Annotated in this window: 51 protein-coding genes, 1 tRNA gene and 1 other RNA gene; 31 read left to right on the forward strand and 22 right to left on the reverse strand. The window is 53.1% G+C overall.

The window, feature by feature from the left end; translation table 11 throughout:
• The 3 genes from HP566_RS07505 to HP566_RS07515 form a co-directional block, all read left to right on the forward strand.
• A partial coding sequence (locus HP566_RS07505) for a hypothetical protein (RefSeq protein ID WP_249976644.1) occupies positions 1 to 184 on the forward strand: 184 nt, incomplete at its 5' end.
• Between the two features lie 273 nt (positions 185 to 457).
• A complete protein-coding gene (locus HP566_RS07510; RefSeq protein WP_249976645.1) occupies positions 458 to 1,051 on the forward strand; it encodes a TetR/AcrR family transcriptional regulator in 594 nt (197 codons plus the stop codon).
• Entirely contained in the window at positions 1,051 to 1,341 is a 291-nt protein-coding gene (locus tag HP566_RS07515) for a YciI family protein (RefSeq protein ID WP_249976646.1), read from the forward strand. Before HP566_RS07510 ends, HP566_RS07515 begins: the two co-directional genes overlap by 1 nt.
• Positions 1,342 to 1,511: 170 nt before the next feature.
• Here the strand turns inward: HP566_RS07515 and HP566_RS07520 are convergent, their stop codons facing one another.
• Positions 1,512 to 2,438 (reverse strand): ketopantoate reductase family protein, encoded by a 927-nt coding sequence (locus HP566_RS07520; RefSeq protein WP_249976698.1) that lies wholly within the window; start codon positions 2,436 to 2,438, stop codon positions 1,512 to 1,514.
• A gap of 209 nt (positions 2,439 to 2,647) precedes the next feature.
• Between HP566_RS07520 and rmuC the strand changes: the two genes are divergently transcribed.
• The 8 genes from rmuC to HP566_RS07560 all read left to right on the forward strand — a co-directional run bounded on the left by rmuC (position 2,648) and on the right by HP566_RS07560 (position 12,324).
• The gene (rmuC, locus tag HP566_RS07525; RefSeq protein WP_249976647.1) at positions 2,648 to 4,507 is read left to right on the forward strand and encodes a DNA recombination protein RmuC; all 1,860 of its coding nucleotides are present in this window, start codon (positions 2,648 to 2,650) and stop codon (positions 4,505 to 4,507) included.
• Between the two features lie 421 nt (positions 4,508 to 4,928).
• Positions 4,929 to 5,426 (forward strand): arsinothricin resistance N-acetyltransferase ArsN1 family B, encoded by a 498-nt coding sequence (locus HP566_RS07530; protein WP_249976648.1) that lies wholly within the window; start codon positions 4,929 to 4,931, stop codon positions 5,424 to 5,426.
• 353 nt (positions 5,427 to 5,779) lie between these two features.
• Complete coding sequence (locus tag HP566_RS07535) at positions 5,780 to 7,087, forward strand: DUF945 family protein (protein WP_249976649.1); 1,308 nt, start codon at positions 5,780 to 5,782, stop codon at positions 7,085 to 7,087.
• Between the two features lie 227 nt (positions 7,088 to 7,314).
• Complete coding sequence (locus HP566_RS07540) at positions 7,315 to 7,911, forward strand: LemA family protein (RefSeq protein WP_249976650.1); 597 nt, start codon at positions 7,315 to 7,317, stop codon at positions 7,909 to 7,911.
• Positions 7,912 to 8,022: 111 nt separating this feature from the next.
• Positions 8,023 to 9,990 (forward strand): M48 family metallopeptidase, encoded by a 1,968-nt coding sequence (locus HP566_RS07545; RefSeq protein ID WP_249976651.1) that lies wholly within the window; start codon positions 8,023 to 8,025, stop codon positions 9,988 to 9,990.
• A gap of 6 nt (positions 9,991 to 9,996) precedes the next feature.
• Positions 9,997 to 10,398 (forward strand): DUF2784 domain-containing protein, encoded by a 402-nt coding sequence (locus HP566_RS07550; RefSeq protein WP_249976652.1) that lies wholly within the window; start codon positions 9,997 to 9,999, stop codon positions 10,396 to 10,398.
• A gap of 297 nt (positions 10,399 to 10,695) precedes the next feature.
• A complete protein-coding gene (locus HP566_RS07555) occupies positions 10,696 to 12,018 on the forward strand; it encodes a S8 family serine peptidase (RefSeq protein WP_249976653.1) in 1,323 nt (440 codons plus the stop codon).
• Positions 12,019 to 12,084: 66 nt separating this feature from the next.
• On the forward strand, positions 12,085 to 12,324 hold the full coding sequence (locus tag HP566_RS07560; protein WP_249976654.1) for a hypothetical protein: 240 nt from the start codon (positions 12,085 to 12,087) through the stop codon (positions 12,322 to 12,324).
• Between the two features lie 245 nt (positions 12,325 to 12,569).
• On the opposite strand, the gene HP566_RS07565 is transcribed toward HP566_RS07560, so the two are convergent.
• Complete coding sequence (locus HP566_RS07565; RefSeq protein ID WP_249976655.1) at positions 12,570 to 13,271, reverse strand: FMN-dependent NADH-azoreductase; 702 nt, start codon at positions 13,269 to 13,271, stop codon at positions 12,570 to 12,572.
• 120 nt (positions 13,272 to 13,391) lie between these two features.
• Between HP566_RS07565 and HP566_RS07570 the strand changes: the two genes are divergently transcribed.
• The gene (locus HP566_RS07570) at positions 13,392 to 14,291 is read left to right on the forward strand and encodes a LysR substrate-binding domain-containing protein (RefSeq protein ID WP_249976656.1); all 900 of its coding nucleotides are present in this window, start codon (positions 13,392 to 13,394) and stop codon (positions 14,289 to 14,291) included.
• Between the two features lie 110 nt (positions 14,292 to 14,401).
• Here the strand turns inward: HP566_RS07570 and HP566_RS07575 are convergent, their stop codons facing one another.
• A complete protein-coding gene (locus tag HP566_RS07575) occupies positions 14,402 to 16,321 on the reverse strand; it encodes a DNA topoisomerase III (protein WP_249976657.1) in 1,920 nt (639 codons plus the stop codon).
• 217 nt (positions 16,322 to 16,538) lie between these two features.
• Here HP566_RS07575 and HP566_RS07580 point away from each other — a divergent pair, with 217 nt between their 5' ends.
• Positions 16,539 to 17,786 (forward strand): ABC1 kinase family protein, encoded by a 1,248-nt coding sequence (locus HP566_RS07580; RefSeq protein ID WP_249976658.1) that lies wholly within the window; start codon positions 16,539 to 16,541, stop codon positions 17,784 to 17,786.
• Between the two features lie 82 nt (positions 17,787 to 17,868).
• Positions 17,869 to 19,689: an SEC-C domain-containing protein gene (locus HP566_RS07585; protein WP_249976659.1), complete on the forward strand. Its 1,821-nt coding sequence runs from the start codon at positions 17,869 to 17,871 to the stop codon at positions 19,687 to 19,689.
• Here the strand turns inward: HP566_RS07585 and HP566_RS07590 are convergent.
• Positions 19,673 to 21,043, reverse strand: coding sequence for an AmpG family muropeptide MFS transporter (locus tag HP566_RS07590; RefSeq protein WP_249976660.1), 1,371 nt, complete (start codon positions 21,041 to 21,043; stop codon positions 19,673 to 19,675). The genes HP566_RS07585 and HP566_RS07590 overlap by 17 nt on opposite strands.
• Positions 21,044 to 21,160: 117 nt before the next feature.
• Here HP566_RS07590 and HP566_RS07595 point away from each other — a divergent pair, with 117 nt between their 5' ends.
• From HP566_RS07595 to HP566_RS07615, 6 genes are all read left to right on the forward strand, one after another.
• The gene (locus HP566_RS07595) at positions 21,161 to 21,679 is read left to right on the forward strand and encodes an FKBP-type peptidyl-prolyl cis-trans isomerase (protein ID WP_249976661.1); all 519 of its coding nucleotides are present in this window, start codon (positions 21,161 to 21,163) and stop codon (positions 21,677 to 21,679) included.
• A gap of 187 nt (positions 21,680 to 21,866) precedes the next feature.
• The gene (gene ccoM, locus HP566_RS21580; protein WP_284041360.1) at positions 21,867 to 21,989 is read left to right on the forward strand and encodes a cytochrome c oxidase subunit CcoM; all 123 of its coding nucleotides are present in this window, start codon (positions 21,867 to 21,869) and stop codon (positions 21,987 to 21,989) included.
• 316 nt (positions 21,990 to 22,305) lie between these two features.
• The gene (locus HP566_RS07600; RefSeq protein WP_249976662.1) at positions 22,306 to 22,689 is read left to right on the forward strand and encodes a hypothetical protein; all 384 of its coding nucleotides are present in this window, start codon (positions 22,306 to 22,308) and stop codon (positions 22,687 to 22,689) included.
• A 116-nt stretch (positions 22,690 to 22,805) separates the two neighbouring features.
• On the forward strand, positions 22,806 to 23,831 hold the full coding sequence (locus tag HP566_RS07605; protein WP_249976663.1) for a GGDEF domain-containing protein: 1,026 nt from the start codon (positions 22,806 to 22,808) through the stop codon (positions 23,829 to 23,831).
• Between the two features lie 186 nt (positions 23,832 to 24,017).
• Positions 24,018 to 24,356, forward strand: a complete 339-nt coding sequence (locus HP566_RS07610) for a hypothetical protein (protein WP_249976664.1) — start codon at positions 24,018 to 24,020, stop codon at positions 24,354 to 24,356.
• A gap of 9 nt (positions 24,357 to 24,365) precedes the next feature.
• Entirely contained in the window at positions 24,366 to 25,595 is a 1,230-nt protein-coding gene (locus HP566_RS07615; RefSeq protein ID WP_249976665.1) for a PqqD family peptide modification chaperone, read from the forward strand.
• Positions 25,596 to 25,629: 34 nt separating this feature from the next.
• Here the strand turns inward: HP566_RS07615 and HP566_RS07620 are convergent, their stop codons facing one another.
• Positions 25,630 to 26,187 carry a transglycosylase SLT domain-containing protein gene (locus HP566_RS07620; protein ID WP_284041373.1) on the reverse strand — a complete coding sequence of 186 codons (558 nt, stop codon included), beginning with the start codon at positions 26,185 to 26,187 and terminating at the stop codon, positions 25,630 to 25,632.
• A 37-nt stretch (positions 26,188 to 26,224) separates the two neighbouring features.
• Positions 26,225 to 27,955, reverse strand: coding sequence for a proline--tRNA ligase (locus HP566_RS07625; protein ID WP_249976667.1), 1,731 nt, complete (start codon positions 27,953 to 27,955; stop codon positions 26,225 to 26,227).
• A gap of 273 nt (positions 27,956 to 28,228) precedes the next feature.
• Between HP566_RS07625 and HP566_RS07630 the strand changes: the two genes are divergently transcribed.
• Positions 28,229 to 28,663 (forward strand): hypothetical protein, encoded by a 435-nt coding sequence (locus HP566_RS07630; protein WP_249976668.1) that lies wholly within the window; start codon positions 28,229 to 28,231, stop codon positions 28,661 to 28,663.
• A gap of 117 nt (positions 28,664 to 28,780) precedes the next feature.
• On the opposite strand, the gene nfo is transcribed toward HP566_RS07630, so the two are convergent.
• Positions 28,781 to 29,641 carry a deoxyribonuclease IV gene (gene nfo / locus HP566_RS07635; protein WP_249976669.1) on the reverse strand — a complete coding sequence of 287 codons (861 nt, stop codon included), beginning with the start codon at positions 29,639 to 29,641 and terminating at the stop codon, positions 28,781 to 28,783.
• Between the two features lie 40 nt (positions 29,642 to 29,681).
• Positions 29,682 to 30,446, reverse strand: a complete 765-nt coding sequence (locus HP566_RS07640; RefSeq protein WP_249976670.1) for a glycerophosphodiester phosphodiesterase family protein — start codon at positions 30,444 to 30,446, stop codon at positions 29,682 to 29,684.
• A gap of 161 nt (positions 30,447 to 30,607) precedes the next feature.
• On the opposite strand from HP566_RS07640, the gene HP566_RS07645 reads away from it, so the two are divergent.
• The 4 genes from HP566_RS07645 (at position 30,608) to HP566_RS07660 (ending at position 35,006) form a co-directional block, all read left to right on the forward strand.
• A complete protein-coding gene (locus HP566_RS07645; RefSeq protein ID WP_249976671.1) occupies positions 30,608 to 31,585 on the forward strand; it encodes an NADPH:quinone reductase in 978 nt (325 codons plus the stop codon).
• 183 nt (positions 31,586 to 31,768) lie between these two features.
• A complete protein-coding gene (locus tag HP566_RS07650) occupies positions 31,769 to 32,527 on the forward strand; it encodes a DeoR/GlpR family transcriptional regulator (RefSeq protein ID WP_249976672.1) in 759 nt (252 codons plus the stop codon).
• Between the two features lie 163 nt (positions 32,528 to 32,690).
• Positions 32,691 to 34,175 (forward strand): glycerol kinase GlpK, encoded by a 1,485-nt coding sequence (gene glpK / locus HP566_RS07655; RefSeq protein ID WP_249976673.1) that lies wholly within the window; start codon positions 32,691 to 32,693, stop codon positions 34,173 to 34,175.
• Positions 34,176 to 34,781: 606 nt separating this feature from the next.
• Positions 34,782 to 35,006, forward strand: coding sequence for a hypothetical protein (locus HP566_RS07660; protein WP_249976674.1), 225 nt, complete (start codon positions 34,782 to 34,784; stop codon positions 35,004 to 35,006).
• A gap of 93 nt (positions 35,007 to 35,099) precedes the next feature.
• Here HP566_RS07660 and HP566_RS07665 read toward each other — a convergent pair whose 3' ends face one another.
• From HP566_RS07665 to betI, 5 genes are all read right to left on the reverse strand, one after another.
• A complete protein-coding gene (locus HP566_RS07665; protein WP_249976699.1) occupies positions 35,100 to 36,773 on the reverse strand; it encodes a glycerol-3-phosphate dehydrogenase/oxidase in 1,674 nt (557 codons plus the stop codon).
• A 250-nt stretch (positions 36,774 to 37,023) separates the two neighbouring features.
• The gene (locus HP566_RS07670; RefSeq protein WP_249976675.1) at positions 37,024 to 39,510 is read right to left on the reverse strand and encodes an acyl-CoA dehydrogenase; all 2,487 of its coding nucleotides are present in this window, start codon (positions 39,508 to 39,510) and stop codon (positions 37,024 to 37,026) included.
• Between the two features lie 437 nt (positions 39,511 to 39,947).
• Positions 39,948 to 41,633: a choline dehydrogenase gene (gene betA / locus HP566_RS07675; RefSeq protein ID WP_249976676.1), complete on the reverse strand. Its 1,686-nt coding sequence runs from the start codon at positions 41,631 to 41,633 to the stop codon at positions 39,948 to 39,950.
• A gap of 65 nt (positions 41,634 to 41,698) precedes the next feature.
• The gene (gene betB, locus HP566_RS07680) at positions 41,699 to 43,168 is read right to left on the reverse strand and encodes a betaine-aldehyde dehydrogenase (protein ID WP_249976677.1); all 1,470 of its coding nucleotides are present in this window, start codon (positions 43,166 to 43,168) and stop codon (positions 41,699 to 41,701) included.
• A 10-nt stretch (positions 43,169 to 43,178) separates the two neighbouring features.
• Positions 43,179 to 43,832, reverse strand: coding sequence for a transcriptional regulator BetI (gene betI / locus HP566_RS07685; protein WP_249976678.1), 654 nt, complete (start codon positions 43,830 to 43,832; stop codon positions 43,179 to 43,181).
• A gap of 163 nt (positions 43,833 to 43,995) precedes the next feature.
• Between betI and HP566_RS07690 the strand changes: the two genes are divergently transcribed.
• From HP566_RS07690 to ffs, 3 genes are all read left to right on the forward strand, one after another.
• Positions 43,996 to 44,928: a choline ABC transporter substrate-binding protein gene (locus HP566_RS07690; RefSeq protein ID WP_249976679.1), complete on the forward strand. Its 933-nt coding sequence runs from the start codon at positions 43,996 to 43,998 to the stop codon at positions 44,926 to 44,928.
• A 92-nt stretch (positions 44,929 to 45,020) separates the two neighbouring features.
• Positions 45,021 to 45,094: transfer RNA gene (locus HP566_RS07695), tRNA-Met, on the forward strand.
• 47 nt (positions 45,095 to 45,141) lie between these two features.
• An RNA gene (gene ffs, locus HP566_RS07700) (signal recognition particle sRNA small type) lies at positions 45,142 to 45,238 on the forward strand.
• Between the two features lie 96 nt (positions 45,239 to 45,334).
• On the opposite strand, the gene HP566_RS07705 is transcribed toward ffs, so the two are convergent.
• Both HP566_RS07705 and HP566_RS07710 read right to left on the reverse strand, forming a co-directional pair.
• On the reverse strand, positions 45,335 to 45,514 hold the full coding sequence (locus HP566_RS07705; protein WP_249976680.1) for a hypothetical protein: 180 nt from the start codon (positions 45,512 to 45,514) through the stop codon (positions 45,335 to 45,337).
• Positions 45,511 to 47,793 (reverse strand): heavy metal translocating P-type ATPase, encoded by a 2,283-nt coding sequence (locus HP566_RS07710; RefSeq protein ID WP_249976681.1) that lies wholly within the window; start codon positions 47,791 to 47,793, stop codon positions 45,511 to 45,513. The genes HP566_RS07705 and HP566_RS07710 overlap by 4 nt, the downstream gene beginning before the upstream one ends.
• A gap of 247 nt (positions 47,794 to 48,040) precedes the next feature.
• On the opposite strand from HP566_RS07710, the gene HP566_RS07715 reads away from it, so the two are divergent.
• The gene (locus HP566_RS07715) at positions 48,041 to 48,805 is read left to right on the forward strand and encodes a DUF3750 domain-containing protein (RefSeq protein WP_249976682.1); all 765 of its coding nucleotides are present in this window, start codon (positions 48,041 to 48,043) and stop codon (positions 48,803 to 48,805) included.
• Between the two features lie 28 nt (positions 48,806 to 48,833).
• On the opposite strand, the gene HP566_RS07720 is transcribed toward HP566_RS07715, so the two are convergent.
• From HP566_RS07720 to HP566_RS07740, 5 genes are all read right to left on the reverse strand, one after another.
• Positions 48,834 to 49,529, reverse strand: coding sequence for an aspartate/glutamate racemase family protein (locus HP566_RS07720; RefSeq protein ID WP_249976683.1), 696 nt, complete (start codon positions 49,527 to 49,529; stop codon positions 48,834 to 48,836).
• Positions 49,529 to 50,833 carry a TRAP transporter large permease gene (locus tag HP566_RS07725; RefSeq protein WP_249976684.1) on the reverse strand — a complete coding sequence of 435 codons (1,305 nt, stop codon included), beginning with the start codon at positions 50,831 to 50,833 and terminating at the stop codon, positions 49,529 to 49,531. The genes HP566_RS07720 and HP566_RS07725 overlap by 1 nt, the downstream gene beginning before the upstream one ends.
• Positions 50,830 to 51,399 carry a TRAP transporter small permease subunit gene (locus HP566_RS07730; RefSeq protein ID WP_249976685.1) on the reverse strand — a complete coding sequence of 190 codons (570 nt, stop codon included), beginning with the start codon at positions 51,397 to 51,399 and terminating at the stop codon, positions 50,830 to 50,832. The genes HP566_RS07725 and HP566_RS07730 overlap by 4 nt, the downstream gene beginning before the upstream one ends.
• A 15-nt stretch (positions 51,400 to 51,414) precedes the next feature.
• Positions 51,415 to 52,452 (reverse strand): TRAP transporter substrate-binding protein, encoded by a 1,038-nt coding sequence (locus tag HP566_RS07735; protein WP_249976686.1) that lies wholly within the window; start codon positions 52,450 to 52,452, stop codon positions 51,415 to 51,417.
• Between the two features lie 271 nt (positions 52,453 to 52,723).
• Positions 52,724 to 53,572, reverse strand: a complete 849-nt coding sequence (locus tag HP566_RS07740; RefSeq protein WP_249976687.1) for a MurR/RpiR family transcriptional regulator — start codon at positions 53,570 to 53,572, stop codon at positions 52,724 to 52,726.
• Between the two features lie 139 nt (positions 53,573 to 53,711).
• Here HP566_RS07740 and HP566_RS07745 point away from each other — a divergent pair, with 139 nt between their 5' ends.
• Together HP566_RS07745 and HP566_RS07750 are read left to right on the forward strand one after the other, a co-directional pair.
• On the forward strand, positions 53,712 to 54,110 hold the full coding sequence (locus HP566_RS07745; protein ID WP_249976688.1) for an antitoxin Xre-like helix-turn-helix domain-containing protein: 399 nt from the start codon (positions 53,712 to 53,714) through the stop codon (positions 54,108 to 54,110).
• Positions 54,104 to 54,802 (forward strand): RES family NAD+ phosphorylase, encoded by a 699-nt coding sequence (locus tag HP566_RS07750; RefSeq protein ID WP_249976689.1) that lies wholly within the window; start codon positions 54,104 to 54,106, stop codon positions 54,800 to 54,802. Before HP566_RS07745 ends, HP566_RS07750 begins: the two co-directional genes overlap by 7 nt.
• A gap of 17 nt (positions 54,803 to 54,819) precedes the next feature.
• On the opposite strand, the gene mntR is transcribed toward HP566_RS07750, so the two are convergent.
• Complete coding sequence (gene mntR, locus HP566_RS07755) at positions 54,820 to 55,296, reverse strand: manganese-binding transcriptional regulator MntR (RefSeq protein WP_249976690.1); 477 nt, start codon at positions 55,294 to 55,296, stop codon at positions 54,820 to 54,822.
• Between the two features lie 292 nt (positions 55,297 to 55,588).
• Positions 55,589 to 57,574, reverse strand: a complete 1,986-nt coding sequence (locus HP566_RS07760; RefSeq protein WP_249976691.1) for a monovalent cation:proton antiporter family protein — start codon at positions 57,572 to 57,574, stop codon at positions 55,589 to 55,591.
• Between the last annotated feature and the right edge of the window lie 97 nt (positions 57,575 to 57,671).

Below are 57,671 nucleotides of genomic sequence, written 5' to 3' on the forward strand. Positions count from 1 at the left end.
GCAGTGTGATGGTGAAGTGCAGTCCCGTGCTGAGCGCCATGCTAAGTGCCATGCTCCCTCCTGGAATCATCAACTGTTAATGAGAAACAGTGATAATAACGAGCCAGGAGCCCAGCACAACCCCTTGAAGGCAGGTGTCAGCGATGTCTTACAACAATGTAAGCGATATCGTACAAAATTTTAAGAAATGGCTTACAGCAGGGAGGCTTGCAAATATCTCTGGTGTATGCCTAAGCCTTATGAACGTTAGCAGCGAATATCGACAACCATGCCGAAGTGCTCGCTTTCTCTAGCCCGGTGAAATCTTGACGACGGCTGCCTGAGTGGCACTCAGTGCCCGCGGCTTGATCCCATCAACCTTCCTGTAGCTATTTCTTGACCAATTAGGTCAGTTGTCCTAAAAATAAAAGTGGGACGACTGTCCTATAGATAGGAATAGTTGTTGGGAGGCGCTTCGGTGGCTAATAAACTGACAAGAAATCGCATTGTCGATAAGGCAGATCAGCTGTTCTATGAGCAGGGTTTTGAGCACACATCTTTCGCGCAAATTGCGGAAGCTCTAGGCATTTCTCGAGGAAATTTCTACTACCACTTCAAGACCAAGGATGAAATCCTGAATGCCGTAATCAGCCATCGTCTTGTTCGCACGAACTCAATGCTCGATAACTGGGAGCTAGAAGGCGACACACCAGCTGATCGTATCCGCAGTTTCATCAATATTCTGGTAATGAATCGGGCCAAAATTAAGCGTTATGGCTGTCCGGTAGGGACGCTCTGTACGGAACTTGTTAAGCTGGATCACCCCGCAAGAAGTCACGCAAATGAGTTGTTTGCGTTATTCAGAACCTGGTTGCGTCGACAATTCGAGCAACTTGGTCGTTCTGATGACGCCGATGAGCTGGCAATGTACCTACTTGCATTCAGCCAGGGAGTAGCGACACTTTCTAGTGCATTCCAGGATGAGAAATTCATTCACAGTGAGGTAAGCCGCCTGGAAGACTGGTTGGCCTCTTTTACCACTGCAACCAACACTCAACCGGAGGTGCCTTAATGTTTGTCGTTCTTTTACGGTTCTCAGAAAACAAGGATCAGGCCAGTGATTTTATGGAGGGCCATAATCAATGGATCAGGCGGGGGTTTGAGGATAAGGTTTTCTTGATGGTTGGCAGTCTTCAACCCGGTCTTGGAGGTTCTGTTCTTGCTCATGGTGAGTCAAGGGAAGCTCTTGAGAACCGGATTGATCAAGACCCATTTGTGGCCGAGCATGTCGTTACGGCGGAAATACTTGAAATTGAGCCGAAAAAAGCAGATGAACGGCTGGACTTTCTACTGGTTAAGTGAAAGGCGTTACTTTAAGAGCCTAATGGGTGTCTAGAATACCCGAGGCGATTCAGAGGGTGGCTGCTTTTACAGAATTGGCGAGGGCAGACCCTGATTTCACTACGTGCACTGTACCCGTTGGCAATGGAGAGTTTCTGGCAACGAGGTGTGGTGGTTGAAAGTGAGATTAATTAGTGCAGATAGCCAGCTTCCAGCGCTGCTAGTTTACCATTGAGATTCTGCAACACCTCACATGCCAGCCCATGGTGCTGGGCATTCTCAATCAATGGCCCTAAAATCGCTCCGCGCTCGGTGGCGCGTTTGGCCTCTACATCCTGCAACATTGAGGCTTTGTTGTTCGCTGTGTTCTCCACTACTTGCCACACTAGCGCCAACCAGGCATCTACACCGTGCTCGCCAGCTGGAGGGAGAATGCTTTCTGCTGACATAATCGCCGCGATTTCCTTCACCACGGCTGCCACTTGCCCTGAATAAGGCGCATTACCCAGTGCACCGTTACGAACGCCATGCAGCGCCACCAGCGGGTTAATCGCTGCGTTCACCGCCAGTTTCTGCCATAAACGGTTGCGAATATCGTCCACCTTTGTAGCGGCTAGCCCAGCCTGCGTTAACATTTGCACCACTGTTTCCGCCAGCGCACCGTGCTGGTTTTTCAGGTCACCTATATACGTATGCCCGTGCCCGGCATGCACTACACCATCATTCCCGGTTAGGTAAGCACCTTCAGTTGTAGTGGAGCACAGCACCGGGCCAGACCATGATTGGTTAATCCGCGGCTGAGCTAAAAAGCCGTTCTGCCACAGCACCAAGGGGGTAGTGGGAGCAATAACATTTTTGAGGTTTTCCAGTGCCGCCTCGGCGGCCATCGCTTTAGTGGTGATGTGCACAAACGCAGGTTGCTCGTGTGCCTCAGAAGCTAGTTCGGCAAGTGTCACCATATTTAAATGCTGTGCCCGCTGCTCGCTTTCGGGCGTGGTCAGCAACTGCTGCGCAGGCAGCGCACGGCGGCCAATCACCACCACTTCCGCAAGCGGTGCCAGCGAGTGCGCTAGCAGGCGACCAATGGCCCCAGGGCCGATAATCCAATGGGTAATCATCATCAGTTGTTATAGGCCACAAATAAGTGATTTCTGCTTTGCAAAGCAACGCAGGCTGAGTAAAGTCGAGTAACCTTTTATATTTAAAAACAGAAGGTTTGTAGAGGCAAACCGTTATACCACTTATGTGACTGGGGTGAAGCTGCAACGTACATTCGTCCAGGCAGTACAATGGCCCGGCTGGCCAACAGGGTTACAAGGAAAAGAACATGCAAAATATTCAATGGACGACAGAATTAATCACTCTTGTCAGCGTCATCGGCGTGCTGCTGACCGGTATGAGTTATTTGCTGGCAAGGGCGCTACAAAGCCGTATTACCATCAGGCTTACAACGCAACTTGAACAAATACAGGAAGCGTTAGCGGAGGCAAATGCTCAGAGCCAATCAGCCCAGGCCTCCATTAAAGAGCTTGAAACCAATCTACATGAAAAAGAGTTGGCGGGGAGTCGTCTAAGTTCTCAGCTGATTAACACCCAAGCGAATGAGCAACGCCTGACTGATGAGTTGCTGAGTAAAACGGCCGGGCTTAACTCGCTGAACGGCAGGCTGGAAGAGATACGACAACAGCATCACACAGCTGAGAAGCAGCTAGAAACGTTTCAAGCGGATAATCGATCTCTTCAGGAGCGAGCTGGTGATCTAAGTCAACGGCTTGAGCGAACAGAGAATGAATTGCAGCAAGAGCGCGAACAAAGCAGCTTACTCAAGGAAAAATTGGCCGAGGAGGGTAAGCGAGCCAAAGCGCTAGAGTCATCCGATAAAGAGGCTAGAGAGCAACTGATTGAAACAAAACAAAATCTGTCGCATCAGCAGGAGCTTCTGAATCAACTGCAGGAGCGTTACCAACGCCTGAACAGTGAATACACGAAACTCAACACTACCCTGGAAAGCAAAGAGCAACATTACAAAGAGCAGATGCAGCAGCTCAGTGAAACTAAACAGTCACTGACGAAAGAGTTTGAAAACCTCGCCAACAAAATTTTTGAAGAGAAGGGTAAAACGTTTACGCAAACCAGCCAGAGCAGTATCGACAGTATGCTCAAGCCTTTTCGTGAACAAATTGAAGGGTTTCAGAAACGTATCAATGAGGTTCATGACGTCTCGCTTCAAGGCAATACAAACTTGAACGCAGAGATCAGGAAAGTGCTGGATATTGGCCTACAAATGAGCAAAGAAGCGAACAACCTTACCTCTGCATTAAAAGGTGACTCACAGCAGCGGGGCGCATGGGGCGAAGCCCAGTTACGTAGAACGTTGGAGATGAGCGGTCTCATTGAAGATACGCACTTCGAGGTTCAAAACAGCTTCAAGGATACAGATGGAAAACAAAAGCAAACTGACTATCTGATCAAACTGCCTGACGGTAAGCACATCATCATCGATAGCAAGGTTTCATTAGTTGCCTACGACCGTGTTGTTTCGGCAGAAACGCCTGAAGCATACAGTTTAGCCATGGATGAGCACATCAAAGCGGTGCGCCGACATATCGTTGATTTGGCCTCCAAGGATTATACCAGTTTGGTGGGAATGCGTAGCCCCAGCTTTGTGTTGATGTTCATGCCTATCGAACCTGCTTATATTGAAGCGCTTAAGAATAATAAAGACCTGTTTGAATTTGGGTATAAGAAAAATATTGTGCTGGTATCTCATACCACGCTGATACCGATACTGCGCACGGTATCCAACCTGTGGATGATGGAGCGTAGCAACGCAGAGGCCCAAGAGATCAGTGAAAAAGCAGGTGAGATTTACAATCAAGTATGCCTGGTAGCGGAGCGGCTGCAGAAACTAGGTGGCACGCTAGGCACTGCCTCTAATCACTACAATGATACGGTCAGGGCATTGGCTGGTAAGCAAGGGTTGTATGGCAAGGTCGAGCGGTTTGGTACGCTTTCCGCCAATGTCACCAAAACGATGCCCGTTATTGAATCCGCGCACAGGGACTTCGAAACAGAGCGGCTTTCAATGATTGTTGAAGCTATTGAAGAAGCCGCGGGCGGTGAGGCTCCAACGCTAATAGCACCAACTAATCAGAATGAAGTTGCCCCCAATAAGCAACACAGCTAAAGCTCGCAGGTGACCTTTCCCTAACCTTTCCCCCAAAACTAACACCATGAACTTGGTGAGCTTTCCAGCTAATCTTGATGAACGGAGATTTCACTATCAAGACACGCGATACCGAGTCTGAGATTGCTGTTCATCTTCATGTGGGTTCGTCTGCTGCCTGGGAGCGAGATGGGGTAGGGTGCATAAGATATGCCGCTGCACCGGATACACTCGAAGGGCTTAACCAATCACTCCAGCGGGTGAGGCGCTAGCTACTGTGCTGAGGTCATTGAAATGGCTCATCTTCCTATATGCGATACCAGCCGATTTCTGATTATTTGCGGTTAATCGGCAAGGCCAGTTTCCGGTTATGCCATGTAGTGGTTAAATGGCTTCTTAAGTGTGATGAGGTTAAACCATCGGAGTCTACATGGAATCGATCATGATTAGAGATGCCTTACAGGAAGATTCGGTAGCTATTGCGGCGATTTATAATGACTACATTGATAACACCGCTATCTCATTTGAAGAGGCGCGCGTGTCCGGTACCGATATTCAAGGCAGGATTGAAGCTGTGCAAGAGGCGGGCTTGCCCTGGTTGGTGGTAGAAGAAGAGGGGGTTGTCGTGGGTTATGCCTACGCAACCAAGTGGAAAGAAAGAAGTGCCTATCGGTTTTCAGTTGAGGCCAGCGTCTACCTTGCCAACCATGTAAAAGGTAAAGGCCTGGGGCGGCAGCTTTATGAGGCTATGTTTGCCAGGCTCAAGAAGGCCGGGATTCGTACCATCCTTGCTGGCATCACACTCCCGAACCCAGCCAGTGTTGCGCTACATGAAAAGATGGGGATGAAGAAAGTAGCCCATTTTGAAAAGGTGGGATTTAAATTCAATCAGTGGCAGGACGTTGGTTACTGGCAGCTAAGATTGGGCACCAGTTCGTAACGAAGTGCGTTTCAGGAGTGCTATCTAGAACTAGCCAGATAGTCAGTTTACAACGCCACCACCTTATTATTCCGTGCCTGCAATACCTCACATACCAACCCCTACTGCTGGGCACTCTCAATCAGCGGCCATCGATTTGGTGGTGTATGGATAAAGGCAGGCAGCTGATGCGCTCCAGGGGCCAGTAGGCGTCCAATGGCACCAGGGCCGATAATCCAGTGGACGGTTATGATTCTAAATTGGTATGGCCATTAAGTGGGTGAGTGCAGTGCTGCATTTATTCTACAAATTTAGGATTATACTTTTTAACGCAATCTGGCATGATTGATAATTATTCTTATTAGGGGTGTGGCATGGCGCTAAGTTCAAAAGGTTGGATAGTCACGGCAGTTGGCATTGTGATTGTGGGGGCTGGCGGGTATATCGGCGCTCAGGCGCTGGTTGGCAATGAAGTTGAAAAGGCTCTCGCCCAAAGCTTTGAGGAGCTGGATCAATCAGCTTCCTATGATGTCAGCAATGTGCGCATCGATAAAGGCACATTTAACACTACTGCTTCGGCCACAATAGCGGTTAGAGGTTTTCAAGGCGCGACAGCAGAGGTCAATCTATTTGTGAACCACGGGGTGCTGAGCGCGGATATTACCGGAGACATTCAGCCCAACCAGGAGTTGTTAACCGGCAGTATTGATATCGATCTTGAGGCTACCCGTTCCTCCATTGAAGGGCAACTTACTGCCGCTGCGTTAAGTGCTGTCGAGGTGGATGCAGCGCTTAGTGATCTGGTGGTGGATCTGCGCAGAGAAGCCAACGGTGTTTGGCATGTGGATAGCCTGGCTCAGGAAATCATCTATAACGGTGATAATGAAACAGTACGCGTGATAACGCCGCGCTTAGTGATTAATACGCAAGCAGAAGGTGTATATGCAGTGCAGCAGCGTCTTGAGGTACCGCGAACTGAGATATTTGCCGAGGGGGTTCGTGTCTACCTGGAGGGGCTTGAGTCGGAAGCTGAATCCACCGGTGAAGGTGCCGTTGTTAATCAGAGTGGCTATTTCAGAATCGCCGATATTGGGGCGGATGACACCTCGTTTGGCAGTATGTCATTTGACATGGTAGCCGAAAATTGGGATGTGGAAGCATTCCAATCTTTTCAGGAAGCTTACACTCCGCTGATGACCATGCATATGGAAGCAGAGGAGTCCGGAGCGCGCATAGATGAGGAAGAAGAGCGTGTTTTAATGATTCAAGCGATTGAGAGTGGTTACGATATTCTGATTGCTAACCCTTCCATTGCCTTCCAGCCATTGGAAGCGCGCATTACCCTGCCAGAGTTTGGGGTGGACTTTGAGCCGCGTTTAACGGCAGAGGTGGCATTTGATGGCACCGATCTGTCGAAGAGCGCGTTGTACAGCGCGTTATGGGGGGCACGCTATCCACTGCCAGAGCAGTTGCTGGAGGCGGATGATGTGATGAGTCCATTTGAAGCTCAGGAGTACCTCAGTCATCGCTTGAGTGTGGCCGTTACTGTGACCACTCCCCCCGACTTCATCTTAAGCATGATTCCTATGCCGTTCGCCGCCATGCTGGATGCATCGAGTGAAGAACAGCAGTTGCTTTGGCAGGACGGTAGCCTGATCATTAACGGCCAGCCAATTATGTAACGGGCTTAACTCCTTTGTAACTGCTACATTGTGATTCCCGCTGTTAATTGATCCAAATGGCCTGCTGGCATTACCTGCTGGCAGGCCATCTTGTTAATAGGCACCCACCAACTTTTTCAGCATTAATATGTATCCAAACGCTCGGTGCCTATGTTCAGCTGATCTACGCTTAAGTAACTTAGATGGTACTATTTTTCCATTAACCCCTATCTTCGGAAGAAATGATCATGACGCTCACTCTCATTATCATCCTGGCGGTCATCGCTGCTGTTGTGTTCTATGCCATTGCGATCTACAACCGACTTGTGTCGCTGCGTAATCGATTTCAGAACGCTTTTTCCCAGATAGAGGTGCAATTGAAGCGGCGTCATGACCTGATCCCTAATCTGGTAGAGACGGCTAAGGGCTATCTCAATCATGAGCGGGAAACCCTGCAATCGGTCACCGAGGCCCGCAATACTGCCGTGGCCGGGCTTAAGGCGGCGGCAGCTAACCCTGGCAGTGCCAAGGCGATTGCTGACCTGGGGAGTGCTGAAGGTGCTCTTACCCAGGCAATGGGGCGGTTAAATGTGGTCATGGAGGCTTACCCAGACCTGAAAGCCTCGCAAAATATGCAGCAGTTGTCAGAAGAGCTTACCAGTACAGAAAACAAAGTCGCTTTTGCGCGGCAGTCCTTCAATGATGCTGTGATGCACTACAACACCTATCGGCAGAGCTTTCCTCAGGTAGCGGTGGCAGGCATGTTCGGCCATGGTCAGGATGCATCCTTGCTGGAGTTTGAGGACAGCGCCCAGATTCAAGTAGCTCCCCAGGTGTCGTTCTAATCTGATGCTGTTTTCCGTTATGTGTTCATCGCGAGATATGAAATGTCGGTGGCTACAGGCTTGGCGTAAAACATCGAAGCGACTGTGAGGCTAAAAAAGGAATACGGACGTATGGATTTTTTTACCGCTCAGGATCAAGCTCGACGTAAAACCGGGTATCTGGTCGTTTTAATGATATTGGCGGTACTCGCCCTGATCGTTGTCACTACACTGGCGATTACCATTGCGCTCCACCTGATGAGTGGAGGGCAGCCCGCAGCGCAAACCAACCTATCCGCTCAAGGGGTATGGTCAGCACTCTCCTATGAACTCATCGCTGGTGTGACTATTGCGGTGTTGGCGATCGTGGTTCTTGGCGGACTGTTTAAACAACAGCAGCTACGTCGTGGTGGCCGGGTCGTGGCGGAAGCACTCGGCGGTCGTGAGATTAATCTAAATACCCGTGACCAGGATGAGCGCCGTATCCTCAATGTGGTGGAAGAGATGGCAATTGCGGCCGGAACGCCGGTGCCTTCCGTGTATATATTGGAAGAGGAGAGTATCAATGCCTTTGCGGCAGGGCATCGCCCTAATGATGCGGTCATCGGCATGACACGAGGTGCTATCCGCAACCTGACACGGGAAGAGCTGCAAGGGGTTGTCGCCCATGAGTTCAGTCATATCCTGCATGGCGACATGCGGCTGAATATGCGCCTGATCAGTGTGTTGCATGGCATCTTGCTGATTGGTTTATTGGGTGGAACCGTGCTGCGTAGTATGCGCTTTCGGCGGATGGGTGGTGGGAAACGCGACAACTCTGGCGCGGTCATTCTGGCGCTGGGTGTTGTATTAATGTTGGTCGGTTACGCGGGCACCTTTTTTGGTAATTTGATTAAGTCTGGGGTTAGTCGTCAGCGCGAATATCTGGCCGATGCCTCCGCCGTGCAATTCACTCGCAACCCCCAGGGAATTGGCAATGCGCTGGTCAAGATTGGCGCACATACCCAGGGGGCTAACCTGCAAGCTGCTCAGGCGCCGGAGTTTAGTCATCTGTTTTTTGGACAGGCTGTGAGGTTGGGTGTTAGCCAAATGATGGCTACCCACCCGCCGTTAAAGGATCGTATCAGCCGGGTAATGCCAGATTGGGATGGCAGCTTTCAGGCTACCTGGCCTGCTGCTGCTCAGGCCGAGAGTGAGACGCCAGATTCTGGGCGCGATACAAAGCCGGTGTTCAAGGGCAGAACGCTGGCTGCTGTATTAACAGCGGCTTCTGCTCAAACCGCGATTTCATCCATGGGCCAGCCCGGCCAGCGCCACCTTGAGCACGCTCAGGCGACCCTGGATGCATTGCCCGAGCGAATTAAAGCTGCCGCCCATGAGCCATATGCGGCGCGAGCCTTAATGTATGCACTGTTGCTAAGCGAAGATCAGCAGGTACGTGAACATCAATTGGAAACGTTGCAGAAAACCGCATTGCCCGATGTTTACCACGAGTTGATTCAGCATGCACCAGAGGTGTTGATGCTGGACGTACAGTTGCGACTGCCACTGATAGAGCTGGCGCTACCGGCACTGAAGTCGCTTTCAGTGGAGCAGGGGCAGCATTTTCGTCTGTGTATGGAGCAACTGATCAATGCGGATGGTCAGGTAAGCCTGTTTGAATGGACGCTGTATCAATTGGTGCTGAATAACTTGGGTGAACAGGATAACAGGCCCGCTAACCTTAAGTTAAGTGACTTGCAGCGAGAGTGCCGGCTACTGCTTATGGTGCTAGCGAATGCTGGCCAGGATGACCCGGATGAAGTGAGTGCGGCAATGACGGCTGCTGAAGGGGAGCTGCCATTCGAACTGGCTGCTCTATCGCCCCAGGATGATGTGAGCGATATGCATGCGCTAAGCTTGGCCGTTGAACGTTTGCGTCGTGTGCAGCCGATGCAAAAATCGGCATTGATGCAAGCTATGGCTCGCTGTATTGAGCACAGTGGGCACATACGGCCAGCCGAGGCTGAGCTATTCAGGGTTGTGGCAGATATGCTTGGTTGTCCTGTGCCGCCGCTACTGATCGACGAACCGATGGAGGAGCCGAGCTCTACCGGGTGAATCGACATGTCTTCACAGTCGCTGCTGCTACTTGCAGATACTATCCTCATCATTCACGTACTGTTCGTGGCCTTTGTGGTACTCGGTTTGTTTGCCGTCTATATAGGTTATTTTCTGAAATGGGGATGGGTACGCAACCGAGTTTTTCGCATTACCCACCTGTGCGCCATAGGTTATGTAGTAGGGCAAGCCTGGTTAGGTGCGATTTGCCCGTTAACCACATGGGAAATGGCGCTAAGGGCTGAGGCGGGTGCGGCCACTTATTCGGGGTCTTTTATCCAGTATTGGCTCCAGAGCCTGCTGTATTACAGCGCGCCAGAGTGGGTGTTTGTTTTGGTTTACACGGTTTTTGGTAGTCTGGTGCTTGCCAGCTGGTTTGCCGTGCGGCCTAACCAACGCGCTTGCTAACACCTCCGCCATTCTGTTTTATTACTACCTTCTTATGTTTCAAAAAGCTTATGTTTCAAAAAGCCTGGCTGGGGGGTTATGGTCGCGGTCACCTCGACCGGTTGCCAGGTACTTACCCAAGGCTCCAACTTCCAGGCTGAGGTGGGTGATCGATGTAACGTTTTGCAATCCATCTGGCGAAGATCATTTGTTGAGTTAAGCTGAAAGCAGCTGGCTTATGCAGAGCGTGGGTGAAAGCATCGGCTCTGTTTTCAGTTAGGCAACATCTCTTAAGAGCCAAGCGTAATGAGGTCTCGGATGGCTAAAAAACCAAACGGAAATGGTAGTGCTCGCACCCCTTCTGGCCAGAGCGCATCAATCGCAACGGTTTCATGCGGAACCGAAAAACTCCTGATGGCTGCGCTTGAGCGTGGAAGTAATTGTCTCGAAACGGGGCGCTTCCTCATCAGTTATCGTGAGGGAATGGTAGAAGAGGGAATCAAACGGCTGAAGGCCCAGAACTTTCGGGTAGCTGACGCACGTGACTTTGCTGATCAAGCGGTCAGTTTGGAGGATGCTGGGGATGCAGAGGCGATGGTGTTCCCAGAGCTTGGTGTAGCGCTGGTGGGCGGTGATGCCCTGCAACTGCATGGGATGAGCATTCATGATGAGATAACGGCGGACAGCCCCATACAAATTATTGAACCTGAATATTTTGCGTTCTCAGAAAGTTCCGAGTACCTGCGTGGCTTCTTAAGGGCGGCAAGTACGATAGCTCATGACCTTGGTGCTGACTTCGATATTGGTGAAACTGAAGAGGAACGTGAGGCGGATGCGCTTGAGGTGACATGGGGGCTGGTCCAGTGCAAGGTACCGCAAAGCAGTTGGAGTGGCTCTGGTATTAAAGTAGCCGTGCTTGATACTGGGATGGACCTTGGGCATCCAGACTTCGCCGATAGAGAGTTCGATACCCGGTCATTCGTAGGAGAGCCAGTTCAAGACATTAATGGACATGGAACGCACTGTATTGGCACGGCTTGTGGACCCAGAGCGCCTGCCGGAAACACTCCCCGTTACGGTATCGCCTTTGGCTCTCAGGTATTTGTTGGAAAGGTTCTGACAAATTCAGGCAGTAGCACGGGAGCGGGGGTGCTGGCGGGGATGAATTGGGCCATTGCCAATCGCTGCGAGGTTATATCAATGTCGCTGGGCAGCCAGAGCCCGGTACAGGAAGCCTACACGCATGCTGGGGCAGCGGCTCTTCGCAATGGCTGCCTTATTATCGCCGCTGCCGGAAACTCCTCCACAAACACAGGTGCTCCGGCCAACTCACCCACCATCATGTCTGTTGCATCGCTTGACCCTAATTTGAAACCTTCAAACTTTTCTAACTGGGGCAAGATCGAGATTGCGGCACCTGGGCGGGATATTCTTTCCTCATGGCCTCGGCCAAACCATCATAAGTCCATTAGCGGAACCAGTATGGCGACCCCGCATGTGGCGGGTTGTGCGGCACTTTGGGCTGAGTCTGATGCCTCTCTGCGCGGGGAGAAGCTATGGCGGCAACTGCTGGATTCAGCGCAGACTCTGTCACTTTCTGATTCCCGCGTAGGGGCTGGGTTGGTACAAGCTCCCTCGTAGATCGACTGGCCCAGGGCAGTTGCACCTTTGCATCTGCCCAGGAAACTGATTTCGAAGGTAGGATCAATGTCGAAAATAGCGCTTTGGATAATTACGATTTCCAACGATCAGTCGATCGAGGAAGCAGCCACACGCCTTAGAGCGGAAGGGCTAACCATTAGGGATATACTGGAAGAGATTGGGTGTATTACCGGCTCGGCTGATGATGTCACCGTAGAGCGACTGAAAAAGGTTCAGGGGGTTGTGGATATTGCGCCCGATATACAGATCGAAATGGGGCCGCCGGATTCCAACGAAACCTGGTAAGCCTGCAATTGCTGCACGTGCGATGAGATGAAATACACGGTGTGCTCACTGGTCGTCTTGCTTAATTTACTACCTGATGGTCCACTCCCTAATGGGCTTAATGCATTCTGGGTATCAAGCCCTGCCAATATCATATATTTGGTATCCGCTCGGAAAGGTGAGTGAGTGCGGATATCCTGAATTAGCGATATAGCGATAACTGCACCCACTTAGATTGCTTACGGTAAGAAAATTACCGGCCGTATTTAAGCAGGTTGAGGTAATGGCGTGTTTTCCAGTACCGCCTGCAACTCATCGATGAGGGTTTCGACTTTCCGTATCGCTTCAGAAACCGACTGGGCCAGTACCTCCCCACCCACTTCCTGGCCTTCGATCGCAATGTAGTGAATGCGCGTGATGCCGATAAATTGCAGCGCAGTGGTCAGGCTTGGCTCCAAGTGGTTCATATAGGCCATTTCACCGCCAGGGCCAAAGCCTGTTCCGCCTCTAGCCGTAAGAATAACCGCATGCCTTGGTCGGTCACCGAGCTTTGGAATGTATGGGTCGGCGGGGTTGCTCTCATCGATATCCACTGTTCGGCCGGGGCGCACTACCTGATCAATCCACGCCTTTAGGACGGCAGGCATACCGAAGTTGTAGAACGGTGTTCCAATGACCACCACATCCGCAGCAATTAACTCATCGACCAATTGGTCACTTTCCGCCAGAGCCTCTTTCATCCAGTCTTCTCGTTGTATTTCCGGCTTAAAAGCTGATGCAATCCAGTCGTGGTTGAGAAAGGATGGAGGGTGTTGGCCTATATCTCGATAAGTGACCGTATCTTGAGCACGGCGTGCTTGCCACTGGCTGACGAAGCGGTGGGTCAGATGGCGGCTGTGGGAACCGTGATTGTCGGTTCCCGCAATACCGGGGCGGGCGCTGGCATCGATATGCAGTATATGCGGCATGGATAGCCTCCTATTCTGAGCTGAACTCATCTATGATTAATGACAGGTTCAGTCTAGGCTCTGGATATTGTCAGTAACAAACGATCTTTTCTTTCGGATATAGATGAGTAAAATTCATTCATGAGCCATCGGCGACTACCCTCACTTTCGGCGCTCCGGGCTTTCGAAGCCGCTGCGCGCCATGAGAGTGCCAAGCAGGCGGCGCTAGAACTCTCGGTTACCCCCACCGCCATCAGCCATCAAATCCGTGGTCTTGAAGAGGCGCTGGGCGTTTCACTGTTCTTACGGAAGCCTCGTCAATTAAAGCTGACCGCTCAGGGCCGTGAGCTGTTGCGAGTATTGGAAAACGCCTTTGATAGCATCAGTGAGGTTGTTGAGCGGTTGAGCGCTGTACCTGTTCGCCAAGCTGTAACGCTCTCTACGACTCCGGCAGTTGCGATGCGGTGGCTGCTACCGTGGATTTGTCTGTTAAGCGAATCCCATCCAGACATTGATCTGCGCATTCACGCGTCCCATGAGTCAGTTGCGCTAGATGGGGTAACTGCCGATCTCGCCATTCGCTATGGTGATGGCCGTTGGCCAGGGCTGGTAGCAGAGAAGCTGTTTGATAACACTTTTATCCCAACTTGTAGCCCACACCTTGGTTTGCAGGAGATAGCGCAGCTACCGTTGCACTCCTTGATTCACTTCAGCAGTCAGGGAGCCGTATCCGCGCCCCTGGATTGGGCTGCATGGCAGAAAGAGGCCAAGGTACCTGGATTGGACGTCAGTGCCGGGCCGGTGTTTTCCGACGAAACTCACGCCATTTCGGCCGCCGTCGGTGAGCAGGGGGTGGCGCTGATGAGCCGTCAGTTGATCAAGGAAGAGTTGGAGGAGGGGCGCCTGGTACAACCTTTCGGCCCAGAGTTTGAAGGTAAACCATTCTTTCTGGTCTACCCGGAGAGTCGCCGGAACGATCCGACGGTTCTGGCTATTCGTGAATGGGTAATGGCGGTGCCTGGAGTGCTGTCCTCTGATTAACGCCATATTTTCTTATACCGTTATCTTGGTTTGCCTGCCAGGAAATCGATACAGCTGTGCCAGCATGCAACTAAAGTGCTGAATAGGAAAGCGACATCGTTCATCACCACTTAGTTTGTCTTTTTTCTTCCTGCGGTACTTTTCCTCTTTGCATAACGTTTTCTCGGCTTACTTGAGCGTTTTTTCTCAGGGCTGCCAGACTCTCCCTGAGCGGTTTGCAGGCTGTGGCGCAGTTTGCCTGCATCACTTTGGCGCAGCAGAGCACGTAAATCATCGAGCAGAGCGTGCTGAAAGGCGTTGGGGTCGTCCTGCTGTTCGGAAATCGCCCGCAGGCGCTGTTCCCATAGTGCGGTACGCTCCGGGGTGCTGACGGCGTTGGGCAGGGCGGCGATGAGTGCACAGCCAAGTTTGGTGGCGCGCAGGGCTTTTTGCTGGCGTACCAGATAGCCACGCTGTACCAGGGTTTCAATAATACCTGCGCGGGTGGCTTCGGTACCCAGGCCATCGGTATCGCGCAGGGTGCGGCGTACCTCGGGATCATCCACGTAGCGGCCAATATTCATCATGGCCTTGATCAGGCTGGCATCGGTGAAGGGTTCCGGCGGGCGGGTTTCGCGTTCCTCAACACCTGCGCCTAGCGCTTGGCAGGCTTCCCCTTGAGTGAGTGGCGGCAACGGCGGGGTATCTTCCCGGGTGGTGAAGAGTGGCTTCCAGCCTGGGTCGAGAATGCTTTGCCCGCGGGCGCGAAAGGCTTCGTTCAGTAGCGTAAACTCGGCCTTTACCTCAAAGGTGCGCAGTGGGCGATAAAACTGAGCCATAACGTTGCGCACGATCAGCCGGAATACGTGGCCTTCGGTGGCGGAAAGCTGGCCGAAGTCGGCGGGTTTGCCGGTAGGGGCAAGGCCGTGGTGGGCGCCCACCTGTTTATCGTTCCACGCCTTGGAGTGCAGAGTGAAGTCGGCGCCGTTAAGCCATTGGCGCAGGGTGTCATCATTCTGGCAGGCGCTGCTTAAGCTGCGCTGGGCAAGTGGAAGATGCTCTTCAGGCAGGTAGCGGCAGTCGGAGCGTGGGTAGGTGATCAGTTTGTGCTGTTCGTAGAGCCGCTGGCAAATATCCAGCACCATTTGGGCGGAAAGGCCGTGGCGGCGGGCAGCATCTACCTGCAGCGCGGAAAGTGAATAGGGTAGCGGCGGTGCCTGGCGCTTTTCCTGCTGATCAAGTTTGGTCAGTTGGCCTGTCGCGCCGGGCAGTTGAGCTGCCAGGGCATCGGCAGGTGCACGGTCGATCAAGCGACCCTGTTCGTCTAAGGGCGCGTGTTCTTTGGGCGCCCACCATGCGCGCAACTGTCCTTGGGCGACCTGTAGATCCACCCATAGCGGATAAAACGGGTGGGGCACGAAGTCACGAATGGCGTTGTCGCGGCGCACAATCAGCCCAAGTACCGGCGTTTGCACCCGCCCCACCGACAGTACCCCGTCATGGCCTGCCTGACGGCCAGTGAGCGTCCAGGCTCGGGTTAAGTTAATACCGTATAGCCAGTCGGCACGAGAGCGCGCCTGGGCGGCTTGAAAGAGTGGCTGAAACTCTGCATTGGACCGTAGGCCTGCCAGCGCTCGGCTCACTGCCGGGCGGTTAAGGTCACTGATCAGTAACCGCTGCACCGGGCCGCGGTATTTTAGATGCTCAATCACTTCCTGTACCAACAGTTGGCCTTCGCGGTCTGGGTCTCCGGCGTGTACTACACTGGTCGCTTGTTTTATCAACTTACGAATGGTCGCCAATTGCCCGCGGGCTTTTGGGCGTGGGGTCAGTTGCCAGCTAGTGGGCACAATGGGCAGGCGGTCGAGTCGCCACTGTTTGTCTGCCGGGTCGTAGACTTCCGGGGCGGCCTGTTCAAGTAGGTGGCCTAAACACCAGGTCACGATGGTATCACCGCAAACAATTGCGCCTTCCTGGCGCTTGGCACTGCCGGGTAGTGCCTCGGCAATGGCGCGGGCAAGGCTGGGTTTTTCGGCGATAATCAAACGCATGCGATGCTTGGCCCTAAGGTGTGATAGCAAGTGGTTGAAAGCGTAGCTGAAACCACAACGATACAGAAATGCTAATTGCTCCGCCGTGCAAAAACCAAATGTGTTTAAAAAAGCAGGGAAGTATGTGAGGCAGGGGGGGAGCATCGTTGTCGTATAGTTTTGGTACAAAATTGTCGAATTGGGTACTCTCTTCGGAAGTTATTACGAGGTAATTGTCATGCGCGAGCGAGGTAGAACACGACGTTTACTAGGGCTGGGTGTTCGTACTGGTGGCGCTCTGCTGAAAACCCGTTTGGGTGGCCAAGCCGATTGGGGCGGGTTGGGTGAAGCGCTTTTTGAAGGGCTTTCCGAGTTGAAGGGCCCGGCGATGAAACTGGCGCAGATGATGTCCCAGTGGGATGACCTGCTGCCGCCGGACCTTGCTGATGAACTGGCGCGCCTACAGCGTCAAGCGGAACCCATGCCTTGGCCGCGCATACGGGAGGCGCTGGCACTGCAGTACGGTAATACCGAAAACTATTTTCTTAGTATTGAGGAGCGACCTTTTGCCAGTGCCTCAATGGGGCAGGTGCATAAAGCGGTCACCCTGGCAGGCGAAACCGTGGTGCTGAAGGTGCAGTACCCTGGCCTGGCCGAGGTGTTGGAAAGCGATCTAAAACAAGTGAAGCGAATTATGAGCCTGGGGCGCTGGCTTAAAGTGCCCCAGGCGCGCCTGGAGGTGCTGTTTGATGAGCTGGCGGTAGGGTTACGGGAAGAGCTGAATTACCAAGCCGAAGCGGTTGCGTTGGCCCGTTACCGGGAGCGCTATAAGGATAACCCGGCGTTGGTGATTCCCGAGCCGTTGTTTGATCTTTCCGGTCAGCACGTATTAGCCATGCGCTACGTGGATGGCACCCCGTTGAGGGAGTTAGAGCATGCTGATGACGCTGTTCGCCAAAAGGTGGCGGTTGCCCTGGCGGACTGGATTACCCAAGAGCTATTCATTCACCAGGAGCTGCATGCCGATCCTCATGCAGGCAACTTTGCCTGCGATGAGCAAGGGCGGCTGGTGATTTATGATTTGGGCGCAGTGATTGCCGTACCGGACGCGCGCTTAAAAGCCATGATGCAGTTACTGGAGGCCACCCTGGCGCAAGACCCCATGGCCATGGATGATGCCATGATGAATCTAGGGGGGCGCCAGGGGCAGGGCGCGCCATTGGCGCTTTATAAAGAGGCTGCTGAGAGCATTGCGCCTCTGTTTGCTCCTGGTGAGCAGGACTTCAGTGATGTACGGATACACCAGCGCTTGCGTGAGCTGAGCCCCAAAGTGTGGGCTGCCATGGACCGACTACAGCCTCCGGCGAATACCCTGCTGCTTTCACGGGCACTGAATGGCCACTACTGGAATCTGGTGCGCCTTAAGGCGCGGTTGGATATGCACGGGCGTACCGAGCCACTATTAGCCCAAACAAGAGTGCTGTAACCGATTGACACTGCGGATGAGCCGACAGCCATGCTAGACTATTGCGCTTTTAAATTGAGTTTTGAAGACAGTGGAGACGGCAATGCTGGCGGTATGGGTCGATCAGCTGCTGGGATTTGCCTCTGGGGCACTCTCGGCAATCAGGCAACAAGAACATTACCCCGATTTTATGACCTGGGTACGTGCCGAAGGCGCAGCTTCTTTCAATGGCGATGTCACCATGGCCCAGGCGTTGGCACCTGTTTTATGGTCGCAAACACCGCTTGAGCGGTTGGGCTTCTCCAGCGAACCCCTGGCTACTCCAGGCCGTAACGAGCCCTGTTGGTGCGACTCCGGGCATAAATACAAGCAGTGCTGCTACCGCGTTGATTTTCCCACCGAGATTCCCGAGCAGATGATGTGGATGCTCTCTCTACGGGAGTGGAAAGGCGCCACGTTAAAAGCAGCGCTGGAGAGCCAGCAGGCCCCGGCCCAGGCATTATTGGAAGCAGGGCTGATTGCGGCTGAAAGTGGCCAGACAGGCCGCTCCATGCAGATTCTTGAGTCTTTGTTCGATGGCCGTGATTGGTCGCGGCTACCGGAGCAGGCTGAGCCCGCCTTTGAAATCCTGCTGGATATCTACCAGGAGCGCGGCTTTACCCGCAAACGCGCGGACCTGTTGGATGAGGTAATGGAGCGTGGCCCGCTGTTTCTGCGTGGTGTCGCTTTAGAGCGGCTGTGCCTGATGCATCTGGATAATGACGATTTGGATAGTGCCCGGGGGGCGTTTGTAAAGGCACAGCAAGCGCTGCCGGACTCGCCCACGCTGGCTTATATAGAGGCTATGCTGCTGCTCCATGAAGGCCATGAGCATGAAGCCAAAGAACGCGCTAACTTCTGGTACCGTCGTTTGGTACGCCAGGGGGATTTGGATGAAGAACAGCTCGATTTCCTTGCTGCTTTGGCTGAAAACCCAGGTGCGACGCTTGCCGATCAGCTGTTAAGTGCTGAAGAGGATATGGCAACACCGTTGGTTGCGCTGCAAGCACTACTGGCCGCGTTGCCTACGGCGCCGAAACTCGACATCCACCAAGACCCCGAAACGGGACGGTTGCACTACACCACCACTGCCCGTGAAGAGACGCTGTTTGCTGCCTGGCATGAGCAGTTTCAGGTGCTGGTGGACGAAGAGGTGGCGCTTGGCTTCCGCGATGACCCCTGGGTTAATGCGGTGGAGTGGATGTCGTCATTGTGCTCCCATCCCGAATGGCTGGATGCTCCCCAGGTTGTTCAGGATCTGACACTGGCACTTACCAGCAGGTTTGGTAGCCTTCCATGGATGGCGCCTGGTTTGCTGGAGCCACTGGCACTGCGCCTTTCCCGTTGGTTGGAGCAGGCTCGTGCAGCAGGCGATGGCAGCCTGTGCTGGGATGATGCGGATAACGTTGTGCTGTTGCGCACTGGTCTGGCGCTGGTGGTGGGGATGGAGCGGGGTGCCCGTGAACACTCACGGCAGCTGGCTGAAGAGCTGCTCTCTATCGATCAGGAAGATAGCCTGGGCCTGAAAGAGCTGGTGCTCGACCAGTTGTTGCGGGATGACCGCAACCAGGAAGCGCTGGCATTAACCGAAGAGCCACAACAGGATGATGGTTCGCTGGTGCTGGGGCTATTAATGGGCCGTACGCTGGCGCTTTACCGGCTTGAACAACATGAGGCTGCCGAAGCGGCACTCCAGGAGGTTATTGCGCACAACCGCCACGCTCTGGCATTGATGTGCGCAGAGAGTCCGCGTCCCTCTATGCCCCATGCGGATGGGCAGGTAGATCCCGGCTCCCGCGCTGAGGCCTGGCAGTACCGCACTCTGATGCGTGACCAGTGGCGGACAACCCCTGGAGCACTAAAGTGGCTTAATTCCTACCTTTAACCGTTGGAGTGGGCACCAGCTGTTTGTCACGGCTTATCCAGACCGCGAGCAGTATGGCGGGTAAGCCAAGCAGAGTGGCTATCACGAAAAAAGTGGCATACCCCTGTGCAGTGACGACTAATCCCCCAAATCCGCTCAGGAACTTGCCAGGTAGTGTCATCAGCGATGAGAACAGCGCGTACTGAGTGGCGGTATAGGCTCGGGAGGTAAGGCTGGAGAGAAAGGCGATAAACACCGCACTGGCCAAACCATTGGCTAGATTGTCGCCAATAATCGTCACCACCAGCATGGGGACTTGATTGCCGATTAATGCTAACGCGGCGAAGAGCAGATTGGTTAGCGTAGCAGCAGCTGCACCGAAGATCAGTAGTGGCCCAATACCGTAACGGGCTACCAACAGCCCGCCCAGAATGCCTCCCAAAATACTCATGGCAATACCGAAGATGTTGGTGATGTTGGCAATCGTTGCCAGCGAGAAGCCCACATCAATATAAAGTGGGTTTGCCATCGAGGCCATGGCAAGGTCACTAATACGAAATACCGCTATAAACACCAGAATACCCAGTGCTTTGACCCCATAGCGGCGGAAGAAGTCGGTAAAAGGGCACACAATGGCGCCGATGGCCCAGGCACCTAGCCGGCGCACTACTTTGGGTTTGCCACGGCTGGCGCGGATGAAGGCCCGGACCTTCGGCTCGTGGATCAACTGCACCGACAGTGAGGCGCGTTTAGGCTCGGGGCGAATCAGTACGGTAAGCACACCTATGCCCACCAGTGCCGCCATGGTCAGGTAGGCTACATTCCATGAAACGGCAGAGGCGACATAAAGTGCCCCGGCACCTGCGGCCAGCAAGCCGCCTCGATAGCCAATAATGTAGGTAGAGGCCATCGCTGCCTGGACATCGTCATCAGCGGATTCGATGCGGTAGGCATCAATCGCGATATCCTGGGTCGCCGACCCAAAGGCAACCAGTAGGGCAAAGGCGGCTACCCAGCCAAGGTTATCCACGGGATCCAGCCCAGCCAAGCCAATGAGCCCGGCGGCAATCATCCCCTGGGCAAGCAGCATCCAGCCACGCCGCTGGCCAAGCATGCGGGTCAATAACGGCAGAGCCAGCCGGTCCACAATGGGAGCCCAGAAAAACTTGATGGAGTAGAGCATGCCAATCCAGGCGAAAAAGCCAATGGCGGCAACCTCCACGCCGTCGCTGCGCAACCAGGCAGAGAGGGTGGAAAACACCAGCAAGAAGGGCAGCCCTGCGGAAAACCCCAGAAATAACATGGTAATGACAGGCGCGCGCAAGTAGATAGCAAGCGCGGCAAGCCAACTGCGCTGGGGGGTAGGGATGGGCATGTTGATTAGAACTCCAAAAAGAAAACGTCTGCGTCAGGGCCCGCAAAAAAAGGGTCAGTGTTAGACTAGGTCAAACATCCATGACCAAGCCGACAGCTTACCGGAGAGGAGTTTTCCATGTCGATTACGGCCCATCAGGTGGTGACCTTACACTATGTACTGAGCGACGTACTTAGCGATGGCAGTACCCGCGTGCTGGATGACTCCAACGAACGACATAAACCGCTGGAGTACCTGCATAGCCACGATAATATCTTACCCGGTTTAGAGCGTGCGCTAGAAGGGAAAAAGGTAGGCGATGAACTCAGCGTTACCTTGTCGCCTGCGGATGCCTACGGGCTGCGTAACGAAGACCTTGTTCAGGAGGTCAGCCGGGCCTCGTTTGGCAGTGCTGAGCTTGCTCCGGGCAGTTGTTTTCAAACCGAAGGTGAAGCAGGCCCGCAGATTGTTACGGTGTTGAGCATTGATGGTAACAACGTAACCGTTGATACCAACCACCCCCTGGCAGGGCATACCCTGCGTTATCAGGTTAATGTCCTGGATGTACGGGAGGCAACGCGGGCAGAGCTTGCCAAAGGGCATCCGCTACCGCCTGGCACAGAACATGGCAAAGTAGAAGACCGGAAAGTGCTTTAAGCTTTTTGAAACGCGAATAAAGTAAGCGATTCCTCCCTGTTGAGTCGCTATAGGCTTGTAAAAACTGACGTGTATCAAGTTCCGGATTCGACATGTTTAGCGCATTTGAAAAGTTTGACCTGGGTCAGTTTCCCCCACCGTAAACGCAGTACGATGAACTCATACATCACGGCGGGAGGGGGACATCATGTACTGGGACGATACTGTTATTTTCGGCTTAGCCACTGTCGCGCTAGTGATCACTTTTATGGTGGGTTGGGTAGGCTTCGTGATTCGTGATCATCTTCGTAAGGACGAACGCAAGAAGTAACTCAGCTGACTATGACCGTCGTCAGGGGAGGGGGCTTGCTTTGATAAGTAAGCTTCCTGTTGCCGGCCCACTTGGGCCGGCTTTTTTTATTGCTAAGTCAATAGGCGTTTAAGAGCAATAGTGCCCATGCTCTGGTAAAGTGCGTTTAACCAAAATAAAACACTACTTCACCAGGGAACTGTTTGCTATGAGCGCAGTTATGTCATTTGTTGCCGTGCAAAGTAGCTTAGCGAAATGGCTGAGAGCAAGCTTGGCATGTACGTTTATCATAGTCGCTAGTTATCTGCCATCGATTGCTTATGCTCAGGCATTAAGTATGATCAATGGTAATGAAACACAGAAGATCACTATCAGCGATTTACGCCAGCAGTCTGATACTGCCGTTACCCTGTTCGATCCTTACCAAGGGCGCGACGTAGAGATGCGTGGCCTTGAGTTTCGTCGTTTTCTGATTGACCAGTTTGGCGAGGTGCCCCCCGCGCTGCATTTTATCGCCTGGGATGATTATGAAGTCACGTTAAGCGGATGGGATGACCCTAACTGGTTGATGGTGACCGAAGAGGATGGGGAGCCATTAACTCTGCGCACACGAGGGCCATTACGCTTGGTGGAACGTAATCATGGTGCACGTGAGGTAGAGAGCTTGCGGGAGTTTAACGACTGGATATGGATGATTCGTAGTATCGAGGCTCGATGGTGAGTAAGCATGAGTCTTTCGAGCAACCCGTAGCGGTGGGAACGAGAAGAGGAGTACGGCGCTATATAACGTGGCTTTCGCTGTGCTTGACGAGTTTTATGGCGTTAATGGTGCTCATCATGTATGAGGCGCGCTGGGTATACCCGGAAATTCAGGCTTATTTTAGCCAAACAGGAAGCCTGACGGGCCAGCAGCTTGCCACCCGTTCACGCAATTACTTGCAGCGTGCTCAACAAACACTCCTGAACGAGCAACGCTTTGAGGAGGAGCATACAGCCCTTGTTGTGCTTAACCTTGACCTTGCTTATGGGCTGATGGACGTCGATATCTATCATCGTCACTATGCTTGTACGACACCAAGTTTAGCGGCGCTCGATTCATTGTCGTTGCGTCTTGAGTCTGGAAGTGTGCCGCCCTTTGCGGCTGCTCGTGAGTTATTGGAGCCGATTGACTGCTTGACACATATAGAAATGAGTCAGTTAGACCGGCGCGGTAAGGCGATTAACGACTTTTCGGAAAGTACCCGCCGGCATAATGATGTGCTGACATACTCAAGCATGATCATTTTTGCCGTGGGGCTTCTGTTCTGGGCTATGCATGAGCGTCAGTTACGAAGAACAGAGCGAGCCACCGCACAGACATTGGCATGGATGCAGCGGGCTATGCGCGACCCGCTAACAGGTATTGGCAACCGCAGTGCACTCCAGCGGGATGTCATGGTCAGTGCAGACGAGTCTCTGGGATTAATTCTCGTGGATATCGACTATTTTAAGCAGTACAACGATGCGCTGGGCCATCCTGAGGGCGATCAGTTACTGCGTCGTCTGGCGAACTTGTTAAAAGAGCAACTGGGAGAAGATGCCACGCTATACAGGCTGGGTGGTGATGAATTTGCGGCGGTGTTTAGCTGCCCAAATGATCAGGCATTGATCGCCTGCTGCCATCAGTTAATTGATGGCCTGCGCCGCTCGGCTTTTAAACACCCAGCACACCCTGATAATAAGAATGTCACGCTAAGCGTTGGTGCAACGCGCTTTTCCGTGATGGAAACAACCTTTGCCTATGCCTATGAGGCTGCTGATAAAGCACTTTATCGAGTAAAAGCGGCTGGACGGGATGGGTGGCAAATGACGGCAAGCTTATAATGGTTCAACGCTCATCCAGGTTGGTGTAATTTTCACTTCAGTGATTCTGTTACTGAATGTCTTAAAAAAGCAAATAATTGGGAAGTGGTTTGTCATCGGTAGCTTATTCAAAAGGTGCTGGCTAAAGTAACTGTTATCAAACAGTGTTCTTTAATTTCCTGTCAGTGCTAATTAAGGAGAAGCGCGATGAGTAATGATAAATCCAGTAGCGTTTTGAACCAGCGCCGTTCGCGTCGTCAGGTGCTTGCCGCCATGGGGCTTGGTGCTGCCGCTCTCTATGTGGCGCCAACATTGGTGTCAATGGGGCAGGCAGAAGCCCGTGGTCATCGTAGCTCTCGTCCCAGCTATTCCCGCCCCAGTTATTCTCGCCCAAGTTATTCTCGCCACCACCGCTCCAATTTGCAGCGGCATGATAAGTATTACTCCCGACCTTATCGTTCCCGCTATGTACGTTCGGGCCGTTCACGCTGGGAGCGTGATGGCGTCATTGAGATCCGCTTAAGCCGCGTGTTGCCCCGTTGGTAGGAGAGCGCCGTGAAACAACAAGCGCTGTTTAACGACTACGCGTTAGAAAATTTAGGGCCCTGCTTGCGGCTTGTTGATGCCTCGCATCTATTGCCGGTACTACGTCAGGCGATGCCTGGATGGCGCTTTACGCATTGTGAGCCACAGGAAAAAGCTCCTGATGTTTGTGTGTGGCAGCATCCAGATGGTTTCTGGCAAGAGGCGCCAGCACTTCCTGATGGAATGCTATTGGATACGCCAACCGGAACCGCCTGTAGTGTTATTGCGGATGTAGCGGGTGCGTATTTACATCAACATCGAGAGTTGATTGGGCTTCATTGCGGGTCGGTGGAAATCAATGGTCAACTGGTGATATTTCCAGACACTCATCGGGCGGGTAAGAGTACGCTAACTGCGGCATTTGCCGCTGCGGGTTACCGTGTTTATGGCGATGATGTGTTGGCCGTCAATAGTGATGGAGAGGGGGTGGCGCTTGGCATTGCCCCCAGGTTGCGTTTGCCCCTACCTGAACAGCTTTCTCCTGTTTTTCATCAGTTTGTTGCTGATCACTTGGGGCCTCATGATGATCGCTACGGCTATCTGGCGCTAAATGAGCATCAACTGGCTACTCACGGCACTCAGTGCCCGGTCGGTGGCATACTGTTATTTGATCGTGATGAAGGCCTTGCTCAACCCCAACTAACAGTACTGCAGCCTGGTGAAGGGTTATGGCAATTGCTACGCCAGAACTTCGCAGAACATAAATCCGATCAGGCCCTGATCCAGCGATTTTTGCCAATGCTACAGCGTTTGCCCTGCTTTTTACTGCGCTATAGTGATGCTTACGAGGCAGCCCAGTGGGTGGGTAAGCAGTGGGTGACCAAACAGCTGCCGAGTGATATTCCTCACTGCAATGCGGTTGTTACCCCTCAGTCAAGCCGTGTTGTAAGCCCATCTGGCCAGGAGCTGAGATCGCTTAATGAAGATGACTCACGGTTATGGGTCGCGAGTGCTGCTGCCCATGAGTTTCCCCTTGGTGACGAACTATTTGTCATCGCTCAGGAGGGAGGTGCCATACATCGCCTGAATATTACCAGCCGGGCAGTGTGGGCATTGCTTCAGCATGAGCCGATCCGTCTGGAAGAGATTTGCGAAACGCTGCTGGCGTTTTTTGACGGAGCCAGCAGCGCTGATGTACGCCGTGATGTTGCCGGTTTGTTAAGTCAGTTAATGGAGGAAGGGCTCATCCAGGAGGCATGATTTATCTGTAGGACGTGTATCTGTAGGGCATGTATTAGCGCCAATAATCACGCCAGGTTCGCAGTACTCGCTCAGGGTACCAGGTGTGGCCGAGACTACCATTGTAGCGTGCCAGTGCCCTGGTGAAGTCGCCCCGCTCAATCGCTAAATAATGGGCCAGTATTGTACAGCCGTAGCGTAAATTGCGGTTTGGCTCAGTTAGGTCATCAACAGGTAACCCAAGCTCCGCTACCCAGAAAGGCATAATCTGCATCAACCCTATTGCACCGGCTGAAGATACGGCATCGGCGTTAAAAGCACTTTCTACCTGAATCAGCGCCAGCACCAGCTCGGGAGGCAGACCCGCAAGGCGGGCTTCCTGATATAGCCGCGTTAAAAGTTCCCGCCTTTGTTCGGCGTCGTCAATAAAGCGTGATAATGGCGCATCCATGCGGTTGCGCCATTGCTGGGCTTGCCACTGCTGCTGCGGGGTTTGGTAATGGATGGCCTCGAACGTCAAACGCAACGGTGGTTCTGTTGCGTTTGCTAAAGGGGCGATACCTAACGCGATGAGACTGGCCAGTGTTAGCCACCAGCCCAGTCTCCCATCCATTTGCCAGTTGCGGGGCCGCATTAGCGTAAGTGGTGGTTTAGAGGTTGGTAATGCCTGCTTTTTCACGCAGGAAATCCACAATTTGATCGGCGGGGATCATTGTGGCATCGCTATCGCGGCGGCCCTTGTACTCCAGCTCACCGTTATCCAGGCCACGGTCGCCAATCACCAGCCGGTGGGGAACACCCATGAGTTCCAGGTCGGCAAATTTAACACCAGGACGAGTATCACGATCATCCAGCAGCACGTCCAGGCCCGCAGCGTTAAGGGCTTGGTAAAGGCGTTCAGACTCTTCGCGTACACGTTGGGATTTATGGGCGTTCATTGGTACAAGTGCCACCTGGAACGGCGCAATGGCGTTAGGCCAGATAATCCCAGACTCGTCATGGTTCTGTTCGATGGCCGCTGCAACCACACGGGTCACGCCGATACCATAACATCCCATCCACGGGTGGCTGGTTTTACCATTGTCGCCCAGTACAGTTGCGTTCATCGCTTCGGAATACTTTTGGCCAAGCTGGAACACGTGACCAACTTCAATACCACGTTTGATGGAAAGTGTGCCTTTACCATCAGGGGAAGGGTCCCCCTCCACTACATTACGCAGGTCGGCTACATCGGGCAGGGCAACATCACGCTCCCAGTTAATGCCAAAATAGTGCTTGTCATCAATGTTGGCACCTGCGCCAAAGTCGCTCATCAGTGCCACGCTGCGGTCAATAATAATTGGCATTTCCAGGCCTACTGGACCCAGTGAGCCAGGGCCAGCGCCTACGGCAGCACGAATTTGCTCTTCGTTGGCCATGGTGAGCGGTGCTGCCACCTGAGGAAGGTTTTCGGCTTTGACTTCGTTCAGTTCGTGGTCACCGCGCACCAGCAGGGCAATCAAACCACCTTCGGCCGCATGCACCATCAGCGTTTTGACGGTTTTTTCAATGGGCAGTTTAAACCGCTCAACCAGTGTGGCGATGGTTTTGGTATCCGGTGTGTCTACCAGGCGCATCTCTTCGCTGGGTGCTGGGCGTTCCAGGTTGCTGCCTGGTGGAGCCGGCAGTGCTTCGGCTTTTTCAATATTGGCGGAGTAGTCAGAAGCATTCGAGAATACGATATCGTCTTCGCCAGAATCTGCCAGCACATGAAATTCATGGGAGCCGGTGCCACCAATGGAACCGTTATCGGCAATCACGGGGCGGAAGTCGAGGCCTAACCGGGTAAAAATACGCGAATAGGCATCGTACATTGCCTGATAGGTCTCTTTGAGCGAATCCTCATTCAGGTGGAAAGAGTAGGCATCCTTCATGATAAATTCCCGAGAGCGCATCACGCCAAAGCGGGGGCGGATCTCATCGCGGAATTTGGTCTGGATCTGATAGAAGTTCACCGGCAACTGCTTGTAGCTGGAAATTTCCTTGCGCACCAGATCAGTGATGACTTCTTCGTGGGTAGGGCCCACACAGTAGTCTCGTTCATGGCGGTCTTTAAGGCGCAGCAGCTCAGGGCCGTACTGCTCCCAGCGGCCAGACTCCTGCCACAGGTCGGCAGGTTGTATCGCCGGCATCAACACTTCCTGGGCGCCCGCACGGTTCATCTCTTCACGCACAATGGCTTCCACCTTCCGCAGGGTGCGTAAGCCAAGAGGTAACCAGGTGTAAAGGCCCGAGGTAAGACGGCGGATCATCCCAGCGCGCAGCATTAACTGGTGGCTGATGACTTCAGCGTCGGCCGGGGTTTCTTTTAATGTCGCAATCAATAATTGGCTGGCGCGCATGAGCGTGAGCATTCCTTGGTTATAGGGGGTGATGCTGGGTCGTTCAGTTGGAAACAGCGCTAAAAAAAGCAGTGATTGCGGCATTGTAAAGCTAAGCGGGTAAGGCAGCAAAATCCTGCGTTAACAACCACAGCTGTACCGTTGTTGAAGTGTGTTAAACTGAGCGGGTTTTTTAGGTTCGATAGACGTCCGTTGATTCACACTATCCATGGCCCATACAAGGCGTGGCAGTGCCACTGGCTATCGATACATTCAAACTTTGAGGGAACCTTCATGCAGCAAGCAGTACGCCGTTGGTTTACGGGGGCCGTCGTGGGTGTCTCCATCGTAGCATTGAGTGGATGTGGAACGCTTTTTTATCCTGAGCGAAAGGGACAATTAAGTGGCGATGTGGATCCGGTGGTTGCCATCGCCAATGGTGTTGGACTGCTGTTCTTTATTATCCCCGGCGTGATTGCTTACGCCGTGGATTTCTCCAATGGCACTATTTATCTGCCCAGTAACAGTAGTGCATCGGTAGATGTCCACCACCTGGACGATACGGTGGATATTGCTACATTGGAAAAACTGCTGTCTGACAAAGCCGGGCAGCCGGTTAGTTTGGAAAACGAACTGGTGATGATTGAAGAAGTGGACAGCCTGGATGAAGCGTTGGCCATGGTTCGCATGTCGGGCGTATTGGATGAAGAGCGCCTTGCCACCTTGTGAGTGTCTTTCTCCCGACAGACGTTGTCTGCCGGGAGAATGTTTATTCGCTCGCTACATCAGCCTCAGCATCTGGTAAGCAGTAAGATTGAGCCTGCTACGCTTTCATTACCTCGTTCACTATTTGCCGGGGGCGGCCCCAGGCGCTTGAGCGCGCAGCCAATTGATTTCATCGGGCCAGATGTCTGGTTCAATGGTTTCAAGAATCATCGGAATGCCGTCGATGCGTTCATCCTGCATGATGGTGGTAAACGCCTCCAGACCAATATTCCCTTTACCAAGGCTATGATGGCGGTCAACACGGCTGGCGAATTCACTTTTGGCATCGTTTAGATGCATACCACGTAAAAACTCGAACCCCACCACGCGTCCCAGTTCATCCAAGGTAGCCTTGGTGGCGTCGGCGGTACGTAGATCGTAACCGGCGGCAAAGGCATGGCAAGTATCAATGCATACGCCCACGCGGGTTTTATCATCAACCTGCGCAATAATTTCGGCTAAATGCTCAAAGCGCCAACCAAGATTGGTGCCTTGCCCGGCGGTATTTTCAATCACCGCCGTCACTCCGTGGGTATTTGCCAGCGCTTCATTAATCGACTCCGCAATACGTTTAAGGCATTCGGTTTCGCTAATGCTGTTTAAGTGGCTGCCAGGGTGAAAGTTTAACAGAGTCAGGCCGAGTCCTTCACAGCGCTGCATTTCATCTAAAAAAGCGGCACGAGATTTTTCCAGACCGGCACGTTCCGGGTGACCCAGGTTAATCAGGTAACTATCGTGGGGCAGAATTTGCTCAGGTCCATAACCATGCTGCTGACAGGCCTGCTTGAAGGCAGCGATAGCCTCTTCGGTCAGTGGTTTGCCTTTCCACTGGCGCTGGTTCTTGGTGAACAGAGCAAACGCCGTTGCACCGATTTCGACGGCACGCTGAACGGCTTGATCTGCACCGCCTGCTGCACTGACATGGGCGCCGAGATATTTCATCTTTTTCCTTAAGTGATTGGCGAAGAGGGATATGGATACTCTAACGCTGCCGGCGGTTATCTAAAAAGCGCTGAAAGGCCACCGGTTCATCGGTAATGGCACTGGCGATTCCCCATGTCCAGCGGCTTTCAAACGCGCTCGGGTCGTTGGGGGTATAGCATAAAATCTGGTAGCCATCGCGTTTCATTGCGTCTGCCTGGGTCCGCTTGAGCCTGGGCCAATGGGAGTGGATGCTAAATGCCTCCACCGCCTCACACTGGGCACGCCAGTTTTTTGGAGTGCTACCAAATAGTACGCCAATCGCCAATGTTTCTTTGGCGGCAAAGTGACGGCAGCGACTGAGGGCATCAGCATCGAATGATGAGATAATCAAGCGTTCGGCGGGGAGGCTATTCAGTACCATGGGCAACACGGTATCAACAAGGGCGATGGGATCTCGACCCTTATTGACCTTGATTTCTAGGTTTACGCCCATCTTCAACTCATTCAACAGTGCCAGCATGGCTTCCAGGCTTGCCATCTTTTCACCGGCAAAGGCATCACCAAACCAGCTTCCTGCATCCAACTGCTGTGCTTGTGGCCATGTCATGGTAGCTAGCAGGCCACTCCCATCAGAGCAACGGCTGACATCACTGTCGTGCCAGATAACCGGTGTGCCATCACCTAATAACTGCACATCCAGTTCGACCCAGGTCGTTCCTGCCTGATGGGCGGCACGCACTGCCGTCAGCGTATTTTCAGGTGCTGCTGCAGAATAGCCACGATGCGCAATGAGCGTGGGTAGCTTGATCGTTGGGTGCGTCATGCCACATCCATTTGTGAGTAACAGGTAAAATTGCATGAAGTCTAGCATGGGTGCATGACACTGGTGTGTCGCACTCTCATGGCAATCGCTTGATTTATCGCCCCCGACGCGGTTGGATAGCGGCACAGCGCATGCTTAATAATGAACAAGGAGTTTTGATCATGTCCAAACGCATTCAGTTTGCAAAAACAGGTGGCTCAGAAGTGTTGGAGTGGGTGGATGTTGAAGCCCCCGTTCCTGGTACAGGTGAAGTACGCATTGCCAATAAAGCGGTTGGTCTCAACTTTATTGATATCTATTTTCGCACCGGGCTTTACCCCACGCCTTCCATGCCTTCCGGGCTGGGTACTGAAGGTGCGGGTGTAGTGGATGCGGTAGGCGAGGGGGTTACCCACTTAAAAGAGGGGGACCGGGTTGCCTATGCCCAAGGCCCGCTGGGTGCCTATGCTGAACTGCATACGCTGCCCGCATCGAAAGTGGTTAAGCTGCCTGATTTTATTGATTTCGAAACTGCTGCCGCCAGTATGTTAAAGGGTTTAACGGTTCAGTATCTGCTACGCCAGACCTATGCGCTAAAAGGGGGCGAAACGATTCTGTTCCATGCAGCTGCCGGTGGTGTTGGGTCAATTGCCTGCCAGTGGGCCAAGGCGCTTGGTGTCAAGCTGATTGGTACTGTTAGCTCAAAAGAAAAAGCGGGACTGGCCATGGCCAATGGCGCCTGGGCAACCATTAATTACAGCGAAGAGAGTGTGGTAGAGCGGGTGCGTGAGCTGACAAATGGTGATATGTGCGATGTGGTCTATGACTCCGTGGGTAAAGATACCTGGGAAATGTCGCTGGACTGTTTGAAGCCGCGTGCGCTGATGGTGAGCTTTGGCAATGCCTCCGGGCCTGTTGATGGTGTCAATATTGGTATTCTTAACCAGAAAGGCGCGCTATTTGTTACCCGTCCAAGCCTCAACGGATATGCCGACACCCGCGAACGTCTGGAAATAATGTGTGAAGAGTTCTTCTCTATGATTGAGAGCGGTAAAATCCGTATCGACGTGGCGAACCGCTATCCGTTGAAAGAGGCAGGTAAAGCGCAAGATGCTTTGCAAAGCCGTCAAACAACGGGCTCCACCATTCTGCTCCCCTGATATAACGCTATGTTCGCTTTGCCATGGACCGCCCACCGCTGGTTGGACGGTTAAAATCATCTCAGCCAGCGGTCACCGTAGGCCCTCTAGGCCGCTGGCTCTTACCCAGGTGGAAGTCTGATTACGAAAATTTTGCTAACCTATTACGCCCATGGATAAACAAATAACGAACAGGCCGGGCTTATGAATCAACAATATCGCCAGGATGCTATTGTCGAGCTAGTACGTCAGCACGGCTATATGAGTATTGAGCAGCTTACCGACCACTTTTCAGTCACTCCACAAACGATTCGCCGCGACTTGAATACACTGGCAAACGATGGTCGTGTAAGGCGGGTGCATGGAGGGGCAGGTATTGAGTCAAGTACGGTCAATACGGCTTATAGCACCCGTAAATCACTGAATCTGGAAGAGAAAGACCGGATTGCCCGCTGTTTGGCGCAACATATCCCCGACCACTCTTCGCTATTTATCAATATTGGTACCAGCAATGAGATGATTGCTCAGGCACTTTTAGAGCATCAGGGGTTAGAAATCATCACCAACAATCTCAATGTTGCAGCGATTCTTCAGCACAAAGAAGACTTCACGGTAATTATTGCCGGTGGGCAGGTGCGCTCGAGGGATGGTGGTATTATCGGTGAGGCAACCATTGATTTTATCAATCAGTTCAAGGTGGACTACGGCATTATCGGCATCAGTGGTATTGATGAGGATGGCTCACTGCTGGAGTTTGATTACCAGGAGGTGCGTGTTGCCCAGGCGATTATCGCTAATTCCAGGCGTATTTATCTGGCTGCTGACTACTCCAAATTTCACCGCAACCCTGTGGTTCGACAGGGTAATATCTCTCAACTGGATGCTCTCTTTACCGACCGCCCCCCCCCCGAAGCCATTCAACAGCTGCTAACGCAGTACGGTGTTGCATTGCATATTGCCTAACTTTTATCTCCTTTGTGAGGAGCATAACGTTAGGTATAACAGTGAGACTAAAAGAGGATGCATTCATACTTGAGCATTGGAGGCGGCTGGAGTACCTTGGATAATAATAAACCGAAAATAAGCATATAAAATCGAAAGAATCTGACAACAAAGTGAACATGATATGTCCTCCTTTATTCTCGCCATTGATCAAGGTACGACCAGCTCCCGCGCTATTCTTTTTGATCGACAAGGACAAATTGTAGCCATTGCTCAGCAGGAACTACCGCAACATTTCCCCAGGGATGGCTGGTTGGAGCATGATCCTGAAGATATTTGGGATTCTGTTATTGCCACCTGTAAAGAGGTGCTGGTAAAAGCCAATGTCAGCGCTTTACAGGTGGACGGTATAGGGATCACCAATCAGCGCGAAACGACCCTGGTATGGGATAAGGCAACCGGCCAGCCAGTCTACAACGCTATCGTATGGCAAGACCGGCGCACTGCTGAACGCTGTCAATCGTTCCGGGATCAAGGGTATACCGAGGATGTTCAGGCGAAAACAGGCCTGCTGATTGACCCCTACTTTTCAGCCACCAAACTGGCCTGGATTCTCGATAATGTGGAGGGTGCACGAGGGAGGGCAGAGCGTGGCGAACTGGCATTTGGTACCGTTGATAGTTTCCTGATCTGGCGATTAACCGGCGGCAAACAGCATGTCACTGATGCAACCAATGCATCGCGTACGGCCCTTTTTAATATTCATACGCAGCAGTGGGATGAATCGTTGCTGACGATGTTTAATGTGCCAGGCAATATGCTGCCGGAAGTGAAGGACTCAAGCGATGATTTTGGTGTGATGGAGGCAGATTGGCTGGGTGAGCCGTTACCCATTGCCGGTGTGGCAGGTGACCAGCAGGCCGCACTGGTGGGCCAGGCCTGTTTTCAGCCTGGTATGGGTAAAAGCACCTATGGTACGGGCTGCTTTATGATTGTTAATACGGGAGAGTCGCCTGCACTTTCCCGCAATCGTTTGTTAACGACCATCGGCTATCGGCTAAATGGCAAACCCACTTATGCAATGGAAGGCAGCATATTTGTGGCTGGCGCAACCGTACAGTGGTTGCGGGATGGGTTGAATTTATTTGCTGATGCTGCCGAGACCGAAGCACTCGCAGAGAAGACCCGTAGTGGTCATAGTGTCTACTTGGTGCCAGCTTTTACCGGCTTGGGGGCGCCCCATTGGGATCCTAAAGCACGTGGAGCAATACTTGGCCTTACCCGGGATACTGGTATTGCCGAAATTGTCGCGGCGGGACTGCAAGCGGTTTGTTATCAAACCCGTGACTTGCAGCACTGTATGAATGACGATATGGACGTCACTCCGGGCAATTTACGCGTGGATGGCGGTATGGTGAAAAATAACTGGGTCATGCAGTTTTTGGCGGATATGCTCAATGTTCAGGTTGATAGGCCAACAATTCTGGAGACTACCGCGCTAGGTGCGGCGTATTTGGCAGGTTTGCGTCTTGGCTGGTATGAAACCCTTGAAGAGATTGAACAACTGTGGCGCTGTGAAAAAAGTTTTACTGCGATGATTCAGGAAGATACTCGGGAGCAACTTTATCAGGGCTGGCTGGATGCGGTTTCGAGAGTTCGTTCCACTTAAAGGGATATAGCCATAGGCCGCTATTGTGGTATAGCGGCTTTTTACATCTTTTGTTGAGTGGATTGTTTGTCGAAAGCGCGTATGCTTGTTGCCTCCTGATAACGTTTAACTAAAAACGGGCCACTAACTTTTAGTGATGCCCATTATTGCCCAAAAACGCTACCTACGCCTGTTGATAAGAAATAAATCGACACTCTGTATTATGATAAGTAACATATGCTTATAGGCTCTCTTGAAAGTATTTAACAGCGAATCTGCTTGTTTATTATAGATGTAGTCAAGCTACAACCGCGCCTGCTGCCAATGATGCATTGTTAGCTTTGCTGCAGTGAACCATAGTGAAGCCATGGATCAGAGTGGTGTGCCGTTATCCCGGTGCAGTAACCTGACCCCTGCTACAACCGAGGCGCTTTAGTTTTACCCAAGCGCTAGAGGCGAAGGTCTTGTAACGCTTGTGACCGTTTCGCAGTTACCGAACTGGGCACTTATCCGGTCCAGCATGAGTAGCAACGTCACTATTCGTCATTAATAAGATGGCTGCTTGATTACTCTAAGTGTTCTACAGGAATAATCAGCAGCGGATGCGCATACCATGAGGGTTTAACCATGAACTGCATTGAATTGAGCCAACAAGCCGACCGTATCGCGAGCACTTTCAGCAAACAGGATTTAGCTAAACTGGTATTGGCGCTGAAGAGCAATCGTGAGTCGCTACAGCATGCTGTTGAAGTAATCGATACTATTGACAGCCGTTTGGGCTGTACATTGGAAGAAGCGTGGGATGAAGTGTTGGCGGGGGATTCTCAACTGATCATCGAAAACGAAGAGTAAGCGATTAACTAGCTTGTGTGACTTTCAGCCCCCTTGCTTAGCGTAAGGGGGCTTTTTATTCGGTTATTATTTGTTGATGAGAGGGGGTAGATTTCAGTGCCGCAGGTGAGATTTATCTAAACTCTCTTCAACTGGTGTTGGCGTTACCGGTAAGGCTGTATCTCTGTGTTGATCGAAATAAATATTAAAGTGCTCTTCCGCCTTCTCGCCAAAGAGTACTTTACAGGCCTCTTTTAAGCCTTCTGAGCGGCGCAGTTGTTCGTGGTGAACGACTAGCGAGACCTTGGCCCGGCGGCGTAAAAAGTCTTCTAGTTGCGTAACCATTTCATGGTTTTTTGCATGCTCCAGTTCGCATCGGATGTACTCGGTGCCTTCAATAAGAATATCGGCTTCTGCCGGGTTCTGGCGGATTTTCTCAAGCATGGGGATAGCCTGTTCCGCGTAGCGACGCCACAGGCGCGTTGACAGCGGCTCGGATGAAGTGGGGGCGGTCATTGCATCCAGATTCATCCGTTTGGCCTGATCCATAAACTGTTGTTTAACGGGTTCAGGTGGTTCTCCGTACCAGCGGAATTTGGGTGAGCTTAGGCGCACACCAAGCCGCATGACTTCTTCTGATATTTCATCGCCTACATTCAGGCAGTCGGTGAGCTTTCCACCAAAAATACTGATATGTGCGCTATTGGGATTCGTATCAATCACATGCTTGCGGGAAAGCTGTAGAAAATCCCGGTTATCCCCCTGGTCCGCTTTAATCGCCAGGGGGCGGACGCCGCATCGGGTAGCGATAATGTCATCTGGAGTTAATGGTTTTTCAAGCGTTAAGCGTTTGTTGATGTTTTCCAATACAAAAGCAATATCCTCGGCAGTCACATCAACTTCAGGATGTTCTATATGGGTGTCAGTAGTACCAATACAGGTTCGGTTGCCCATGGGAATAACAAAAAACAGCCGGCCATCATCAGCGAAAAACGCTAATACACGCTTAGAGTTGGTCAATTGCGGAACAATTAAATGGATTCCCTTTGAGTAGATGTGCTGATGCGTGGTTTTTTGGCCCGTCAATTCATTGTGTTGATCTACCCATGGGCCAGCGGCATTGATCAGCACGTTTGAGCGAATGGTAAAGGTGCTGCCATCCATGACATCGCGTACACGGGTAAGCCACTTTCCATTGACGCGCTCAGCGCCAAGTGATTCAAGGTAATTTGCAGCTACCGCACCAAAGTTGAGGGCATGGCGCACAAAATTAAACACAAAGCGCGCATCGTTATCATGCAGGTAGGCGTCTGAGTATTCAAAGCCTCCCACTGCCCCTGTGACATCAATAATGGACTCTTCCTGTTTAATTTTCTGCGCTGAAAGCAGGCGTGGAATCTGGGTAAACCCATTACCCATCAGCCAATAGAGCCATGTGCCTGCCCATAGGTAGCGGGGTGAGTGCCTGAAACCTTTGCTAATCGTGGTGAGGAAACGTATTTCCTGAACCGTGGAAGGGTAGCTTTTAATCAAGTGATTTCTGCTTTTGCACAGTTTGCGGACAAGCAGAAAATCGTTACTTTCCATATATTTGATGCCCCCCCATACCAGGTTGGAGGAGTGCATACTGGTACTGCCTGCAAAGTCTCCGCGGTCAATGAGAGCGACTTTCGCGCCTTTACCGGCAAGAGCGGCAGCTGCTGCTGCACCATTGATACCACCCCCGATGATGAGCGCGTCAAATTCATCGGTGTGTAACTTCTCAACATTTCGGTTACGCAGTTTCATAGCGGCCCCAAGGTAGTAAAGAGAGCCCATACTTCCCCTTACACGAAGTGTGAGCATTTTATGATTTTCATTATCGAAACTTTAGTTGATCGTTTTCGAACATTCAATAGGATTTAGTCGGGTATAGACGATTTAATAAGTGACAGGCATGTCGATGAGCATCGTTTCAAGTATCAATATTAGAAAATATAGCCATAAAAAAACCGGCCCATAAGGCCGGTCGGGAGCACTAGTAACCACTACGGCATGGTCACTTTATGTTGGCTTCTTCATGGAGCGATTTAGCCGCCGGTTTTGCATTATGATCAATCAACGTCGATTTATTGGTTGCAAACGCATCGTAAGCGAAGTCATCAACCGTCAACATTTCAAGTACTTCGGCTTCAAAGGTACGCATAAACTGGGCATCCTCTTCGCTGATAAGTCCTTTCTCAAGGCCAGCTTCCACCCGAGCTTCTGGATGTAGTGCGGTTTGCGGTAGCTCTCCTTTGGCATATGCTTTATTGACAGTGCGGTAGATGGTTTCTGCGCGCTCATAATCCATGAGTAAGGCGTTATAGCGGGCTAGGGGGTTGCGCTGTTCACCATCGTCCTGGTCCCAGGTGTTAGCAAGTAGTTTGGTGCGCAGGGCGCTATGGGTGGAAACCCGGTGAGCGATATCCCGCGCCAAATCGTCGTGAGGCTTATCCCAACGGCGCCCAGTCGGCATTGCCACGGCGTTAAGTACCTTGCCTAGGGCGCGGTTGGGCAGGTTGTCGAAAATCTCAACAAAGGCCTGTTCAGCCCGGTGGAGCAAGAAGCGGCAGCTATAGTGAAGTAGTGCTTCTTCACCCTCTACCTTATCACCCGCCTGCCACTGCTTCAGTACCATAGAGGTCAGGTACAGGTTGGAGAGTACATCGCCGAGGCGGGCAGAGAGCATTTCACGCTTTTTAAGCTCAGAACCAAGACTTGCCATCGCAGCATCTGCGCATAGGCCAAAAGCGGCGGAAAGGCGTGCTATATCCTGAGCGTATGCGGCGGCAGGCCCATCAAAAGGCACGCTGGTTTTGCCAATTCCCAACCCCATAGTGAAGGCGCGAGCGGCATTGCCGAAAATGAGCCCGGCATGGCCAAAGAAGGCTTTATCAAATGCTTTCAGGTCATTCGCATCTTTTGCGGCCAGTTCCTCCAGGACATAGGGGTGGCAGCGGATAGCTCCTTGACCAAAGATCATCAGGTTACGGGTCATGATGTTAGCGCCTTCCACGGTGATTGCCACCGGGTTGGCACTATAGCCAATACCAAGATAGTTACGTGGCCCAAGGGTCACTGCTTTACCGCCATGAACATCCATGGCATCGCTTAACAGTACCCGTTGAAACTCGGTCAGCTGGCTTTTCAGAATGGCTGAAGGGACGGCTGGCTTCTCGCCGTGGTCGATCAGGTTAGCGGTTTGATAAACCGTGGCTGCTGAAATGTAGGCCAGTGATGCCATACGTGCAAGCGGCTCCTGGACACCTTCCATTTCGGCAACCGGAACGTTGAACTGGCGGCGCACACGGGTAAAGCCGCCACTCCAGCCCAGCGCATAACGGGCAGTCCCGGTAGCGCCAGAGGGCAGGGTAATACAGCGTCCAATGGAGAGGCACTCCACCAGCATACGCCAGCCCTGACCAATCATGTCCTGACCACCAATAATGGTATCCAGCGGCACAAAAACATCCTGGCCTTTAATAGGGCCATTCATGAAGGGGCTGCCGATGGGGTGGTGGCGACGGCCAATCTCCATTCCTTTGGTATCCCGGGGAACCAGCGCCAGGGTAATGCCACGATCCTCTTCATCGCCCAGTAGTTTGTCGGGGTCGAAGAGCCGGAAGGCAAGGCCAACTACGGTGGCGATGGGGGCGAGGGTGATCCAGCGCTTTTCAAAGTTAAGGCGCAGACCCAGTACTTCCTCGCCGTTGATGATCTCTTTGCACACGACGCCGGTATCCGGCAGGGAGGTGGCATCGGAGCCTGCGCGGGGGCCTGTTAAGCCGAAACAGGGGATTTCACGGCCATCGGCCAGACGTGGCAGGTAGTGGTCTTTCTGTTCCTGGGTACCATATTTGAGTAGCAATTCGCCTGGGCCGAGGGAGTTAGGTACTCCAACGGTGACCATCAGTGTTTCATTGGCGGAGAGCTTTTGAAGCACCATCGACTGGGCTTTGGCGGAGAAACCTAAACCACCGTACTCCTTCGGAATAATCATACCGAAGAAGCCTTCTCTTTTTAGGAAGTCCCACAGTTCCTGGGGGAGGTCGGCACGCTCACGGGCGATATCCCAGGCATTACACATACCAGCGGCTTTGGCACACTGGTTGTCCAGAAAGGCCTGTTCATCTTCACGAAGGCCGTCATCTTTGTAGTTCAGTAATGTGTTCCACTGCGGCTTACCCGAAAATAGCTCGCCATCCCAGGAAACGCTACCTGCCTCAAGTGCCGTGCGTTCAGTAGCGGATACCTTGGGTGCCACTTTTTTGAAAGTGCCAAAAATACGCGGTGTCAGCCATTTGATGCGTAAGGAAGGTAGTCCAGCGGCGGCAACCACGGCGGCACCGATGAGTAATAGTACGCCGATGACAGGTGCGCCAAATAATACCCCAGTGAGGCCGAGTACGCCGAGTACGGCTAGCGCTGGAGTGGCGCCTGCCTCCCGGCGCATGACCGCCACCAGGCCGACAATGGCCAGCACGATGAGTAGTAGGGTAAGCATATAACATCTCCATGTTTTGTTAGTGGAATGCGTTTTTAAAACGAATGTTTGAATATTGGCAGACTCACGCTATCCTGTGCAAGCCTTTCGCTCTTTCATCATCGCGTTTAACCAACACTGTAGCGTATTGAGTGGGGCGGTGGTTCCCCAATAGAGGCAGGGTATAAAAAAACGCGAGACTGATGACAAAGTATTTTTCTGCTGATTACTTCATCCGAACAACCCTTGGCGGGGGCGCTGTGGACCCCTCCATGGGCGCTACTTTCGCCATCTGACCGCCATGGATGGAGGAAATGCCGGAATTGTTGGGAATATTTTCCGGCCATGGCGAAAGACCCCCACTACGGGTTGATTCAGATGATGTTAAAAATGATGGCAAGAAGGTTTGTCATCAACCTCACGCCATAGCAGTGGCTATGGCGTTTTGAGTTCGGGGGCTACCGAGTAGTTCTGGGCTGCTTGGCTGGTGTGCCCTTGGCTATATAATAAGCGACATTGGCACGGGCCAGCGGCTCTCGGTTGCGAATACGATCGGCGATTTTTTCTGCCAGCATAATCGTTGGGGCGTTCAGATTGCCGGTGGGGATGATCGGAAACAGTGATGCATCGACCACACGTAACCCCTCCAGGCCGTGAACACGTCCCTGGCTATCCGTGACCGCCAGCTCGCCTTCGCCCATACGACAGCTGCCACAGGGATGGTAGGCAGTTTCTGCGTGCTGTTTAACGAAATTGTCCAGCTCTTGATCGCTTTGCACATTAGGGCCTGGCGAAATTTCACGACCACGATATTTGTCGAAGGCAGGCTGGGCGATAATCTCTCGGGTCAGGCGAATGGCATCGCGGAACTCTTGCCAGTCTTTTTCCTTGGCCATGTAGTTGAACAAAATGCTCGGTGCTGCATGCGGGTCTCTGGAGGTCAGGCGGATACGGCCATGGCTCTCTGAGCGCATGGAGCCGACATGAGCCTGGAAACCGTGGGCCTGCACCGCACTTTTGCCGTTATAGCTGATGGCAATGGGGAGAAAGTGGTATTGAAGATTAGGCCACTCTTCATCATCGTTGCTACGAATAAATCCGCAAGCTTCGAATTGGTTGCTGGCGCCGATGCCGGTGCCCTTGAACAACCATTCAGCACCAATCTTTGGCTGGTTATACCACTTTAACGCCGGATAGAGCGAAATAGGCGCTTTGCATTCGTACTGAATGTACATTTCCAGATGGTCTTGCAGGTTCTCGCCAACCCCCGGCAGCTCATGAACGATGGGGATGCCAAGCTCCTTGAGCCATTCTGGATTGCCTACGCCGGAACGCTGGAGAATTTGCGGTGAGGCAATTGCGCCGCCACACAACAGCACTTCGCGACGGGCGCGGGCTTGCTGCGGTTGGCCTTTATGCTCGTAGCGCACACCCATGGCGCGTTTGCCATCAAACTCAATTACGTCGGTGACGGCATGGGTTTCAATCGTCAGGTTGTTACGCTGCCTGGCGATGTCCAGATAGCCACGAGCGGTAGAAGCACGGCGCCCTGTTGGGGTGACGAAACGGTCCATGGGGCCAAAGCCCTCCTGCTGATAACCGTTAACGTCTTCAGTCTCTGGGTAGCCAGCCTGCTTGCCTGCTTCGATAAAGGTACGGTAGAGCGGGTTGTTGTCCGCTTTAGGCGTGGTAATACTGACCGGACCATCACCGCCATGGTAGTCGTTTGCACCGATATCCCGCGCCTCGCACTTTTTAAAGTAGGGCAGGCAGCTTAAGTAGTCCCACTCCCCAAGTCCTGGCTGCTTGGCCCAATTGTCGTAATCCAGGGCATTGCCACGGATATAGCACATACCGTTGATGAGTGAAGAGCCACCCAGCCCTTTGCCACGGCCGCACTCCATACGGCGGCCCCCCATGTGAGGTTCTGGGTCAGTTTCAAATGCCCAGTTATAGCGCTTTCCCTGCAATGGGAAGGCCAGTGCCGCTGGCATTTGGGTACGAAAATCAAAGCGATAATCAGGGCCGCCTGCTTCCAGCAGCAGGACGCTGACATCGCTGTCTTCGGTCAGGCGAGTAGCCAGCACATTGCCTGCTGAACCTGCACCAATAATGATGTAGTCGAATTCACGTGTTTGAGACATGGTTATACCGGAACTTATAGAGGGGGGGCGCTTTCGCCAGTGGTGCGTAAGCTTCAAGAGTGAAACTAAAACACCGATTCAAACGGGCCCATCTCAATCTGTACTGACTTGGTCTGGGTGTAGTGGTTAAGCGTCTCAATACCGTTTTCGCGACCAATGCCTGACTCTTTGTAACCACCCACCGGCATCTCGGAAGGTGATTCTCCCCAGGTATTGATCCAGCAAATTCCAGCTTCCAGTTGATGAATAACCCGGTGGGCACGGTTCAGACTTTCGCTGAACACGCCTGCCGCCAGACCATATTTGGTGCCATTGGCGCGACGAATGACTTCTTCTTCATCATCAAACGCCAGCACGGACATTACTGGGCCGAAAATCTCCTCTTGAACGATACGCATATCATCGCTGCAATCGGTGAACACTGTAGGGGCGGCCCAGGCACCATCGGCCCAGCTGCCACTGTTCCAGTTGTCGCCACCTACCAGCAGGCGCGCGCCTTGCTCTTTGCCCAGGGCAATGTAGGAAAGTACTTTCTGCTGATGCTCAAAACTCACCAGAGGGCCAAAGTTAACGCCAGGGTCCATAGGGTCACCGGCCTTGATGCGAGAAACACGCTCGACCAGCTTGGCTTCAAAAGCCTCCTTGACGCTCCGTTCCACAAACACTCGTGTGCCGTTGGTACATATCTGACCACTGGAGTAGAAATTCGCCATCATCGCGGCATCAGCAGCCCGGTCCAGGTCGGCATCGGCAAACACGATCAGCGGTGATTTACCGCCCAGCTCCATGGTGACCTCTTTAAGTGTTGAGCCTGCGGCGGCGGCCATCACCTTTTTGCCAGTGCCGACTTCACCCGTAAAGGACACTTTGGCAATGCCTGTGTGCTCAGTGAGCATGGCGCCAACACGGCCGTCACCCTGCACAACGTTAAACACGCCATTTGGCAGACCTGCTTCGGTCAAAATTTCGGCTAACTTGATAGCGGTCAGCGGAGTGACTTCACTGGGCTTGAAGATGACCGCATTGCCTGCTGCCAGTGCAGGGGCAGCTTTCCAACAGGCGATTTGGATGGGGTAATTCCAGGCTCCAATAGCGCCGATAACGCCGAGTGGCTCGCGGCGTGTATAAACAAATGAGCTATCCCTCAGCGGAATTTGGCTACCTTCAATCGCAGGCGCCAAGCCTGCATAGTACTCCAGGGCATCCGCGCCGGTAACAATATCAACGCTGGCGGTTTCGCTGATGGGCTTGCCGGTATTGCGTGTTTCCAGCTCTGCCAACTCATCATTGCGTTCACGCAGTAGCGCAACAGCGCGTAGCAGGATGCGAGAGCGTTCCATGCCGGTCATGGCTGCCCATGTCCGCTGGCCACGTTTGGCTGCTGCTACAGCGCTATCAATATCCTGTCGGCTGGCTTGACCAATCGTGGCGATCAAGCTGCCGTCAAAAGGGTTGGTAACCGTAAATGTATCGCCAGAGGTGGCGTCTACCGGGCGACCATCAATATAAAGAGGCTGTACGTTTTGAGTGGCCATGTTGGTCTCCTTAATCGACATCGGTAGTGGTTGCTTCTTTCAGGCATCCATGATGTGTAAGTAATTGGTTGAGGTAAGTGTGCGCAAGGTGCCGTGCTTCATCAGCATCTAACCCTTCTGGGGCGAGGGCACCTCTTAGCCATAGGCCATCAATCATTGCGGCTAACCCTCGGGCAGCATTGCGGGCCTGGGGGCGGGGCATAACTCGTTGGAATTGGTGACATAAATTGGTATATAAACGGCGATCGTTGACGTACTGCAGCCGCTGAAGTACAGGTTTATGCATACTGCTTGCCCAAAAGGCGAGCCAGGTTTTGGCGGCGGGCCCTGTCACCTGGGTACGGTCAAAGTTACCTTCAATGATGGCCCCGATGTGGGCGCGGGGTGAGTTGTCTTCGAGGGCATGGCGCCGTGCTGCGACTGCTTGACTAAGGTCTGTCAGGATTTGCCGCATGGTGGCTTCCAGCAGGCCATCCTTGCCGCCGAAATAGTGGCTGATAATGCCTGCCGATACCCCCGCATGCTGTGCAATGCGCATCACGGTTGCTTCGGCCAGGCCAACCTCATCGATGGCCGCCATCGTGGCTTTGATTAGCTGCTGGCGGCGTATTGGTTCCATTCCCACCTTTGGCACGGCGATCTCCTGACGACGTTGAATGCTCATTAGCCCCCGCTCTTGAAAAGCCGGGTTAGGCATGGTTACCTAAATATCATGGCATTTTTTTATTGAACGTTCAATCAATAAAGGGGTGTTAACCCGTCGCTGCTTAAGGCGATTACCACGCCCTACGCGTGTCCTATAAAACAGATTAAGGGGATCGTTCATCATGAAACGCACCTATACACGTAGTCTCAGCGTACTTTTACTGACCGCAGGCTTGCCAGCAATGGCGCAGGCTAATGAGTGTAGCAGTATCCGTTTTGCTGAGGTTGGCTGGACAGACATCACGGCGACTACCGCATTAGCCAGCGAGGTATTGGAAGCATTGGGCTACGAGCCGCGTGTGGATACCGTTTCTGTACCGATTGCCTATGCGGGCATGCGCAATAATGATTTCGATGTTTTCCTGGGTAACTGGATGCCCTCTATGGCATCCATTAGTGATCCTTATATCGAAAGAGGTGAAGTTGAGCGTCTGGTGGCGAACCTGGAGGGAGCCAAGTACACCCTGGCGGTACCGCAGTATGTCTACGATGCCGGTGTAACCTCGGTGAATGACCTGGCAGAGCATGCGGAGAAGTTTGAGCACCGTGTTCATGGGATTGAAGCGGGTAATGATGGCAATGAGCTGATTCAGCAAATGATTGATGACGATGCCTATGGTCTGGGTGACTGGCAGGTGATTGATTCCAGCGAAGCCGGAATGCTGGCAGAGCTGCGCTCACGTGTGCCTAATGAAGAGTGGATGGTCTTTTTGGGCTGGGAGCCACATCCCATGAATACTAACTTTGATATGGCCTATCTGGCCGATGCTGATGACTATTTCGGCCCTGACCTGGGTGGAGCAACTGTACATACCAATACGCGTGCAGGATTTGTTGAAGAGTGCCCGAACGTTGGCACGTTACTAGGCAATATGACGTTCACTCTGGAAATGGAAAACGAGCTTATGAGCGCTATTATGGATGATGGTGTAGAGCCTCGTGTGGCAGCCCGCAGGTATCTCAGTGAGCATAGTGATGTGCTGGATGCCTGGCTTGACGGTGTGACAACCCGTGATGGCGAAGCAGCGCTTCCTGCGGTTCAAGCTGCACTATAAGCCTGTTAGTGCTTTGGATGAAAAGGCAAGCCGTTTTTGGCTTGCCTTTTATATCTTAAATAGGCATACTCTGCACCCGCTGATGTCGGAAAGGCTACGTAGCTCAGTTGGTTAGAGCACATCACTCATAATGATGGGGTCCCCTGTTCAAATCAGGGCGTAGCCACCGGTCAGCGGCAATACGCATTTTCAAGCGTATAACTATGGTGGCCCCTTAGGTCCTCCCGCAACGCTAAACTGCGAACCCCGCCAGGCCCGGAAGGGAGCAACGGTAGTGGTGGCTGCGTGTGCCGGGATGTGGCTTTTGGGGCCGCCTCCATTGCTGGTTGTTATACTCCCTTTTTGCATCAAGCTCCCCCTCAGTAGTTCTCCCTGCTCTTTTCATGCTGATCGGCAGGTGGGTGACTCATTCATCGTGGTGCGAGCTGTGTCGGTGCAGCAGCAAATGGGCGCCAAGGCACAGGGCCATGGGCAGTAGTAGCCAGACCCCGCCGCCCAGTGACTGGGCGCGCCACATCAGCAGCAGCATGACTACCCCCATCAGGAGCAGGCAGGCGGTCATCACCCAGTGGTGAAGGCGGTTCATTGGGTGTCTCCTTGCGGGGTCTCCCGGGTGAAGCGTCGCTTGAGCAGCAGCGAGTTTCCGATTACCGACAGCGAGCTTGCGGTCATGGCGATCACGCCGATCATGGGGTGCAGCAGGCCCAGGGCGGCGATGGGAATGGCCGCGATGTTGTAGCCGCTGGCCCAGATCAGGTTCTGGACGATCTTGCCGTAGGTGGCGCGGGAGAGATGCATGGCCTCCACCACCCCGGTCAGCTCACCGCTCACCAGGGTCACGTCGGCGGCCTCGATGGCCACGTCGGCACCGGCGCCAATGGCGATGCCGACGTTGGCCTGGGTGAGGGCAGGGGCGTCGTTGATGCCGTCGCCGACCATCGCCACGTGGTCGCCGTGTTTTTCCTGAAGTGCGCGGATGGCGTCGACCTTGCCCTCGGGCAGCACGCCGGCCTGCACCTCATCGATGCCGACCTCGTCGGCCACGGCGCGAGCAGCGCGCTCGTTGTCGCCGGTGATCATTACCACGTGCAGGCCGAGGGCGTGCATGCCGCGGATGGCCTCGACCGACGTTTCCTTGAGGGTGTCGGCCACGGCTACCAGACCCAGCGCCTGGCCGTCGGTGGCGACGATCACCACGCTGCGGCCCTTGCCCTCGAGCTCACCCATGGCATCATCCAGGGCGTCGAGGCCGGTCACGCCTTGCTCTGTCAGCAACTGGCGGTTGCCGATCAGGATCTGTTCGTCGCCCACTTTGCCGGAGACGCCGCGAGCACCGGTGGAGCGGAATTCGCCGACCTCGCCAGGTTTGATACCGCGTTGCCTGGCGCCGTCGACGATGGCCCGGGCGATGGGGTGTTCCGAGGCGTTCTCCACGCTCGCTGCCAGGGTCAGCAGGCGGGTCTCGTCGATGCCTTCGGCGGCGACCGCCTCGGTCAGCGTCGGCTCGCCGCGGGTGATGGTGCCGGTCTTGTCGAGGACCATCACCCTGACGTCCTTGAAGGTCTGGATCGCTTCACCGGAGCGGATCAGGATGCCACGCTCGGCGCCGATGCCGGAGCCCACCATCAGTGCGGTGGGCGTAGCCAGGCCCAGGGCGCAGGGGCAGGCGATGACCAGCACCGCCACCGCGGCGAGTATCGCCAGCACCGGGGTGGCGGCCTCGGGATTCACCCAGGGCAGGAAGGTCGCGCCCCAGTCGAGAATCGGGCGCAGGACATCGGGCAGCAGCAGCCACACGATCAGGCTGGCCAGGGCGATCAGCAGCACCACCGGCACGAAGCGGCCGGTCATGCGGTCGGCAAACTCCTGGATCGGCACCCGGGAGCCTTGGGCCTGGTCGATCAGGCGCACCACCTGGGAGAGAAAGGTGTCGCCGCCAACCCGGGTGGCCTTGACGCGCAGCCGCCCCTCCTTGTTGAGGGTGGCACCGATCACGCTGTCGCCGCTGCTCTTGTAGACCGGCACCGACTCGCCGGTAGCGATGGACTCGTCCAGGTGGCTCTCGCCCTCGACCACCTCACCATCGGTGGGCACCTTGTCGCCGGGGCGGACCACCATGATATCGCCGGGGGCCAGCTCCTTCACCGGCACCTCGACCTCTTCCCCGTCGCGCTCCACCCGCGCCGTCTTGGCACCCAGGGTCAGCAGGCGGCGAATGGCCTGGGAAGCGCGCCCCTTGGCCAGGGCCTCCAGGTAGCGGCCGAGCAGGTGGAAGGTCATGATGGTGGCGGCCATCTCGATGAACGAGGTCATCGGGTAGATAAAACCGATCAAGCCGATCAGATAGGGAGGCAGGCTGCCCATGGAGATCAGCACGTCCATGTTGAAGGTGCCGTTCTTCAGCGATCGCCAGCTCGATTTATGGGTGGCTGCCCCGCCGTAGAGGAACACCACCGGGAAGGCCAGCAGTGCCACGATCGCCAGATAGCCGGGCATCGGCTGCCAGAACATGTGCGGCATCATCAGCAGCATGATCAGGGTGGTGGGTACGCCAGCGATCCATAGCCGCTTGCGGGCCTGGGCGAGGTAGGCCTCCTCGATCTCGGCGCTGCTGTCGGCATCCTCCGCCTCGTCGCTCTGCACGGCGGCCACATCGTAGCCGGCACCCTCCACGGCATCTTTCAGTGAGTCCCCATCGGGGCCATCCGCAGTCACAGTTGCACGGACCCGGTGGTTGGCGATATTGGTCTCGATCGCATCCACACCGTCGAGACGTTGGAGCGTCTTGCGCACGATGCCGGCACAGTGGTCACTGCCCATGCCGGGTACCGTCAGAGTGATCGTCCTCGGTGTCGAAGCGGTCATCGTATGCCTCCTGCGGGTGTGGCCCATTCAGGACCTTTGCTTACATTGTCGTGGTTATGTGCGGCACACAGGTCAAGCTATGTAACTACAATTGGGAAGGGAGTCACCCAAGGGCAGGCGTGGAAGCGCTGTGCCGTCTGATATGAGGGGCGCCGGGCAGATGTTTTTATAAGCGTATCAACCAAAGAGATTAATTTTCATTGTTAACTTACACCAAACGTCCTTTTACTAACTGTTGGGTGGCTTCATGAGAGCGCTGTTACGCTGGCTACTTGCCATAGTGGCACTGTTGGCACTGCTGTTATCAGGCCCTGTCTGGATTTTGGCGAGTAACCAGGTGGTTACCGACGGCCACTGGTCCAGCCTCGATCGCTCTTCGGCAGGTCTGGCGCCCGACCCAGGCCAGATACAGGAAGCCGTTGTACAGGTGTATGCGGCACGGGCGTATAACTGGCGCGGGGCTTTTGGCGTACATATCTGGATTGCTACCAAAGAGGCGGGCGCTGATAGCTACCACCTTCATCAGGTATTGAGCTGGCGTCGACCCACCGTCGTCTCATCCGTTGATACCCCCGATCGCGCCTGGTTTGGTCATTCGCCTGAACTATTGGCGGACTATCGGGGTGACGAAGCGGCAGGGCTTATTCCACTGATCGCTGAGGCGGCCACAAACTACCCCCAGGCAAATCTTTACCGGGTGTGGCCTGGCCCCAATAGCAATAGTTTTATTGCCTGGGTGATACGTGAAGTGGAGGGTTTTGAGGTGGCACTACCCGTTACGGCGGTGGGTAAGGACTATTTGTTTGATAGCGTTGTAGCGCCGGTTCCCAGTGGTACGGGTTATCAGCTTTCGTTAGCTGGTGTTTTCGGCATTATGCTGGCTGTTGAAGAGGGGCTGGAGATTAATCTGCTTGGACTTAGCGCTGGCGTTGATGTTATGCGCCCGGCACTTAAGTTGCCTGGCATTGGGCGCTTAGGCATGCAGCCAAGACTAGCGGGAAATAGTAGGTAATCATGCCAGCTTCCCGCTGGCATGGTGATTAGGCTGACGCATTGTCGGCAAGATAGGGTTGGCGCATCGTATATTCCAATGCTTCCCTGAAGCCATCGGTAACATCGATGTGGTAGTGCTCACTCAGCGTTTGGGCACGCCCTGCGAATGCACCTGAGCCCAGCACGATAGCCTTTGAGCCACATTGAATGGCTGTGGTGATAGCGGTATGCAGCCTCTCCTCTGCACGCTCGGTTTGCGCAGCGGTATCTGTGACGCCAATGCCGGTAGCAACCACTCGGCAGCGCTGGCCCAAGCCATAACTTTCGCTAAGTGCCACGATAGTGGGAACGGCATTATCAAATGTTGTAATCACCGTAAATATTCCCCCAGCGGTGGCGGCCGAGCGCATGCTGGCTTCGGCTAGGCTAATCACCGGGCGTTGCGTGATTGCACGTGCTTCGGTGATGGCGATATCGTCGAAGCAGGCCATGATATAGCCAGCAAAGGTTTCTTCCTGGCGCTGTTTAATAAGAGTTAACACCTGTTGGGTAGCGACGTTTTTATCCTGTTGACTTTCAATGGCGTGTGGTCCTGTGCTGGGGCTGGTGACCTCCGTTGTCACGTCAGGCGGTGTAATGTTTACCATGGTCTGACGGATACTTGCCGTCACATTAACATTGGTGTTCGGGTTAATGACCAGGAAATGTCGTGAGTTTGTCCGCGAGTGATTAACGTGGCCCATTACCGCCCCGCCAGTAGGTCAGGTAACCACATGACAATGTTTGGCCACACCATAATAGCGAGGGTAAATAGCGCCATAATGGCTACAAAAGGCAATGATCCGTAGATGACATCGTTAAAACTGCCACCATCTTTGCGCACCCCTTGCACCACAAACAGGTTCATGCCGACAGGAGGGGTAATCAGCGCGATTTCACACATCAGCACGATAAAAATGCCAAACCAGATAGGATCAATGCCAACGGCCACCACCATCGGTACGGTGATGGGCACCGTCAGCACCAGCATCGACATGGCATCCATAAAGGTGCCGAGTACCACATAGAAGAGCAGTAGAACAAGTAACAGGCTGATGGACGTAAGCCCAAAAGAAGCAACCCACTGGGTGAGCGCCTGGGTAACACCCAACATGGAGATCGTCACGTTGAGCAGTAAGGCGCACATCAGGACGATAATCACCATGCCTGAGGTTTTAGCCGCCTGCAGTGAGCAGTGGATCAGTAGGTCAACGCTCATTTTACCGCCCGCGATGATAAAGGCGAGGGCAATCATTACGCCAATAGCAGCGGATTCGGTAGGGGTGGCAAGGCCTCCATAGATACTTCCCATCACTACCCCAAAAATGACCACAGGAGGGATCAGGTGCCGGGATAGTGACAACTTTTCTTTGAAAGGTACATTGACCTCTACCAGTGAAGAATTGCCTGCTTTGCCATGCGCGATGAACAGATAAACAGAAAATAGCAGTGCCAGTGTAATGCCGGGAATTAAGCCGGCAGCAAACAGTTGGCTAACCGATGTATTGGCGAGTTGCCCATACACCAATAGATTGATGCTGGGTGGTATGAGAATACCGAGTGTGCCACCTGCAGCGAGAGAACCAAGCGATGGCCTGATGGGATAACGATATTGTTGGAGTGCCGGTAGTGCGATGGTACCTACCGTTGCAGCGGTAGCCACTGATGAGCCGGAGGTGGCTGAAAACAGCGTGCATGTTGCGATATTGGTATGTAACAGCCCTCCTGGCAGTTTGTTGAACCAAACCGCCAGGGCTGCGTACATACGGTCTGCGATGCCGCCGCGTAAGAGAAGCTCCCCCAATAGCATAAACAGGGGGATGGCAAGCATGGATGGGCTGTTTAAGCTGCTCCATACCACGCTGCCCATCATATCGACCAATGGTGCTCCATACATAAGATAGCCGCCGAGCACTCCCACAAAAAGAATGGCGACCGCAACCGGTAAACTGAGTAGCATCAGTGCCAGCATAATGAGAAATGCGCTAATAATTAGAGGAATGCTCATTTGTTGACTCCCTCTCGCTGTTCCAGGTCGGCAAGCTCTGCCTCCAGTTCATCACTGGTGGAGCTGGGGCCAAATTGCTGGTTAAGCCCTTTCCAATCGGCTTTGACCAGCAGCAGGAGTGCTTTTATGGAGAGCAGTGTTGCAGCTGCCGCAAAAGCTGTCATGGCGGCCAGCCAAACCGCCTGTGGGTAGATCAGGGGGGTTGCCCAGGGCGTTTGCGCGATAGAGCTATATGTGTGGGTACCCATAACGGTCTTTACTGTGAAGTAGAGCAGGAAGGCCGCCAGCAGCCCTAGTGAAAGGGTTGCCAGTGCATTAAGTACGGCCTGAATAGTGGTTGGCAGGCGCATATGTACTAAATTGATACGAATATGCGACTGCTCGACCATGGCGACGCAGAAGGCCAGCGGAGCGGCAATAGCGATGGTGTAGCCGCCCAGTTCATCAACGCCGCCAAAGGAGAGTGAGAAAAACTTGCGGATCAGTGTTTCAAGTGTAATCAGCGCGGCAAGCGTAAGCATTAGAGCGCCAAAAATGATCCCTAAAATGCGGGCGTAAATCGTCATATGGCTATCCCGTGCTTATAGGCCCAACTGAGTACCAACCGTATCGCGCCAGACAGCTTCGCAGTCCTGTGCGACGGCATTGCACTGTCTCGCCCAAAGAGGCAGGGAAACCTCTTCCACGGCAGCGGTAACCGTTGCCAGGTCAGCCTCTGATACAGTCACTTCTGAAAGAGAGTATTCAGTGCCAAACTCACAGGGAGACTTGCCGGCATTGCAGCGCATCGCATCTTCATAGAGTGCTTCCGAGTACTCCCAAATGTCGTCACTGAGATTGGTGATGGCGGTTTCAAGCTGTGTCTGCTGTTCGCTGGAGAGGCTGTTCCAGGTATTCATATTGATGGCGTAGCCATTAATCGCTAACTGTAGGGCAATAGGCAGCACAGAATCTGTCGCTTCTGGCCATCCTCCGGAGTTAGCCGAGGCAGGTCCGGTAATGGCACAGTCAACGACGCCGCGTGAAAGTGCCTGCTGTACATCTCCAAAGGGCATGGAAATACCGGTAGCGCCAAGTTCACCAACAAAATTGGCTGCGCTTTGGTCACCAACGCGTACACGCAGACCTCGTAGGTCGTCCAAGCCGGTAATTTCACCACTACAAAATATGACCTGGGGGCCGGCAGGCCACACGCCCAGCAGTTTCGCGTTGAAGCGTTCCTGAAGACGGGAATCCACGTAATCATAAAAGGCCATCACATTATTGCGGCCCGTTTCGAAGCTGGTGTTAAGACCGATCAAATCAAGTCCCAGTACTGAGGGTTCATCTCGGCTGACCTGAGGACCACGCAGTGACACAATGTCGAAAAGGCCAGAGTTCAGGACTCGCAAGCCATCAGTATCGGGAATGCCTGCAACATCCACCGGAATATACTGGACGGAAACATCCAGGCCGCTATGCTCGGCAAAGTTTTCGAAAAAGGGTTGCTCCTTATTTTGGGCGATAAGGCCAGAGCCAGCGGGTTGCCCAAGCACTTTAAGGGAGAGTGACTCGGCTTGTGCATGTGAGGTTATAAGAGCGGAGGATAAAGCGGTGATTAGGACGGTGCGCTTCAACATGTCTTTTCCTATTCGTCATTACCAGCACGTGCCTTCCTGGACGCAGTGGTGTTGCGATCAATGACACTGCTATTCCTTGCACAGTGTTTGATATGTTGATCCATATTTCATGCCATATCTATCATGAAACTGTAGTTTCATATCAAAAACAGACAATTAGCCTCTTTGCGTGGGGATTAGTCGTATTGTATAAGCAAGAGCGCGCGCACCTTCTGGGTGCATTGGATGGGGGTTGTGTGCTGTTTTAGTGCTTTCTATGGCGAGCAGGGGGTTAAAGCTCTTCAAAGCGATCGTTAAGCATTTCAATACGACGCAGGCGTGATCTTGATGTATCGCCGGCCCGCTCGATTGTACGCATAACCAGCAAATGGCAGAGTGCCATGACAGCAGTGTGATTGAATAACGGCCCCGAGGCTAGTGTATGGCAGCGAAAATGCCAGGCTGGCGTTGGATCAACCTCGGTTCCCTCATCGGTAATATAAACCAGCTGTGTGCCGCTCTCTTTGGCATGTTCCAGCAACTGCTCTGTGAGGGCGATACGACGACGTAGCCCGAAGATAACCACGCAATCATCCTGGTGAAAGTTAACCAGGTGTTCTCCCAGCGTTTCGCCGGCACCAGGGATGCTGGTGACTTCTTCAACTACCTGGGTTAATTGCCAGCGTAAATAGTCCGCAAACGGATGGCTGGCGCGAAATCCTATGACCCAAATTTTACGGGCGGTTAAAAATGCCTCGGCAACCGCATCAATCTCCGCCTGTGTAATGGTGGCAAAGGTGCGGTCCAAATTCGCTTTTCCCTGTTCAAGGTTACTGGCTAGCGACTGTTCCGCCTTACTGACACTGGAGGTGGGTAAAAAAAGCCGCGATCCGGTAGTTTGCTCTTCTCTGGCATGTTTGCGAGCGGCTTCATAGCTTTCATAGCCAAGCCGTCTCACAAAGCGCGATACCGTTGCCTTGGAAACATTGGCGAATCTTGCCAGTTCTTGGGCATCGTAACTTGCCAACTCGCCAGGAAAGTCGCAGACAAATTCACCCAGCCGCCGTTCGGCAGGGTGTAGAGAGGGTAAGGCATTGCGCACCCGGGCCAGAAAGGAGCGCTCCTTGGAAGATGGCGACATGGGGCATCCTGAAACTACAGTTTCTTGAACCATTAATGCTGTGAGCTTATAGGACAATAGCCAGGTTGGTAAAGAGTGTATGTATTTGCAGGAACTTTTTATATGAATTAGTATTTACAAAGATATTAAGGAAATGGCTATGCAAACTGCAAATAACCTGGTTCACAGCAAAGCGGCAGCGGCGGCAGGCTTAAAAGCCGCGGTACGTATTCTGGATAAGTGGCGAGCCACTGGTGAACAGGGGGAATCCATATTGCGTGTTTCGCATAGCACCTATGCCCGGGCCAGGCGGGAGGGTTTGAGTGAGATTAAGCTGGATAGCGACCAACTGACCCGTATCAGCTATGTACTGAATATACATGCGGCGTTGCGAATGCTATTTGAGAACCCGGATAACGTTTACGGGTTTGTTGCCATGGCGAACTACAACCCATACTTCAATGGGCGCTCTCCACTTGAAGTGATTGGCAGCGGTGATTTCGCTGCACTTTACGAAACCTTTAAACGCATCGACAGTTTGCGAGGGGCTCAATGGTAGCCCTGGATACGCTGCCTTTATGTGGCGAAAAGCAGGTCGAGGGATACCGCCTGGTTAACAGCAAGTTTCCACCCATTGGTCTGTTTGATGATGTGGCAGATGATGCTGAGTTTGAGGCACTCTATGCTCTTCAGGCGTTAACCAATCCGCGTTTACGGAATGAAGCAGGTGACCTGGGGCTTATTCCTGTTAAGGAAATTCCTTTTGGCATTAGAGGCTGCTCTTACGCCACTGCACCTTTTACCCACGTCAACCCAGACGGTTCACGCTTTAGTGATGGCAGTTTTGGGGTGCTTTATATAGCTGACACATTGGCTACAGCAATCGCCGAAGTCAGGTATCACCAACAAACCTATTGGCAGAATGTTCCCTCACTGCATTTTGAGCGGTTTGTTTTTCGTGGATTGAAGTGCGAGTTTGACGAAGTGGCGTGTCGGGATGGTCTGATTATCAGGCGATCAGACCCTATTTATGCTCCCAACGATTATCGTGCCTCTCAAGCGTTGGGCAGTGCATTGCGTGAAGAAAAATGCGCTGGCGTGCGCTATCACTCGGTGCGTCAGGCTAATGCTATCTGCTGGGCGCTGATGACCCCGCAACATGTAAAAGACGTTATCCAGACCACTCACCTGGAGATGATCTGGAATGGAAGAATTACCCAGGTGAATAGACTTTCAGCGCCTCCGGGTTAGCCATGCCGGCAGTCAGGCTATTGCTGATGCTGCTCCGTAAAGCGCTGCATGATAGCGAGTGTTTCATCGCTGACATGATGTTCCATCCCTTCCGCATCGATACGCGCTGTACTGTCATCAACGCCTAAGGCACGTAGAAAATGCAGTACTACATCATGGCGTGCTCGTGAGGTTTCCGCCATTTTCTGCCCCTCTTCGGTAAGGAAGAGAGAACGGTATGGCTTACTGGTGACAAGCCCCAGCTCATTCAAACGGCGAATCATTTTCGATACGGTAGCCTGGCTGACAGCCATGCGATTGGAAATATCGGCTGCTCGTGCTTCTCCACGATGGCGAATCAAGTCGCCAATTAGCTCAACATAGTCTTCAATCAGCTCAGTTTCATGAGCGTTACGCACCGTTTCGTACTGCTTTGCATGCTGCTCCACAGGTGGGAGAGCGTCGCCGCTGATGCCGGGTGTAGAGGGTATGCGCCGCTGTTGGTGATCACTCATTGGCAAATATTATCAAGGTTAGTGGAAACATTAATTGGTGATGGTAGCGTATTTTGGCGGATAATTGTTAGCTAAGGCTAAACTGTTTGCACAGGGCTTTTTTGTTGAGCTGCATGGTAGCCAGTGGATGCTAGCACACTGGAGAGAGATAATGACCAAGCAATCTGTGTGGGTAATGCTCTGCGCATCGCTAGCCTGGGGCGGGGCAAGTGTCGCCGCTTAGGTAAATGAGCTGCTATATATACGGATGCCTGCCATGTTGAGCACGACAGCATCTAAGTGCAATTGACCATCAGCGCTCACTTGGGGTTGCTGATAAGCAGGTTTCAGCCGTCTCCAGGGCATCGGGTGTACCCAGTAATACCACGACATCACCTGCTTCAAGCACGGTTTCCTGTGCTGGATATCGGGTGCGCTGGTTATCGCGAACCAGCGCTGTTACGGTAACCGCGTGTGATGGAAGGTCATAACTGCCTAAGGTTTTGCCCAAGCAGGGGCTTTTGGCGTCAATTTGAACCGCGTGGAGACGTTCAGTTTTACCATCATGTTCTTCGTTCAGGCGCTCCAGGCTGCTTCGGAATAGCTCTTTAAGCATTGGGTAGCGCTTGATACGCTGCTCCTGCAACCGTTGAGTAACACGCCAGAGGGGAACGTTCAGCGTTAATAGCGAATGCATTGCTATGATCATCCCGCTCTCTAGTGTTTCCGGTATCACTTCGGTTGCACCCGCTTTACGCAACTCTTCGGTACCACTGTCGTCATTTGTTCTTACCACTATGGGAAGGTCTGGCTTGGCGTAGCGGACATGGTGCAGTGTGCGCAGTGTCGCGGTGCGGTCATCATGGCTGATAATGAGGAGCGATGATGTAGCCAGGCCGATGCCTTCCAGTACAACGGGGTCGGATGCATCGCCGTAAAAAACGGGGTGGCCTGCCAGTCTCGCTTCTTTAACAATGGTAGGGTCCATATCCAATGCCACAAAGTGGATTGATTCACTCTCCAGAAAACGGCTGATAACCTGCCCCGTGCGGCCATAACCACAGATAATGACATGATGGTGGTAGCTGGAGTGGTTATCAGGAAGGAGTGCATCCATGTCTTTATAGTGCGTCCTTTTTTTAAACAACCAGGCAGCTAACGGCTGGTTGTAGCGAATCAGAAACGGAGCGGCAATCATTGAGAACAGTACGGAGGTGAGTGTGATCTGGGCTGGCTGAGTGGCAATAATGTGATTGTCGAGACCGATTGCCAGCAGGGCAAAGCCAAATTCACCGCCAACTGCCAAGGTAAGCCCGGTACGAAAGGCGGTTTGTGAGTCGATGCCTGAGTACCTGACGATCAATGTCACAATAATGGTTTTGATCGTGAGCAACGCGGCTGCACCCAGTAATGCCTGATGCCAGATCGAAGGCAGTAGTGCCGGTTCCACAAGCATACCGATGCCAATGAAAAAAAGGCCCAGTAACACGTCTCGGAAGGGGCGAATCGTGGTTTCTACCTGGTGGCGAAACTCAGTCTCACCAAGCACCATACCTGCGAGAAATGCCCCGAAGGCCATGGAGAGTCCCAGTGAGTCTGTGGTCCAGGCTGCAATGAGTGAAACAAACAGCACCGTCAGCGTAAAAAGCTCTGCTGAGCGGCGGCTGGCCACAATATGAAACAAGGGCTTTAACAAGTAGCGCCCGGAGATAAGCACAATTCCAAACGCCGCCAGGGCCTTGATAAGGGCTATGCCCAGTGCGCCCGCTATCTCTGAAGCAGCCGCTGTGCCAAGTACAGGAATGACCACGACAAAAGGAACAGCGGTAATATCCTGAAACACGGACATTGTGGTGCCAAGTCGTCCATGCCGGGTTTGGCTCTCACCCTGTTCTATCAGCTGTTTGCTAATGACTGTGGTGGAGGATTGGGTAAATACTGCTCCAACGATAAAAGCAGCAATGAGTGGCAATCCAATCGCCCAGCCCAGTAGCGTGATCACTGCTGTGGTGAGGACTACCTGGGCTGTCCCCAAGCCAAGTATGGTATTCCTAAGCGCATATATCTGGGGTAGTGGAAAACTTAAACCGATAGTGAATAGCAGAAAGACGATGCCAAATTCGGCAATCATCTGAATATAGGTGGACTCTAAAGCTGGGCCTGCGGTATGGGATCCCAAAATCACCCCAACAAATAGATACGCCAGACTGGGAGGAATTTTCAAGCGCTGAAAGAGCAGAACAACGAAAACAGTAGCCCCAAGTAATAACAGTGTCTGCACCAGCGTTTGTTCAAGCATTAATACAACTCCCCTTGAGCCAGCGGTGACTAAAAGCATTCAGTGGTACTTATATGTCATTGATCTTAATATTTTTATAGTTTGGTAATCATGACAG

Source organism: Vreelandella olivaria (assembly GCF_023507745.1).
GTDB classification, from domain to species: Bacteria; Pseudomonadota; Gammaproteobacteria; order Pseudomonadales; family Halomonadaceae; genus Vreelandella; species Vreelandella olivaria_A.

Bases quoted from the DNA above. Each gene is read 5' to 3' on its own strand.
- HP566_RS07625 (WP_249976667.1), bottom strand. From the start codon at position 27,955: ATGCGCGCCAGCCAATTATTGATTGCGACATTAAAAGAAACCCCGGCC.
- HP566_RS07600 (WP_249976662.1), top strand. From the start codon at position 22,306: ATGATCAATGGTAATGAAACACAGAAGATCACTATCAGCGATTTACGC.
- HP566_RS07590 (WP_249976660.1), bottom strand. From the start codon at position 21,043: ATGCCCATCCCTACCCCCCAGCGCAGTTGGCTTGCCGCGCTTGCTATC.
- HP566_RS07610 (WP_249976664.1), top strand. From the start codon at position 24,018: ATGAGTAATGATAAATCCAGTAGCGTTTTGAACCAGCGCCGTTCGCGT.
- betI (WP_249976678.1), bottom strand. From the start codon at position 43,832: ATGAGCATTCAACGTCGTCAGGAGATCGCCGTGCCAAAGGTGGGAATG.
- HP566_RS07710 (WP_249976681.1), bottom strand. From the start codon at position 47,793: ATGACCGCTTCGACACCGAGGACGATCACTCTGACGGTACCCGGCATG.
- HP566_RS07545 (WP_249976651.1), top strand. From the start codon at position 8,023: ATGGATTTTTTTACCGCTCAGGATCAAGCTCGACGTAAAACCGGGTAT.
- nfo (WP_249976669.1), bottom strand. From the start codon at position 29,641: ATGAAATATCTCGGCGCCCATGTCAGTGCAGCAGGCGGTGCAGATCAA.
- HP566_RS07620 (WP_284041373.1), bottom strand. From the start codon at position 26,187: ATGGATGGGAGACTGGGCTGGTGGCTAACACTGGCCAGTCTCATCGCG.
- rmuC (WP_249976647.1), top strand. From the start codon at position 2,648: ATGCAAAATATTCAATGGACGACAGAATTAATCACTCTTGTCAGCGTC.
- HP566_RS07560 (WP_249976654.1), top strand. From the start codon at position 12,085: ATGTCGAAAATAGCGCTTTGGATAATTACGATTTCCAACGATCAGTCG.
- HP566_RS07585 (WP_249976659.1), top strand. From the start codon at position 17,869: ATGCTGGCGGTATGGGTCGATCAGCTGCTGGGATTTGCCTCTGGGGCA.
- HP566_RS07735 (WP_249976686.1), bottom strand. From the start codon at position 52,452: ATGTTGAAGCGCACCGTCCTAATCACCGCTTTATCCTCCGCTCTTATA.
- HP566_RS07645 (WP_249976671.1), top strand. From the start codon at position 30,608: ATGTCCAAACGCATTCAGTTTGCAAAAACAGGTGGCTCAGAAGTGTTG.
- HP566_RS07565 (WP_249976655.1), bottom strand. From the start codon at position 13,271: ATGCCGCATATACTGCATATCGATGCCAGCGCCCGCCCCGGTATTGCG.
- HP566_RS07705 (WP_249976680.1), bottom strand. From the start codon at position 45,514: ATGAACCGCCTTCACCACTGGGTGATGACCGCCTGCCTGCTCCTGATG.
- betA (WP_249976676.1), bottom strand. From the start codon at position 41,633: ATGTCTCAAACACGTGAATTCGACTACATCATTATTGGTGCAGGTTCA.
- HP566_RS07740 (WP_249976687.1), bottom strand. From the start codon at position 53,572: ATGTCGCCATCTTCCAAGGAGCGCTCCTTTCTGGCCCGGGTGCGCAAT.
- HP566_RS07745 (WP_249976688.1), top strand. From the start codon at position 53,712: ATGCAAACTGCAAATAACCTGGTTCACAGCAAAGCGGCAGCGGCGGCA.
- HP566_RS07750 (WP_249976689.1), top strand. From the start codon at position 54,104: ATGGTAGCCCTGGATACGCTGCCTTTATGTGGCGAAAAGCAGGTCGAG.
- HP566_RS07715 (WP_249976682.1), top strand. From the start codon at position 48,041: ATGAGAGCGCTGTTACGCTGGCTACTTGCCATAGTGGCACTGTTGGCA.
- HP566_RS07725 (WP_249976684.1), bottom strand. From the start codon at position 50,833: ATGAGCATTCCTCTAATTATTAGCGCATTTCTCATTATGCTGGCACTG.
- HP566_RS07670 (WP_249976675.1), bottom strand. From the start codon at position 39,510: ATGCTTACCCTACTACTCATCGTGCTGGCCATTGTCGGCCTGGTGGCG.
- HP566_RS07580 (WP_249976658.1), top strand. From the start codon at position 16,539: ATGCGCGAGCGAGGTAGAACACGACGTTTACTAGGGCTGGGTGTTCGT.
- HP566_RS07595 (WP_249976661.1), top strand. From the start codon at position 21,161: ATGTCGATTACGGCCCATCAGGTGGTGACCTTACACTATGTACTGAGC.
- HP566_RS07540 (WP_249976650.1), top strand. From the start codon at position 7,315: ATGACGCTCACTCTCATTATCATCCTGGCGGTCATCGCTGCTGTTGTG.
- HP566_RS07640 (WP_249976670.1), bottom strand. From the start codon at position 30,446: ATGACGCACCCAACGATCAAGCTACCCACGCTCATTGCGCATCGTGGC.
- HP566_RS07760 (WP_249976691.1), bottom strand. From the start codon at position 57,574: ATGCTTGAACAAACGCTGGTGCAGACACTGTTATTACTTGGGGCTACT.
- HP566_RS07665 (WP_249976699.1), bottom strand. From the start codon at position 36,773: ATGAAACTGCGTAACCGAAATGTTGAGAAGTTACACACCGATGAATTT.
- betB (WP_249976677.1), bottom strand. From the start codon at position 43,168: ATGGCCACTCAAAACGTACAGCCTCTTTATATTGATGGTCGCCCGGTA.
- HP566_RS07520 (WP_249976698.1), bottom strand. From the start codon at position 2,438: ATGATTACCCATTGGATTATCGGCCCTGGGGCCATTGGTCGCCTGCTA.
- ccoM (WP_284041360.1), top strand. From the start codon at position 21,867: ATGTACTGGGACGATACTGTTATTTTCGGCTTAGCCACTGTCGCGCTA.
- HP566_RS07605 (WP_249976663.1), top strand. From the start codon at position 22,806: ATGTATGAGGCGCGCTGGGTATACCCGGAAATTCAGGCTTATTTTAGC.
- HP566_RS07515 (WP_249976646.1), top strand. From the start codon at position 1,051: ATGTTTGTCGTTCTTTTACGGTTCTCAGAAAACAAGGATCAGGCCAGT.
- HP566_RS07530 (WP_249976648.1), top strand. From the start codon at position 4,929: ATGATTAGAGATGCCTTACAGGAAGATTCGGTAGCTATTGCGGCGATT.
- HP566_RS07570 (WP_249976656.1), top strand. From the start codon at position 13,392: ATGAGCCATCGGCGACTACCCTCACTTTCGGCGCTCCGGGCTTTCGAA.
- glpK (WP_249976673.1), top strand. From the start codon at position 32,691: ATGTCCTCCTTTATTCTCGCCATTGATCAAGGTACGACCAGCTCCCGC.
- HP566_RS07630 (WP_249976668.1), top strand. From the start codon at position 28,229: ATGCAGCAAGCAGTACGCCGTTGGTTTACGGGGGCCGTCGTGGGTGTC.
- mntR (WP_249976690.1), bottom strand. From the start codon at position 55,296: ATGAGTGATCACCAACAGCGGCGCATACCCTCTACACCCGGCATCAGC.
- HP566_RS07550 (WP_249976652.1), top strand. From the start codon at position 9,997: ATGTCTTCACAGTCGCTGCTGCTACTTGCAGATACTATCCTCATCATT.
- HP566_RS07555 (WP_249976653.1), top strand. From the start codon at position 10,696: ATGGCTAAAAAACCAAACGGAAATGGTAGTGCTCGCACCCCTTCTGGC.
- HP566_RS07690 (WP_249976679.1), top strand. From the start codon at position 43,996: ATGAAACGCACCTATACACGTAGTCTCAGCGTACTTTTACTGACCGCA.
- HP566_RS07720 (WP_249976683.1), bottom strand. From the start codon at position 49,529: ATGGGCCACGTTAATCACTCGCGGACAAACTCACGACATTTCCTGGTC.
- HP566_RS07575 (WP_249976657.1), bottom strand. From the start codon at position 16,321: ATGCGTTTGATTATCGCCGAAAAACCCAGCCTTGCCCGCGCCATTGCC.
- HP566_RS07660 (WP_249976674.1), top strand. From the start codon at position 34,782: ATGAACTGCATTGAATTGAGCCAACAAGCCGACCGTATCGCGAGCACT.
- HP566_RS07535 (WP_249976649.1), top strand. From the start codon at position 5,780: ATGGCGCTAAGTTCAAAAGGTTGGATAGTCACGGCAGTTGGCATTGTG.
- HP566_RS07650 (WP_249976672.1), top strand. From the start codon at position 31,769: ATGAATCAACAATATCGCCAGGATGCTATTGTCGAGCTAGTACGTCAG.
- HP566_RS07730 (WP_249976685.1), bottom strand. From the start codon at position 51,399: ATGACGATTTACGCCCGCATTTTAGGGATCATTTTTGGCGCTCTAATG.